This is a genomic window from Nocardia jejuensis NBRC 103114 (genome assembly GCF_001613145.1).
GTDB lineage: Bacteria > Actinomycetota > Actinomycetes > Mycobacteriales > Mycobacteriaceae > Nocardia > Nocardia jejuensis.
Window position 1 is genome coordinate 1 of record NZ_BDBU01000050.1, and the last position, 55856, is coordinate 55856.

At 68.1% G+C, this 55856-nt stretch carries 51 protein-coding genes, 1 tRNA gene and 2 pseudogenes (1 of these 54 running past the window's edge); 26 read left to right on the forward strand and 28 right to left on the reverse strand.

All coding sequences use genetic code 11. From position 1 onward, the window contains the following. The coding region (locus NJ1_RS32050) for a DUF7159 family protein (RefSeq protein WP_479687445.1) at positions 1-865 on the reverse strand (865 nt) is incomplete at its 3' end. Between the two features lie 404 nt (positions 866-1269). Between NJ1_RS32050 and NJ1_RS32055 the strand changes: the two genes are divergently transcribed. Then, complete coding sequence (locus NJ1_RS32055) at positions 1270-1620, forward strand: hypothetical protein (protein WP_067702042.1); 351 nt, start codon at positions 1270-1272, stop codon at positions 1618-1620. 44 nt (positions 1621-1664) lie between these two features. On the opposite strand, the gene NJ1_RS32060 is transcribed toward NJ1_RS32055, so the two are convergent. The 3 genes from NJ1_RS32060 to NJ1_RS32070 all read right to left on the reverse strand — a co-directional run bounded on the left by NJ1_RS32060 (position 1665) and on the right by NJ1_RS32070 (position 5175). Next, the gene (locus NJ1_RS32060; protein ID WP_067702045.1) at positions 1665-1958 is read right to left on the reverse strand and encodes a GNAT family N-acetyltransferase; all 294 of its coding nucleotides are present in this window, start codon (positions 1956-1958) and stop codon (positions 1665-1667) included. A gap of 46 nt (positions 1959-2004) precedes the next feature. Then, on the reverse strand, positions 2005-3324 hold the full coding sequence (locus NJ1_RS32065; RefSeq protein ID WP_067702225.1) for an FAD-binding oxidoreductase: 1320 nt from the start codon (positions 3322-3324) through the stop codon (positions 2005-2007). 384 nt (positions 3325-3708) lie between these two features. Then, the gene (locus NJ1_RS32070) at positions 3709-5175 is read right to left on the reverse strand and encodes an MFS transporter (protein ID WP_067702048.1); all 1467 of its coding nucleotides are present in this window, start codon (positions 5173-5175) and stop codon (positions 3709-3711) included. A 189-nt stretch (positions 5176-5364) separates the two neighbouring features. Between NJ1_RS32070 and NJ1_RS32075 the strand changes: the two genes are divergently transcribed. Then, positions 5365-5955 (forward strand): TetR/AcrR family transcriptional regulator, encoded by a 591-nt coding sequence (locus tag NJ1_RS32075; RefSeq protein ID WP_067702228.1) that lies wholly within the window; start codon positions 5365-5367, stop codon positions 5953-5955. A 102-nt stretch (positions 5956-6057) separates the two neighbouring features. Then, positions 6058-6378, forward strand: a complete 321-nt coding sequence (locus NJ1_RS32080) for a GroES family chaperonin (RefSeq protein WP_067702051.1) — start codon at positions 6058-6060, stop codon at positions 6376-6378. A 166-nt stretch (positions 6379-6544) separates the two neighbouring features. Here NJ1_RS32080 and NJ1_RS32085 read toward each other — a convergent pair whose 3' ends face one another. From NJ1_RS32085 to NJ1_RS32105, 5 genes are all read right to left on the reverse strand, one after another. Then, positions 6545-7333 carry an SDR family NAD(P)-dependent oxidoreductase gene (locus NJ1_RS32085; protein ID WP_067702054.1) on the reverse strand — a complete coding sequence of 263 codons (789 nt, stop codon included), beginning with the start codon at positions 7331-7333 and terminating at the stop codon, positions 6545-6547. Between the two features lie 81 nt (positions 7334-7414). Further along, the gene (locus tag NJ1_RS32090; RefSeq protein WP_067702058.1) at positions 7415-7990 is read right to left on the reverse strand and encodes a TetR/AcrR family transcriptional regulator; all 576 of its coding nucleotides are present in this window, start codon (positions 7988-7990) and stop codon (positions 7415-7417) included. A 150-nt stretch (positions 7991-8140) separates the two neighbouring features. Next, positions 8141-9562, reverse strand: coding sequence for an NAD(P)(+) transhydrogenase (Re/Si-specific) subunit beta (locus tag NJ1_RS32095; RefSeq protein ID WP_067702061.1), 1422 nt, complete (start codon positions 9560-9562; stop codon positions 8141-8143). A gap of 3 nt (positions 9563-9565) precedes the next feature. After that, positions 9566-9907, reverse strand: a complete 342-nt coding sequence (locus NJ1_RS32100; RefSeq protein ID WP_067702064.1) for an NAD(P) transhydrogenase subunit alpha part 2 — start codon at positions 9905-9907, stop codon at positions 9566-9568. Next, a complete protein-coding gene (locus NJ1_RS32105) occupies positions 9907-10971 on the reverse strand; it encodes an NAD(P) transhydrogenase subunit alpha (RefSeq protein WP_067702067.1) in 1065 nt (354 codons plus the stop codon). The genes NJ1_RS32100 and NJ1_RS32105 overlap by 1 nt, the downstream gene beginning before the upstream one ends. 406 nt (positions 10972-11377) lie before the next feature. Here NJ1_RS32105 and NJ1_RS32110 point away from each other — a divergent pair, with 406 nt between their 5' ends. Genes NJ1_RS32110 through NJ1_RS32120 form a run of 3 tightly spaced genes read left to right on the forward strand, consistent with a single transcriptional unit; the run spans position 11378 to position 13293 of the window. Beyond that, positions 11378-11830 (forward strand): HIT family protein, encoded by a 453-nt coding sequence (locus tag NJ1_RS32110; protein ID WP_067702071.1) that lies wholly within the window; start codon positions 11378-11380, stop codon positions 11828-11830. After that, positions 11827-12645: a maleylpyruvate isomerase family mycothiol-dependent enzyme gene (locus NJ1_RS32115; RefSeq protein WP_067702074.1), complete on the forward strand. Its 819-nt coding sequence runs from the start codon at positions 11827-11829 to the stop codon at positions 12643-12645. The genes NJ1_RS32110 and NJ1_RS32115 overlap by 4 nt, the downstream gene beginning before the upstream one ends. A 6-nt stretch (positions 12646-12651) precedes the next feature. Then, positions 12652-13293, forward strand: coding sequence for a Type 1 glutamine amidotransferase-like domain-containing protein (locus NJ1_RS32120; protein WP_067702076.1), 642 nt, complete (start codon positions 12652-12654; stop codon positions 13291-13293). Between the two features lie 22 nt (positions 13294-13315). On the opposite strand, the gene NJ1_RS32125 is transcribed toward NJ1_RS32120, so the two are convergent. After that, positions 13316-14749: an MFS transporter gene (locus NJ1_RS32125; RefSeq protein WP_067702079.1), complete on the reverse strand. Its 1434-nt coding sequence runs from the start codon at positions 14747-14749 to the stop codon at positions 13316-13318. A gap of 59 nt (positions 14750-14808) precedes the next feature. Between NJ1_RS32125 and NJ1_RS32130 the strand changes: the two genes are divergently transcribed. Then, on the forward strand, positions 14809-15345 hold the full coding sequence (locus NJ1_RS32130) for a MarR family winged helix-turn-helix transcriptional regulator (RefSeq protein WP_067702083.1): 537 nt from the start codon (positions 14809-14811) through the stop codon (positions 15343-15345). A 57-nt stretch (positions 15346-15402) separates the two neighbouring features. Here NJ1_RS32130 and NJ1_RS40715 read toward each other — a convergent pair whose 3' ends face one another. After that, positions 15403-16902, reverse strand: coding sequence for an MFS transporter (locus tag NJ1_RS40715; protein ID WP_245717680.1), 1500 nt, complete (start codon positions 16900-16902; stop codon positions 15403-15405). Between the two features lie 139 nt (positions 16903-17041). After that, positions 17042-17899, reverse strand: a complete 858-nt coding sequence (locus tag NJ1_RS32140; RefSeq protein ID WP_067702086.1) for an NAD(P)H-binding protein — start codon at positions 17897-17899, stop codon at positions 17042-17044. A 74-nt stretch (positions 17900-17973) separates the two neighbouring features. Here NJ1_RS32140 and NJ1_RS32145 point away from each other — a divergent pair, with 74 nt between their 5' ends. Together NJ1_RS32145 and NJ1_RS32150 are read left to right on the forward strand one after the other, a co-directional pair. Continuing rightward, entirely contained in the window at positions 17974-18930 is a 957-nt protein-coding gene (locus NJ1_RS32145) for an AraC family transcriptional regulator (RefSeq protein WP_067702089.1), read from the forward strand. A gap of 38 nt (positions 18931-18968) precedes the next feature. Continuing rightward, complete coding sequence (locus NJ1_RS32150; protein WP_157574418.1) at positions 18969-19409, forward strand: acyl-CoA thioesterase; 441 nt, start codon at positions 18969-18971, stop codon at positions 19407-19409. Positions 19410-19518: 109 nt separating this feature from the next. Here the strand turns inward: NJ1_RS32150 and NJ1_RS32155 are convergent, their stop codons facing one another. Genes NJ1_RS32155 through pdhA form a run of 3 tightly spaced genes read right to left on the reverse strand, consistent with a single transcriptional unit; the run spans position 19519 to position 23077 of the window. Then, positions 19519-20973, reverse strand: a complete 1455-nt coding sequence (locus tag NJ1_RS32155; protein WP_067702092.1) for a dihydrolipoamide acetyltransferase family protein — start codon at positions 20971-20973, stop codon at positions 19519-19521. Between the two features lie 44 nt (positions 20974-21017). After that, a complete protein-coding gene (locus NJ1_RS32160; protein WP_067702095.1) occupies positions 21018-22001 on the reverse strand; it encodes an alpha-ketoacid dehydrogenase subunit beta in 984 nt (327 codons plus the stop codon). Continuing rightward, positions 21998-23077 carry a pyruvate dehydrogenase (acetyl-transferring) E1 component subunit alpha gene (pdhA, locus tag NJ1_RS32165; protein ID WP_067702234.1) on the reverse strand — a complete coding sequence of 360 codons (1080 nt, stop codon included), beginning with the start codon at positions 23075-23077 and terminating at the stop codon, positions 21998-22000. The genes NJ1_RS32160 and pdhA overlap by 4 nt, the downstream gene beginning before the upstream one ends. Positions 23078-23256: 179 nt before the next feature. On the opposite strand from pdhA, the gene NJ1_RS32170 reads away from it, so the two are divergent. The 4 genes and pseudogenes from NJ1_RS32170 to NJ1_RS38510 form a co-directional block, all read left to right on the forward strand. Then, positions 23257-23781, forward strand: a complete 525-nt coding sequence (locus tag NJ1_RS32170; RefSeq protein ID WP_067702237.1) for an Lrp/AsnC family transcriptional regulator — start codon at positions 23257-23259, stop codon at positions 23779-23781. Between the two features lie 402 nt (positions 23782-24183). Continuing rightward, complete coding sequence (locus NJ1_RS32175; RefSeq protein WP_067702240.1) at positions 24184-25440, forward strand: benzoate/H(+) symporter BenE family transporter; 1257 nt, start codon at positions 24184-24186, stop codon at positions 25438-25440. 181 nt (positions 25441-25621) lie between these two features. Then, on the forward strand, positions 25622-26443 hold the full coding sequence (locus NJ1_RS32180; RefSeq protein ID WP_067702243.1) for a sulfurtransferase: 822 nt from the start codon (positions 25622-25624) through the stop codon (positions 26441-26443). 118 nt (positions 26444-26561) lie between these two features. After that, positions 26562-26741, forward strand: a pseudogene (locus NJ1_RS38510) (glutamine synthetase); the annotation flags it as partial. Between the two features lie 156 nt (positions 26742-26897). Here the strand turns inward: NJ1_RS38510 and NJ1_RS32185 are convergent. Beyond that, positions 26898-27632: a class I SAM-dependent methyltransferase gene (locus NJ1_RS32185; protein WP_067702098.1), complete on the reverse strand. Its 735-nt coding sequence runs from the start codon at positions 27630-27632 to the stop codon at positions 26898-26900. Between the two features lie 191 nt (positions 27633-27823). Between NJ1_RS32185 and NJ1_RS32190 the strand changes: the two genes are divergently transcribed. After that, positions 27824-28591, forward strand: coding sequence for a TetR/AcrR family transcriptional regulator (locus NJ1_RS32190; RefSeq protein WP_339381210.1), 768 nt, complete (start codon positions 27824-27826; stop codon positions 28589-28591). Here NJ1_RS32190 and NJ1_RS32195 read toward each other — a convergent pair. Together NJ1_RS32195 and NJ1_RS32200 are read right to left on the reverse strand one after the other, a co-directional pair. Beyond that, on the reverse strand, positions 28532-29164 hold the full coding sequence (locus NJ1_RS32195) for an HNH endonuclease family protein (RefSeq protein WP_067702246.1): 633 nt from the start codon (positions 29162-29164) through the stop codon (positions 28532-28534). The genes NJ1_RS32190 and NJ1_RS32195 overlap by 60 nt on opposite strands. A gap of 309 nt (positions 29165-29473) precedes the next feature. Beyond that, positions 29474-29836 carry a hypothetical protein gene (locus NJ1_RS32200; RefSeq protein WP_067702104.1) on the reverse strand — a complete coding sequence of 121 codons (363 nt, stop codon included), beginning with the start codon at positions 29834-29836 and terminating at the stop codon, positions 29474-29476. 299 nt (positions 29837-30135) lie between these two features. Between NJ1_RS32200 and NJ1_RS40720 the strand changes: the two genes are divergently transcribed. Further along, entirely contained in the window at positions 30136-33204 is a 3069-nt protein-coding gene (locus NJ1_RS40720) for a DEAD/DEAH box helicase (RefSeq protein ID WP_245717681.1), read from the forward strand. Then, positions 33201-33995, forward strand: coding sequence for an SWIM zinc finger family protein (locus NJ1_RS32210; RefSeq protein ID WP_245717682.1), 795 nt, complete (start codon positions 33201-33203; stop codon positions 33993-33995). The genes NJ1_RS40720 and NJ1_RS32210 overlap by 4 nt, the downstream gene beginning before the upstream one ends. Before the next feature lie 70 nt (positions 33996-34065). Here NJ1_RS32210 and NJ1_RS32215 read toward each other — a convergent pair whose 3' ends face one another. Genes NJ1_RS32215 through NJ1_RS32230 form a run of 4 tightly spaced genes read right to left on the reverse strand, consistent with a single transcriptional unit; the run spans position 34066 to position 38167 of the window. Further along, positions 34066-35607 (reverse strand): flavin-containing monooxygenase, encoded by a 1542-nt coding sequence (locus NJ1_RS32215; RefSeq protein ID WP_067702107.1) that lies wholly within the window; start codon positions 35605-35607, stop codon positions 34066-34068. Further along, complete coding sequence (locus NJ1_RS32220) at positions 35604-36365, reverse strand: NAD(P)/FAD-dependent oxidoreductase (protein ID WP_067702110.1); 762 nt, start codon at positions 36363-36365, stop codon at positions 35604-35606. Before NJ1_RS32220 ends, NJ1_RS32215 begins: the two co-directional genes overlap by 4 nt. Continuing rightward, positions 36362-37285, reverse strand: a complete 924-nt coding sequence (locus NJ1_RS32225) for a reductase (RefSeq protein WP_067702113.1) — start codon at positions 37283-37285, stop codon at positions 36362-36364. Before NJ1_RS32225 ends, NJ1_RS32220 begins: the two co-directional genes overlap by 4 nt. A gap of 45 nt (positions 37286-37330) precedes the next feature. After that, positions 37331-38167, reverse strand: a complete 837-nt coding sequence (locus tag NJ1_RS32230) for an SDR family NAD(P)-dependent oxidoreductase (protein ID WP_067702116.1) — start codon at positions 38165-38167, stop codon at positions 37331-37333. 120 nt (positions 38168-38287) lie between these two features. Between NJ1_RS32230 and NJ1_RS32235 the strand changes: the two genes are divergently transcribed. Beyond that, the gene (locus NJ1_RS32235; protein WP_067702252.1) at positions 38288-38917 is read left to right on the forward strand and encodes a TetR/AcrR family transcriptional regulator; all 630 of its coding nucleotides are present in this window, start codon (positions 38288-38290) and stop codon (positions 38915-38917) included. Positions 38918-38998: 81 nt separating this feature from the next. On the opposite strand, the gene NJ1_RS32240 is transcribed toward NJ1_RS32235, so the two are convergent. The 3 genes from NJ1_RS32240 to icmF all read right to left on the reverse strand — a co-directional run bounded on the left by NJ1_RS32240 (position 38999) and on the right by icmF (position 43952). Further along, the gene (locus NJ1_RS32240) at positions 38999-40060 is read right to left on the reverse strand and encodes an amidohydrolase family protein (protein ID WP_245717683.1); all 1062 of its coding nucleotides are present in this window, start codon (positions 40058-40060) and stop codon (positions 38999-39001) included. Between the two features lie 143 nt (positions 40061-40203). Then, positions 40204-40656 carry a DUF3224 domain-containing protein gene (locus NJ1_RS32245; RefSeq protein ID WP_281202269.1) on the reverse strand — a complete coding sequence of 151 codons (453 nt, stop codon included), beginning with the start codon at positions 40654-40656 and terminating at the stop codon, positions 40204-40206. Positions 40657-40697: 41 nt separating this feature from the next. Then, complete coding sequence (gene icmF, locus NJ1_RS32250; RefSeq protein WP_067702119.1) at positions 40698-43952, reverse strand: fused isobutyryl-CoA mutase/GTPase IcmF; 3255 nt, start codon at positions 43950-43952, stop codon at positions 40698-40700. 198 nt (positions 43953-44150) lie between these two features. On the opposite strand from icmF, the gene NJ1_RS32255 reads away from it, so the two are divergent. Genes NJ1_RS32255 through NJ1_RS32275 form a run of 5 tightly spaced genes read left to right on the forward strand, consistent with a single transcriptional unit; the run spans position 44151 to position 49675 of the window. Next, positions 44151-45683, forward strand: a complete 1533-nt coding sequence (locus NJ1_RS32255; protein WP_067702123.1) for a CoA-acylating methylmalonate-semialdehyde dehydrogenase — start codon at positions 44151-44153, stop codon at positions 45681-45683. Between the two features lie 5 nt (positions 45684-45688). Continuing rightward, positions 45689-46828, forward strand: a complete 1140-nt coding sequence (locus NJ1_RS32260) for an acyl-CoA dehydrogenase family protein (protein WP_067702126.1) — start codon at positions 45689-45691, stop codon at positions 46826-46828. Then, a complete protein-coding gene (locus NJ1_RS32265) occupies positions 46825-47946 on the forward strand; it encodes an enoyl-CoA hydratase/isomerase family protein (RefSeq protein WP_067702128.1) in 1122 nt (373 codons plus the stop codon). The genes NJ1_RS32260 and NJ1_RS32265 overlap by 4 nt, the downstream gene beginning before the upstream one ends. Continuing rightward, positions 47943-48851, forward strand: a complete 909-nt coding sequence (gene mmsB, locus NJ1_RS32270) for a 3-hydroxyisobutyrate dehydrogenase (protein ID WP_067702132.1) — start codon at positions 47943-47945, stop codon at positions 48849-48851. The genes NJ1_RS32265 and mmsB overlap by 4 nt, the downstream gene beginning before the upstream one ends. Next, complete coding sequence (locus NJ1_RS32275; RefSeq protein WP_067702135.1) at positions 48848-49675, forward strand: enoyl-CoA hydratase; 828 nt, start codon at positions 48848-48850, stop codon at positions 49673-49675. The genes mmsB and NJ1_RS32275 overlap by 4 nt, the downstream gene beginning before the upstream one ends. Before the next feature lie 109 nt (positions 49676-49784). Here the strand turns inward: NJ1_RS32275 and NJ1_RS32280 are convergent, their stop codons facing one another. Next, a complete protein-coding gene (locus NJ1_RS32280; protein WP_067702138.1) occupies positions 49785-50831 on the reverse strand; it encodes an Hsp70 family protein in 1047 nt (348 codons plus the stop codon). Between the two features lie 76 nt (positions 50832-50907). Further along, positions 50908-51450 (reverse strand): MarR family winged helix-turn-helix transcriptional regulator, encoded by a 543-nt coding sequence (locus NJ1_RS32285; protein ID WP_067702261.1) that lies wholly within the window; start codon positions 51448-51450, stop codon positions 50908-50910. A 106-nt stretch (positions 51451-51556) separates the two neighbouring features. Between NJ1_RS32285 and NJ1_RS32290 the strand changes: the two genes are divergently transcribed. Further along, positions 51557-51628: transfer RNA gene (locus tag NJ1_RS32290), tRNA-Cys, on the forward strand. A gap of 63 nt (positions 51629-51691) precedes the next feature. On the opposite strand, the gene NJ1_RS32295 is transcribed toward NJ1_RS32290, so the two are convergent. Further along, the gene (locus NJ1_RS32295) at positions 51692-52198 is read right to left on the reverse strand and encodes an Rv0361 family membrane protein (protein ID WP_067702140.1); all 507 of its coding nucleotides are present in this window, start codon (positions 52196-52198) and stop codon (positions 51692-51694) included. Between the two features lie 153 nt (positions 52199-52351). Here NJ1_RS32295 and NJ1_RS32300 point away from each other — a divergent pair. The 3 genes and pseudogenes from NJ1_RS32300 to NJ1_RS32310 form a co-directional block, all read left to right on the forward strand. Beyond that, a pseudogene (locus NJ1_RS32300) lies at positions 52352-53372 on the forward strand (iron ABC transporter substrate-binding protein). A gap of 2 nt (positions 53373-53374) precedes the next feature. Further along, the gene (locus NJ1_RS32305; RefSeq protein ID WP_067702143.1) at positions 53375-54940 is read left to right on the forward strand and encodes an ABC transporter permease; all 1566 of its coding nucleotides are present in this window, start codon (positions 53375-53377) and stop codon (positions 54938-54940) included. Further along, positions 54937-55856, forward strand: the 5' portion of a protein-coding gene (locus NJ1_RS32310; RefSeq protein ID WP_067702146.1) for an ABC transporter ATP-binding protein. The gene runs 178 nt beyond the window's last position; only the first 920 of its 1098 coding nucleotides appear in the window; it begins with the start codon at positions 54937-54939; the stop codon falls past the right edge of the window. The genes NJ1_RS32305 and NJ1_RS32310 overlap by 4 nt, the downstream gene beginning before the upstream one ends.

Consider the following 55856-nt stretch of genomic DNA (forward strand, 5'->3'; position numbering starts at 1 on the left):
GATCCGCGGGCGGGTCCTGGGTGGCGGGCTCCGCCACGGCGCGCGGGGGCAGTGCGGGGGATTCGGTCGTGGGCGGCCGGGTGGCACTGGCGGCGGGAGTCATCTGGACCTGCGCGACCGGCGTCGTGTGGTCGCGCAGCTGGATGAACGCGAATCCGGAGGCGGCGAGCGCGGCCGCGACCGCCGCGACGCCCAGCAGGACCCGGCTGTATCGCCGATCAGGTTGCGGGGCTTCGGAGTCCAGTCCGCGCAGTTGTTCGAGGGCCACCAGCGCGCCGCCGCGCGCCGCCGCGTTCGCGGCATCGGCCACCTCGCTGACGGGTACGGCGAAACCACGTCGCACCGCCGCCGCGATCTCGGGGTCGGTGGCCGCCGCGCCGCAGACCAGGACGGTATCGGGACGCACGCCCACCGCGTCCAGCAGCGGCCAGATCCGGCCGATAGCCTCATCGGTGCTGCCCGCGTCGACGACCCCGTTGAGCCACGAATCCGACACCAGGGTCTGCGCGCGCCCGGCATCGGTCAGCGCGAACGCGGTGTGGTGGTCGAGCAGTTCGAGCACCATCACCTTCCCGGTGCCGGGATCGTCCTGAGCCAGCGCCAACAGCGCGGATTTGATCGAAACATGCGAGGCGCGCTGCCATTTCCCGTCGGCCAGCGCGGAGACGAGCGCGCGCCGTTCGGTCACCGTGCGGTAGACGACGGCCACGTCGGCGAGATCGCGCGACTCGGCGGCCAGCCCGTCGAGCGACTCGGCGACGACGTTCTCGATCGCCCGGTCTCCGACCTGGCGACGCACCCCACCCAGTGGTGGGGAATCCCGCTGTCCGCCTGCCGTTTCCGCTAGCAGTATTCCGCGAACCACGGTTCGCTCCGCCGATATCCCGCCGACAACTCGCATTCGATCAACCTCTGTTCGAACTACACCTCTCCGGTGATTCGTCACGCCCCGCCGAAACGATTGGTCGGATGCCCAGATAATTTCGGAGCGGGTGGACGAGATTCCCGGGCAGCCCCGGACCGAGGTCCCGCGATGTTCGTTTCGGGAATCCGGTAACCGGGTCGCTGCTCGTGTCATATCGGGACGCGCCCGCGAATGTTTCTACGCCGCGCCGCAATCCGAGAGATAGCCGAAGAATTGCCACCGCTGCCCGGTTGCCGATTGTGCGCGGACAGGCATGTTCGCCGGCACTGCCCGCGGGAGCTCCGGCCGGGAAATCCGAGGTTTCAGGACTGTTAGAAGTGGGAACGCGGGGGCACTATGGACGCATGGCCGGAGTCGAAATCAACGACACCTTCGTCCGGCGCACCTTGGCCGACGGACGTGTGGAAGAAGTCGCGTGGACCGAGCTGGCGGAGGTGCGAATCATCACCACGGCGGACGGACCCTTCGCCGACGATGTGTTCTTCGTACTGATCGGTGCCAGCGGCAAGGGGTGCGTGGTACCGCATTCCGCTGCCGACACCGCGTTCCTGGCCCGATTGCAGGCCCTGCCCGGGTTCGACAACACCAAGGTCGTCGAGGCGATGGGGAGCATCGCGGACCGGCAGTTCCTGGTGTGGCGGCGACGGGTGACGCCGCGCCACGGTGAGACGGGCCGGAGTTACCGCGCCAATTGACCCGGCTCGCCGATTGACCCCGCTCGACGCAGCGGCATCCTCGATCAGGCGACGACGAGGTCCGCGTACTCCGGATGCGACGCGATGTACTTCTCCACATACCAGCAGGTCGGGACGATCGAGTAGCCCTGGGTGCGAGCGTCGTTCAACGCGAACTCCACCACCTGCGCCGCGACCCCGCGCCCCCGGAACTCGGGAAAGGTGAGCGTGTGCTGGATGTCGCGGATCTGCGTGTCCCCGTCGGTGCGCTCCGCGTAGTCGGCGTAGCCCGCGAGCGTGTCGTCGAGATAGATCTCGTAGCGGGTCGCGTCGGCATTGTGTTCCAGCCTGGTGCTCATGGTCGGTTCGAACTCCCTTGTGATGCGGATTGTTCCGGGGGCGGGCTCACAGCACCGCGCCGGGATTGAGTATTCCGTGCGGATCCAGCGCATCCTTGATCCGGCGAGTGAGCGCCATCACGTCCGGGCCGACCTGATCGGGCAGCCACGCCTTCTTCAGTCGGCCGACGCCGTGTTCGCCGGTGATGGTGCCGCCGAGTGCGATCGCCAGATCCATCACACCCCCGAAGGCCAGGTGTGCGCGTTCGGACTCGGCGGGATCGTTCGGGTCGTGCACGATGAGTGGATGGGTGTTGCCGTCGCCCGCGTGCGCGATGACGGAGATGAGCACCTCGCGCTGCCGGGCGATCGCGGCGATGCCGTTGATCAGATCGCCCAGACGCGGCAGCGGCACGCCCACGTCCTCGAGCAGCAGCGGTCCCTTGCGTTCCACTGCGGGGATGGCGAATCGCCGTGCCGCGCAGAAGGCTTCGCCCTCGTCGGGATCGTCGGTGCGGAAAGCCTCGGTGGCACCGGCCTTCTCGCAGGCGGCGAGCATGATGTCGGCCTCGTGCCCGGCGAACTGCCCGGGAGCGTCCGAACGCGCCACCAGCAGGCCGGCGGCCTCGCGATCGAGCCCCATCCGCAATTCGTCCTCGACCGCGTTGATCGCGACCGAATCCATGAATTCCAGCATGGACGGCCGCAATTGGCCGGTGATGGCGAGAATCGCGTCCGTCGCGGCGGTCAGCGTCGCGAAGGTGGCGACCACGGTGGACTGCGGCGGTTGCGCGGGCAGCAGCCGCAGCGTGAGTTCGGTGATGATGCCGAGCGTGCCCTCGCTGCCGACGAACAGTTTGGTCAGTGACAGCCCCGCCGCGTCCTTGAGTCGCGGCCCGCCGAGCCGCACCGCCGTCCCGTCGGCGAGGACGACCTGCATGCCGAGCACGTAATCGGTTGTGACGCCGTACTTCACGCAGCACAGCCCGCCCGCGTTGGTGGCCGCGTTACCGCCGATCGAGCAGATCTCGAACGAGGAGGGATCCGGCGGATACCACAGCCCCTGTTCCGCCACGGCCCGCTTGACCTCGGCGTTCAGCAGTCCCGGCTGCACCACCGCGGTGCGGGTGACGGTGTCGACGGTGATCTCGCGCATCTTCTCGGTGCTCAGCAGTAGGGCGCCGTCCTGCGCGGTGGCCCCGCCGGACAGTCCGGTGCCCGCGCCGCGCGGCACGATGGGCACCCGATGCTCGTGTGCCCACCGCACGACCGTGGCGACTTGATCCGTGGTCAGGGGCCGGATCAAGGCCAGAGCCGTTCCGGCGTCGGGATCGAAGGCCCGATCCTGGCGATAGCCGGCGAGTACGTCGGGGTCGGTCACCACCATGTTGTCGGGCAGCAGGGCGTGCAGGCTGTCGAGGTCGATGCGGTCAGCGCGATTGTCCGGGTCCACACTCCAGAAAATACGGGCTCGCGCTGCTTTTGTCCGGAATCATCCGCAGGAATCGCTCAGTAGACACGCCCGCTGCCGAGTGCCGTTCCTATGATCACCCACAGGATGTACCTCACCAGATTGGCGGTGAGTTGAATTCCCTCCACGACGAAATCTCCTCTCTCGCAGAAAGACAGGAACCCAGTGTGGCAGCGGGAGAGAGGCCCGCCAATCCCCGAATTCCTGTGTGTGACAAATGCGAGCGCCACCTCGGAGGAGATGGCGCTCGCATTTATTCGCCGATGCCGCAGTGCTTTTCATCGATCGGGGCAGTAGTGATCAGCGCACCGCGTTCGACCTCGGCAGGGCGAAGGCCGCGACCAGCACCACCGCGATGATGCCCAGGGCGGTGTATCCCGACACCTCCATGCCGTGCACGAAGTTCCCGATTTCGTTCCCGCCGGCGACCGCGCCGAAGAACACCGTGCCGAGAACTGTTGCGCCGACCGCGTTTCCGAACTGCTGACCGGTGGTGAGTACGCCCGCCGCCATCCCGGCCTGGTGCGCGGGAATGCCCGAGGACAGCACCGCGCCGATGGTCGAGGGGATCGAGAGGCCGTTGCCGACGCCGACCAGCATCATGCCGGGAATGAGCGCGAGCGGCCCGATCGCGGAGCCGTACCAGGCCAGCACGCCCAGGGTGAGCAGCATGCCGGTCAGGCTGACCGTCGCGCCGAGCACGATGACCCGGTTGCCGATCCGCTCGGCCACCTTGCGGGCGAAGAACGAACTGGTCGCGAAGCTCAGCCCCAGCGGTGCGAAGGTGAGGCCGGCGGCCAGTGGCGACATGCCCAGGCCGTTCTGCAACAGCAGGGTCAGGCACAGCATGAAGCCGGCGAAGAAGGCCAGGTAGCCGCCCGAGATCACCATGCCCGCAAGGAATTTGCGATCGCTGACCAGGGTGATGTCCAGAACCGGTTCGCCGCCGCGTACGCGCAGCCGGTTCTCGTAGCGCAGGGTGAGCAGCAGGACCGGCAGCGCGGCGGCCATCGAGATCCAGGTCCACAACGGCCAGCCCTCGGGCCGTCCGAGTGTCACCGGCACCAGGACCAGCGCCAGCGCCGCCGAGATGCCCAGTGCGCCCACGGGGTCCAGCCGCGGCCGGTGGGTGTGCGCGTGCCGCGGCAACCAGCGCGCCGCCATCAGCGCGGCGACGATGCCGATGGGCAGGTTGATGAAGAAGATGGTGCGCCAGCCCCAGCCGAACAGATCCAAGTCCAGCAGCGCGCCGCCCAGCACCTGTCCAGAGACCGCGCCCAGGCCGATGGTCGCGCCGAAAGCCGCCATGGCCCTTGGCCGTTCGGTGATCGGGAACATGGTGTTGATCAGTGCCAGCACCTGCGGCACCATCAGCGCGGCGGTGGCGCCCTGCAGGACCCGGAACCCGACCAGCGCCCACTCGTTCCAGGCCAGCCCGCACAGCAGCGAGGCGACCGCGAAGGCGAGCATGCCGACGACGAACATGCGCCGATGCCCGAACAGATCGCCGAGCCGCCCGCCGGTGATCAGCCCGCTGGCATAGGCGAATCCGTAACCGCCGACCACCAATTCGAGTCCGGCTTCACCGGCGTGCAGATCCGTTTGCAGTGAGGACGCGGCCACATTGACCACGAAGTAGTCGAACATCGCCATGAACATGGCGGCGAGCAGGACCGGCAGCGCCCGCCAGCGAGCCGCGAAAACACCTGACACGGCCGTCGGTGCGGTGGAAGGCACTGCTACGGAACGGTTTTCGAGAATAGTCACGTCGTTCTCCCGAACGGTGTAGCGAGATGTGGGGGACGCGCGGCGCGACGCTGCGCCGTGAATTCGAGTGGGCTCCGAGGTGTTCCCGAAGCCCTCCCGAGCCTTGCAAGGATCAACAACCAACTGGTTAGTTGAAAGTATTCCGCCGCTCGACTCCTGTCAACTGGTTGGTTGGTTATGCTGGTTGCCATGGCACCCAGGGATCCCGAGGCGACGAAGGCGCGGATCTTCGCCGCCGCCACTGCGGAATTCGCGACGCACGGCATCGCGGGCGCCCGGGTGGATCGCATCGCCGCCAACGCCAAGGCCAACAAGCAGCTCATCTACGCCTACTTCGGCGACAAGGAGCAGCTGTTCCATCAGGTGCTGGAGAAGACCATGCTGGCCGTCGCCGAGGCTGTGACCACCGATATCGAAGACCTCGACGTCTGGATCGATCAGCACATCGACTACCACAGCGAGCATCCCGAACTGCTGCGACTGCTGATGTGGGAGGCGCTCGAGCTCGGCGTCGAGAACGCCTCGGCCGGTGAACTCCGGCACGGCCGCTATCGGGAGAAGCGGGAGAAGATCGAGGTGGCTCAGCGCAAGGGCCTGATCCGCGAGGACATGCCCGCGGGGCAAATTCTGATGATCTTGATGAGCATGATCAACTATCCGCTGGCCGTGCCGCAGGTCGCCGAGTTCACCCTCGGACCCGGCGTCGACCCGGAGATCTCCCGCGCCTGGATCAAGGACGCCATCCGGCGCATCGTCGCTCCCGAGCTGTCGGCGAGCTAGCGGCCGAGCCGGTGTCCCGGCCCCGGTGGGCTGAAGTCACGAGCCTCGGAGAGCTGAGGTCCCCGCCGCTCGGACCCCGCGCCCCGGCAGTACACTGCCGCCGTGTCCGATGCCAAGCTCGAAATCCAAATGCTGCACGACCGGGTCATGGTCAAGCTGAACCAGGAATCCGGTGAACGCCGCAGCACCGGAGGCATCCTCATTCCCTCCACCGCGCAGGTCGCGAAACGCCTGTCCTGGGGCGAGGTCTGCGGCGTGGGGTCGCACGTGCGCGCCGTCACCGTGGGTGATCAGGTGCTGTTCAATGCCGACGACCAGTACGAGGTGGAGGTCAAGGCTCAGTCCTACTACGTCATGCGCGAGCGAGACCTGCACGCCATAGCCAACTCTCACCCCGAGCACGGCACCGGGCTCTACCTGTAGTCACCCCCGACCCGTCGTCGCGGCACGGCCGGGCATCCTCGCGCGTGAGCCACGGGCGGTAGTCGCCGGGACGATAGATATCTCCGAAATGGCCACGGCCCGTGCCTTTTTCGGGCACGGGCCGTAGCGACGCCCGGGGCGAATGCAGCCCGAGGCCGGGTGGTGATCAGGCGATCTTGAGAATGCCGCCGTCCACGACGAAGTCCGCGCCGTGAGTGTTGGCCGAGCGCTCGGAAGCCAGGAACGCCACGAGTGCCGCGATCTCCCCTGGGGTGGAGATCCGCCCCGAGGTGATGTTGAACTGGGCGGGCATCGCGGCCAGGAACTGTTCGTGCCCGATGCCGTTGGCCTTCGCCAGTTTCGCGCCGAGGCCGTTCTCGCCGTGCCAGATGTCGGTGGCCACCGGGCCGGGGGAGACGGTGTTGACTCGCAACCCCTGCGGCCCGAACTCCTCGCTGAGCCGCTTGCTGAACGAGGCGAGCGCGGCCTTGGCCTCGCTGTATCCGGTGGGGCCGACCGCGGGAAGCCGGGAGTTGATCGACGAGATGCTGATGACCGTGCCGCCGCGCTCCAGCAGGCTGGGCAGGGCGGCGCGCGTGGTGCTGATGACGCCGAAGAGATTGAGGTCGAAGAGGTTTCGTAGTTGTTCGTCGTCGGTGTCGAGCACGCCCGCGAGCTCGAGCCGATCCGCGTCGCCGCCGCCGACGTTGTTCACCAGGATGTCGATGCCGCCCAGTTCCGACAGGGCCGATTCGACCACGCCGCGCGCGCCCTCGGTCGTGCTCAGATCGACGGAAACGGCTGCGGCGGCGACTTTTTCGAGTGCCGGAGTGATGGTGCGGGCCGCGCCGACCACCCGAACCCCCTCGGCTGCGAGCTCCTGCGCGATGGCGAGGCCGATGCCGCGACTCGCTCCGGTGACGAGGGCGGTCTTGCCGGTAAGTCCGAGATCCATTGCCGGTCCTTTCTTGAACTACAGGTCAAAAATTGGGGCATGACAGCGCGGCCGCCGAAGCGGCCGGCGGTCAGGGTGTGGTCAGAGGGTGGACACCGTCGTGTCGATGACGCGATGAAGCGTCGCCGCATCGAAGGTCTTGGCCATGATGCGCAGGCCGCCGATGGTGGTCATCAGGTATTCCGCGTAGACCCGGGGGTCGATGTCGGCCCGGATGTCCCCGTCGCGCCGACCCTGCTCGATCCGGTCCGCCAGCGCCGCGATGACACCCTCGGTCGCCTCGAGGATGGCCCGATCGATATCGGGATCCTGTCCGGCGAACTCGACCGCGGTGTTCACGGCCATGCAGCCGCGCCGAATCGGTTGCGCCAGATCGGTATCCACCAGCATGCGCAGGAAGTCCCGGACTCGTTCGCGGGTGCCGCCCGGTTCGGCCAGGAACTCCCGCGCCAGCTCCGCGCCGCGCACGCTGTAGTGCGCGAAGGCCTGATCGAACAGTTGCCGTTTGCTGCCGAAGGTGTTGTAGAGGCTGCCTTTTCCGATGCCGGTCGCCGCGGCGAGGTCGGCGGGGGAGGTGTTGGCGTAGCCATGGGTCCAGAACGCGTCCATCGCGCGTTCGACGACGTCGTCCGCTTCGAAGTTGCGTGGCCTGCCCATGGGAAGGACTGTAGGCCATTTTGGACCTGTGGGTCAAGAACTGCGTCCGGACAACCTCTGAACTGCTCGAATGCGCCGGAACCGGAACGGCAGCGGCCCGTGTCCCTTTCGGGGCACGGGCCGCTGCCGGATTCCTGGAGTGCAGAGCGCCTAGAGCGCCTTGAGTTCCTCGGTGACCGCGCTGACCGACTTCTTGGCGTCGCCGAACAGCATCGAGGTGGTGTCCGCGTAGAACAGCGGGTTGTCGATGCCCGCGAAGCCGGAGTTCATCGAGCGCTTGAGCACGATGACCGACTTGGCCTTGTCCACGTCCAGCACCGGCATGCCGTAGATCGGGGACGAGGCGTCCTCGCGGGCGGCCGGGTTGGTGACATCGTTCGCGCCGATGACCAGGGCGACATCGGTGCGGCCGAATTCGCCGTTGATGTCGTCCATTTCCTTCATGGCGTCATAGGAGACCTCGGCCTCGGCCAGCAGCACGTTCATGTGACCGGGCATGCGACCGGCGACCGGATGGATCGCGTACTTGACCTCGACGCCCTTGGCCTCGAGCAGGGCCGCCATCTCCTTGACCGCGTGCTGGGCCTGGGCCACGGCCATGCCGTAACCCGGGACCACGATGACCTGGTTGGCGTACGCCATCTGAATGGCCGCGTCCGCCGCGGAGGTGGCCTTGGCCTGCTTGGCCTCGCCGTCGCCGCCCGCACCCGGCGCGGTGGAGCCGCCACCGAATCCGCCCGCCACGATGGCGGGGATGGACCGGTTCATGGCCTTGGCCATCAGGTTGGTCAGGATGGTGCCGGACGCGCCGACGATCATGCCCGCCACGATCATGGCGGTGTTGTTCAGCGCGAGACCCGCTGCGGCAGCGGACAAGCCGGTGAGCGCGTTGAGCAGCGAGATGACCACGGGCATGTCCGCGCCGCCGATCGGCAGCACGACCATTAGGCCCAGGATGCCCGCGAGCACCAGGACCAGGATCATCCAGTACTGCGGCACACCGTCTTTGGTGGCGCCGATGCCGATGACCACGGCGGCGGCGATCGCACCGGCGAACAGCAGCAGATTCAGCGGCTGCTGCAGACGGCCGATGGTGATCGGCTTACCCGAGAGCAGTTCCTGCAACTTCGCGAACGCGATGCACGAGCCCCAGAACGAGATCGAGCCGATGATGGCCGCGAACATCGAGGCGATCACGATGTGCGCGGTCGGCTGCTCGTCGGCCGGGAAGTGCGAGAACCCGGTGGTCTCCAGGAATTCCGCCCACGCGATGAGCGCGACGGTGCCACCGCCGACGCCGTTGAACGCGGCGACCAGCTGCGGCATGGCGGTCATCTTGGTGAAGCGGGCCGGGGGCACGCCCAGGCCGATGCCGACGACCAGACCGGCGATGATGATGATCCAGTTGTTGGTGTCGCGGATCGAGATGAACGTCGCGATCACGGCGATGAGCATGCCGAGCGCGGCGATCTGGTTGCCGCGCACCGCGGTCTTCGGGCCGGTCAGGCCCATCAGACCGTAGATGAACATCGCGAACGCGACGATGTAGAGAATATTGACCAGATTGTCCATGATTCAGCGGCCAGCCTTATCGGTAGTGCCGGGGCGCTGCGCGCCCGATGCGCCGGCTTTCTTGCCCTTGAACATGCCCAACATGCGGTCGGTGACCACGAACCCGCCGATGACGTTCAGCGTTCCGAAGACCACCGCGACGAACAGGATGATCTGCATGAGCACCGAGGGGTGCTCGATCTTGCCGAACACGACCAGCGCGCCGAGCACCACGATGCCGTGAATGGCGTTGGTGCCGGACATGAGTGGGGTGTGCAGGGTGTTGGGGACCTTGGAGATGACCGCGAAGCCCACGAATCCGGACAGCACCAGAATCGCGATGTTCGCCAGAAGTTCGGTGTACATCAGGCTTCCTTCTCACGCGTCACGCAGGAATCCGCGAGCACCTGATCGCTGAAATCGGGTGCCAGGACACCGTCTTTCAGCATCAGGTCCAGCAGTGCCTGGATGTTCTTGGAGTACAGCTCCGAGGCGTGCTCGGGCATGGTGGCCGGCAGGTTCAGCGGCGAGGCGATGGTGACCCCGTGGCGCACAACGGTTTTGCCGGGCTCGGTGAGCTCGCAGTTGCCGCCGGTCTCACCGGCCATGTCGATGATGACGCTGCCGGGCTTCATGCCCTCCACGGCGGCGGCCGTCACCAGGCGCGGGGCGGGACGACCCGGAACCAGCGCGGTGGTGATCACCACGTCGAAGCCCTTGATCGCGTTCTCCAGCGCGGCCTGCTGCTGCACCTTCTCCTCGTCGGTGAGCTCGCGGGCGTACCCGCCCTCACCGGCGGCGTCGATGCCCAGGTCCAGCCACTGCGAGCCGACCGAGCGCACCTGATCGGCGACCTCGGGACGCACGTCGTAACCGGTGGGCCGCCCACCCAGGCGCTTGGCCGTGGCCAGTGCCTGCAGCCCGGCCACGCCGACGCCCAGGACCAGGACGGTCGCGGGCTTCACGGTGCCGGCCGCCGTGGTCAGCATGGGGAAAAAGCGGGTGGATTCCGAGGCCGCGAGCAGCACGGCCTTGTATCCGGCGACATTGGCCTGGGACGAGAGCGCGTCCATGACCTGGGCGCGGGAGATACGCGGAATCGCTTCCACGGCAAAGGCTTGCACGCCCGCGGCCTTGAGCGCGCCGATCTTGGTGTCGGCGTTGCGGGGTGCGAGGAAGCCGATCAGCGTCTGCCCGGAGGTCAGCTTGGCGATCTCGGAGTCGTTGGGCGGAGCCACTTTGACCACGACGTCGGCACTCCACGGATCGCCGATGGTCGCACCCGCATCGGTGTACGCCTCGTCCGGAATGAGCGCGCCCAGGCCGGCGCCGGCCTCGACGATCACCTCCGCGCCCTGCTTCAGCAGGGCCGGAATGATCTTCGGCACCAATGCCACACGTCGTTCGTCCGCGTTGGTCTCGCGAACCACGCCGACGCGTGCCCCGCGCGGAGCGCCAGCATCAGCGCTGCGGGATGCTCCGCTGACCTCGCTCTGCGTTGTGTCCACTTGTCAAACTTCCTTCTCTTGGTGAGCCCAGGCCACCCTGTTTCCATGATGGGCCGCGTCACCGGTCCAAACGGTGGGCCGAACTTACTGTGGAGTAAGTTCGTGAGAATTCTCGCAACTGTACCTGGTCCGCGGTGAGAGTAGCCGAGATAGGCATCACATGGTGTGGCGAGAAAACCGGACACGCACATGCTCTGTCAGTGGCGCTACCTGCCACAAGGGGTAGCTCCAGGGTTCGCTACCAACCGGTAGGCGTGCACCCAGCTGGGGCGCTCGCGGTCGCCGGCAGGGGTGTCGCGGATCACTCTTACGCCGTAATGTCTGGCTGGTGAGTGGCTGCATCTTTTGCGAGATCGTGGCGGGTGCCGCACCCGCGACCAAGGTCTTCGAGGACGACATCGTGATGGCCTTCCTCGATATCCGGCCCATCACCCGGGGGCACACGCTGGTGATCCCCAAGCGTCATGCGACGAACCTGGACGATCTGAATCCCGCGCTGGGCGCCCAACTCTTCGCGTTCGGCCACCGCCTGGCCAAGGCCGTGCGCCGCAGCGATCTCGGCGCGGACGGTGCGAACCTGGTCCTGAACGACGGCAAGGCCGCGTTCCAGACCGTGCATCATGTTCACCTGCATGTGGTTCCGCGGCAGCACGGCGACATCCTGACGTTCGCGAAAGGTTTCGTGCTGCGCCGCCCGCACGACCGCGAGACGACCGCCGCCGCCATCCGGTCCGGCCTGGACCGGCTCGCGGCCGAGGAGAAGAAGGGAACCAGCGCATGACCGACACGGTGCCGGACCGAACCGACATCACGGCCCTGCTGTCCGCAGAGTGGGACGCTCTGGCCCGGCTGGTGGACGGCCTGGACGAGGTCCGTTGGCGCACACCGTCGAGGCTGCCCGGATGGACCGTGTTCGACGTGTTCGCGCATGTCATCGGTACCGAGTCGCTGCTGCTGGGTGAGCCGGTGCCGGATCTGAACGTGGCCGGCGACCACATCCGCAATCAGTTCGGCGAACTCAACGAGAAATGGATCCAGTCCTTTCGCGCGCTGAGCGGGTCGCAACTGCTCGAGCGTTTCCGCGATGTCACGGGGCGACGGGTCAAGGCGCTCAGCGAGATCGGTCCCGAGGCGTGGGCCGAGCTCATGCCGACTCCGGTCGGCATGCAGCCCTACGGCCGGTTCATGCGGGTGCGCCTGTTCGACTGCTGGATGCACGAACTCGATATCGCCGACGCGCTGGGGGAGGCGATCGCGGAGGGTGGGCCGCGCGCGGAAACCGCCTTCGCCGAACTGATTCCGACCCTCGGCCGCGCCGTGGTGAAGGGTGCGGGCGCGCCCGACGGCTCGCGGATCACCTTCGAACTCACCGGCGGGGTGCCGCGGACCCTGCACGTGGCGGTCACCGGCACCCGGGCGGACCTCGTCGACACCCTGGACGGCCCCGCCGATGTCGTGATCACCCTCGACTCCGGCCTTTTCGCACGCCTGCGCGGTGGCCGCACCACGGTCGACGCGCACGCGGGCGAATTCACCCTTGCCGGTGACACCGGGCTGGGCGACCGCCTGGTCCGCGGCCTGGCCTTCACCATCTGAGCGCCGGTGCGACTGTTCCTGTCCAGCTACCGTTTCGGCGCGCATCAGAATCGCCTGCTCGAGCTGCTCGGTGCGCCACCCGGCCGGGTGGCCGTCGTGGCCAACGCCTGTGACGCCTGGCCCTCGGCCTGGCAGAGTGCGGTGAGCAGCGATCTTTTCCCGCTGCGCCGCTTGGGATTCGAGCCCGAGGTGCTCGATCTGCGCGACTACATCGATCGGCCCGAGGCGCTGGAACGCACCCTGTCCGGGTTCCCCATGGTGTGGGTGCGCGGCGGCAATACCTTCGTGCTGCGCGCCCAGTTCGCCCGCAGCGGAGCCGATCTCGCGCTCACCCGACTGCTCGCCGACGATGCGATCCTCTATGCGGGCTACAGCGCGGGCGCCTGTGTGATGACGCCCGACCTGCACGGTCTCGAACCCGTGGACGATCCCGCCGAGGTGCGCACGGCCTGCGGTATCGAACCACGCTGGGACGGTCTGGGTCTGGTGGACCGGCGCATCGTCCCGCACCTGGATTCGCCCACCGACCCCGATGGCGAGGCCCGGAAACTGGTGCGCCGCTACCAGTCCGAGGGCATCGCGCACTGGGCGTTGACCGACGACCATGCCGTGGTGGTCGACGGCGGCATCACCCAGGTGCTCACCTGACGCCCGTTCCCCTTTCGGGTGGTCAGTCCTTGTGGCGAAGGCCGTGCGCGAGAGCGACGGCGGCGGAGGCGAAGGCTCCGACGGCGAGCGCGGTGAAGCTGGCCACATAGGCGTTCACCGTCGGCACGTGGGTGCCGGAGATGACGTGCGCGGTCAGAATCGATCCGGTGACTGCACCTGCGATGCTGCCGCCCGCGGTGCGGACCAGGGAGTTGATGCCCGAGGCGATGCCGCTCTCGTTCATCGGCACGTGCTGCACGGCGAGGCTGCCCAGCGCCGCGTAGCCGATGCCGAAGCCGGTGCCCTGCAGGATCTGCGCGATCACCATGTCGTACCCGTGATCATGGGAGATCGCGAGCCAGGCCATCGACAATCCGGCGAACACCGAACCGATCGCGAGGGTGTAGGCCGGGCCGATCTTGCCGGCGATCCGGCCGGTATTGAACGAGAAGAAGGTCATCAGCACTGCGCTCGGGATGCCGTAGAGGCCGACCGCGAGCACCGAACCGGACAGGCCGTAGCCGACCTTGTCCGCCGGAGCCTGGATGAAGTTCGAGACCAGCGTGAACGCGCCGAACATGGAGAAACCGAGCAGGAACGAGGCCAGGTTCGCGGTCAGCGACTTCGGGCCGACCAGCAACTGCAGACGCACCAGCGGCTGCTGCACCTTGAGTTCCACGACCACCCAGATGACGGCGAGCACGATCGCGCCGGCGAACAGTTCGAGCACAGAACTCGAATCCCAGCCCCAGCGCGGACCCTCGCTGATGCCCAGCAGCAGGCAGATGAGCAGCCCGGCCAGGAGCGCGGCGCCGATGTAGTCCGGCTTGCCGCCGTGGCGCACGCCATTGTTCTTGGTGCTCAACTGAATCAGCACGATGGCGACCACGCCCAGTCCGGCGGTCAGCCAGAACACCGGGTGCGGGCTCTCGGTGTGATCGGCGATGACGCCGGTCACCAGCAGGCCGATCGTGCCGCCGACGCCCATGGTGCCCGAGACGATGCCGATCGCGCCGACCAGTCGTTCGCGCGGGAAGGTATCGCGAATGATGCCGATGGCGAGCGGGATCATGGCCGCCGAGGTGCCCTGCAGGGCACGGCCGACGATGTACACCCCGAGCGAGTCGGCGAAGGCACAGATGACCGAGCCGACGATGAGCATGCCCATGGCGGTCAGCACCAGCGGCTTCTTGCCGTACATGTCGCCGAAGCGCGAGAGCAGCGGGGTCGCCACGGCGCCCGAGAGCAGGGCGGCGGTGAAGAGCCAGGTGACGCCGGAGACGTCGGTGTGCAGCTGCACGATCATGCGCGGCAGCAGTGGGATCACGACGGTCTGCTGCAGCGAGACGACCAGGCCGGCCGCGCACAGGGCGAGCAGTGTCAGGCGCAGGTGGTTGGCCTGGGAGCGGTCGTCGGCGGTGGTTCCGGCGGCCTGACCGACAGCGGTCGAAGTCATGCGGGGGTCCCCTAGATTACTTACCAAAATTAACTAAAAGAGTTTCGTAAGATAACCACATGCCACGCACGGAAGCCAACCCTCTGCCCGAAGTTGACGCAGGTCACATCGTGGAACTCGAACGGGTGCTGGCGCGAATCGCCTACGTGCTGACCCGGGTTCGCCGCCACGACCAGGCGCTCGCGGAATGCGGCGTGACCATCGACCGCGCCAGCGTTCCGCTGCTGCGCGTGCTCGCCGATTCGGGGGAGCCGATGCGCCTGGGTGAACTCGCCACCCGCCTCGATGTCGAAGCGCCGCACGTGACGCGGCAGATCAAACGGCTCGAGAAGTCGGGGTATGTCGAGCGTGTCCCCGATCCCGACGACGGGCGGGCGCAGCGCGTCAGCATCACCGCTGCCGGGCGCACCACCGTCGATGCCGTGCGCGACGTCTTCCGCGGCTGGATGGGTTCGGCGCTCGCGGACTGGAGCCCCGAGGATCTCGAGGCGCTCGCCGTCCTCAATCACCGCATGGTCGACGATTTCCTCGATCACGCCGAGAGCCTCGGCGATATAGCAGTGGCTTCCCGCTACCGCCGCCCCACGCTCTCCTGAACCCGTCGCGTTCGGTGGCTCGTGGTGCAGGGTGGCGACGTGGGGTGCGGGGTATGGCTATGCGGCGGCCTCTCGCGTGACGGGTGCGACGGCGCGAGCCCCCCACGCGCACAACAGCATCGCGATCAGCGGCAGGGCCATGGCGGCGGTCAGCGGCACCGCCTCGGTGAGCCAGCCGATGATGGCCGGGCCCGCGAGAAGTCCCAGATAACCCAGCCCGAACACCCGTGACATATCGGTGGCGGAGCTCCCGGACCCCAGATTCCCGGCTGCGGTGAACACCTGGGGAATTCCGCCGGACAGGCCGACCCCGCACAGCGCCCAGCCGGCGAGTGTCACCGGCGCCCAACCGGATACGACGATCAGGGTGAACCCGGCGGCGGCGATCAGGGTTCCCCAGCGCACCACCGCCACCCGCCCGATCCGCGCGCTCACCCGGTCGGCGGCGAAGCGCCCCAGCGTCATGGTGAGGGAGAAACCGGCGAACGCGAGCCCGGCGGTCCCGTCGTCGACGCCGAGCCGATCCCGCAATTGCAGCGCACTCCAGTCCGCCGCCACCCCCTCGGCCATCAGCATCGCGAAGGCGATCACCCCCAGCAGCAACACTTCTCGCGGGATCCGCCGCCGCCGTCGTGGTGCGACGGCCGCCCGCACCCCGAGATCGCCGCTCGGCGCTGCCCCACCCGGGGCTACTCCTACCGGGAGTGCGCCGTCCGCGCTCGTCGCCTCGTCCCGGGCGGTGGATTCCGCGCCTGGTTCGCTCGTGGCTGCGACAGGTTCGGGGTTGCCGGAGGTGGTGGCGGCGACGGCTTCGTATGCGGTGGTGTCGTGTCGTCCGGAGGTGGCGGTGGAACGGGCTTCGGAGGTGGTCTCCGGTGCCCCGGAGGTGGGGGTGCCGAGGGTTTCGGACATGACCGTGTCGTGTGGTCCGGTGACGGCGGTGGCAGGAGCCTCGGATGGGGTTGTGCCCGAGGTGGTTCCGGCCGTGTGGGGCAGCAGCAGGGGTGCGCAGGCGGCCACCACCGCCGCACCCGCGACCGCGGCGGCCGTGAACGTGAGGTGAATGCTCCAGTCCGCCTTCTGCGCGGCGGAACCGGCGATCGCGCCGACGAGTCCACCGCAGGAGAAGAAGGCGTGGAACGCCGACATGATCGGACGGGGGTAGGCGCGCTCGATATGTACGGCCTGGGCGTTCATGGATACGTCGAGACCGCCTACGGCAATGCCGTAGACGGCCAGGGCGAGTGCGAGGGTGAGCGGCCCGGTGGCGAACCCGAGGCCGATGAGCGAGAGGGACAGCGCCGCCGCGGCGACGGTGGTGAGGGTGCGGCTGCCGAGGCGGTCCGCGAGCGGGCCCGCCGTCTGCATGCCGGCGATGGCGCAGGCCGCCATGAACAGCAGGAGCATGCCGAGGGCGGCGTGCGACACCCCGGTGCGCTCGGTGATGGCCGGGATGTGCACAATCCAGACCGCGGAGAGCATTCCGTTGAGACCGAATATGGCGAACAGGGCGAGGCGTGCACGTCGGACAGCAGGAGCGGGCGTCGCGGCGACCATTGATACGACGCTACCGGGTTCCCCGGCATCTCCTGCTCACCACAGCTCTTCGCGGCTTCCTCGACGCTCGAAGGTGTGATCCGAACCTGCTGTACGACAACCTGTTTCGTCTTCCATTCTATGCCCGGGCACCGACAGATCAGGCAGCTGTCGTGACCGTCCAGATTCCGGAGATCGCCACGTCCCGGGCGTATTCGGTGAAGTCCCTCGGCTCGCGGCCCAGCGCCCGGCGCACCCCGTCGCAGACGTGCGAATTACGCCCGTCCAGCACCGTCCCGAACAGGTAGTCCAGCAGGCTGACCTCATCGGCCGGAACCCCGTACGAGGTCAGCGCGGCGACGAAGTCGGTGCGCGAGATCGGAACGAAGGCGATCTCGCGCCCGGACGCCGCCGCGATCTCCGCGACGGCCTCGGCGAAGGTCAAACCGCGCGGGCCGGTGAGCTCGTACAGCTGCCCTGCGTGCCCGGTCTCGGTCAGCGCCGCCACCGCCACCTCGGCGATATCGTCCGCGTGCACGAAGGGTTCGGGCACCTCGCCGTTGGGCAGGGCCACCTCGCCCGCCAGGATGAAATCGGTGAACGCGCCCTCGCTGAAGTTCTGCGCGAACCACGAGCACCGCACGATCGTCCACTCCAGGCCCGAATCCTGAACGATCCCTTCGCATTCGAGGGCCTCGGGTTCGCCGCGACCCGACAGCAGCACGATGCGCCGCACCCCGGCCGCGACCGCCTGCGCGGTGAACGCCTTGATGTCGGCGGGCGCGCTGGGCACGGCCAGATCGGGCTGGTAGGCGAGATACACCGCGTCGATTCCGGCCAGTGCTCCCGACCAGGTGCCGCGATCGGTCCAGTCGAAGGGGATCTCGGCCGAGCGCGACCCCACGCGGATCTCGACGCCGAGGCTGTTCAGTCCGGCTGCCACCCGGCTCCCGGTTTTACCGGTTCCGCCCAGGACCAGGACGGTGTTTTCGCTGTTCGCACTGCGTTCGTTCGTCATGAGACAAGTACACCGAGTTACGGTGAGATCAAACATGGTTGAGAAGCGCGCGCACATTTGCCATCGTCTTGGGTATGGATGCGCTGGCCAGTCTGCTCGAAGGACCGCGCGCGCGGTCCGCGTTCGTCATGCGAACGTCGTTCGACCCACCCTGGTCCATGCGTATCCAGGACGAAGCGCCGCTGGCCCTGGTGGCGGTGGTGCGCGGCGGCGGCTGGGTGGTTCCGGACCCCAAGGGCGGTAAGCAGTCCCCGCCGCGGCAACTGCGCGCCGGGGATATCGCGCTGTTCCGCGGTCCCGACCACTACATCATCGCCGACGACCCGGCCACCGCGCCGCAGGTGATCATCCATCCCGGCCAGATCACCACCACGGTGGAGGGCGAGGTGCTCTGTGAGGCACTGAGTCTGGGCATTCGCAACTGGGGCGACAACACCGATGCCGAATCCGTTCTGGTGGTGGGCGTGTACGAGCAGGAGTCCGCGGCCAGCCGCCGGCTGCTGCGCGCGCTGCCTCCGGTCACGATCCTCGGGCGCGGCGAAATCGATTCCCGCGTAGTGGATCTGCTGGTCGACGAGTCCGCCAAGGATCTGCCCGCCCAGGGCGCGATGCTGGACCGCCTGCTGGATCTGCTGCTCATCGCTACCCTGCGTGCCTGGTTCTCCCGGGCGGACGCGCCCGCCTGGTATCACGCCTACGGCGATCCGCTGGTCGGCAAGGCCCTGCGCCTCATGCAGCACAATCCCGCGCACGCGTGGACCGTCGCCTCGCTGGCCACCGAGGTCGGCGTCTCCCGCGCGGCCCTGGCCCGGCGCTTCACCGAGTTGGTCGGCGAGCCCCCGATGGCGTTTCTCACCGACTGGCGACTAGCCCTGGCGGCGGACCTGCTGCACGAGTCCGACGCCACCCTCGAATCCATTGCCCGCCGGGTCGGCTACGGCAGCGCCTTCGCGCTCAGCACCGCGTTCAAGCGGCACTACGGCATCAGCCCGCGCGATCACCGCAACGCCCCCGACCAGCGCACCGCCTGAGGGCGAACGATTCACCGCCACCCACTATCGTCGGCGGTGTGACGAAGGATCTGGATTACCCGGTGCTCTGGCCCGTGCCGACGCGCTGGGCGGACAACGACCACTACGGCCATGTCAACAACGTGACCTACTACTCCTACTTCGACACGGCCGTGAACGCGTGGCTGATCCACGCCACCGGCACCGATATCCGGGACCTACCCGCTATCGGCGTGGTGGCCCAGACCTCCTGCAACTTCCTGGGGTCGATCACCTTCCCGGATCTGCTGCGGGTCGGCATTCGGATCGCCCGGCTCGGCAACTCCAGCATCAGCTATGACCTCGCCATCTTCCGGGACACCGGCGAGGCCCTGGAACTGGCCGCCACCGGCACCTTCGTGCATGTCTACGTCGATGACGAGAGCCGCAAGCCGGTCGCCATTCCCGAGGTCATCCGCCTCGCCGCCGAACCGCTCGTGATCCAGCCCGCCGAGGACTGAGTCGCGCTCGGCGGCACGGCAGTTCATCGCGGCAAGCTCGGTCGTAGAACGAACCGCACACCCCGTGAATCACGGAGTGTGCGGAGTTGTTCCGGGGTCGTGCGGTCGTTCAGACCCGGCCGAGCAGGGTGAGCGGATCCTCCAGCAGCGCGGCGATGCTGGCCAGGAAGCGCGAACCCTGTTCGCCGTCGATCAGGCGATGATCGAAGCTCAGGCCCAGCGTGGTGACCCAGCGGACCGTGAGTTCGTCGCGATGGACCCAGGGCCGCTTGCGGATCGAGCCCAGGCACAGGATCGCGGCCTCGTTCGGATTCACCAGGGGCACACCGGTGTCCACACCGAAGACGCCGACATTGGTGATGGTGAGGGTGCCACCGGTCAGATCGGCCGGAGTGGCGGCCCCGGATCGGGCCACATCGGCGACCCGGGCGATCTCCTGGCAGAGTTCGCGCAGTGTCATCGTCTGCGCCTCTTTGAGATTGGGGACCAGTAACCCGCGTTCGCTCGCCACCGCGATGCCGAGATTGACGTAGTGCTTGGTGAGGATCTGCTGATTCGTCTCGTCCCAGAAGGAGTTGATCTCCGGGAATTCGGTGACCGCCACCAGGGCCGCCTTGGCGACCAGCGCCAGCGGGGTGAGGCTCAGACCCGCGAAGGTCGGTGTGGCGCGCAGATGATCGAGCAACTCCATGGAACCGGTGAAATCGGTGGTCACGAAGGTGCTGGCCTGCGGAATGTGCTGAGCGCTCGCACTCATGGCGGCCGCGGTGCGCTTGCGGATTCCGGCGATGGGGACTCGCGATTCCCGGCCCGCGGGCACCGATCGCACCGTGCTCACGGCCGTATGCTCGGGTGTCACCGGCGGGGCGGTGTGGATCGGAATATGATCCGCGCCAAGGTATTCCCGGGGTGCGCTCTCGTGCTGTGCGCCGTGCAGATCGGTCACGGTGACCGCGCCCTGTGGGCCCGAACCCGTCACCGCCGCGAGATCGACGCCGATCTCACGGGCGAGTCGCCGCGCGCCTGGCGTGGCCGAGGCCCGGCCCGAGGGCGGCAGCCGCCGGCCCAGATCGTCTGCGGGGGAGCGGGTACCGGCATCGCGCGCCACGCGGGCCCGCCGGGAGACCGGTTCGCTGTCCGGGCCGTATCCGACCAGGACCGACCGGCGTTCGGCCGGCGGCTCCTCGGCCATCGCCGAGGACGCGTTCATGTCGTCGGTGATGCCGCCGGTTCCGGCCGGCGCGGCCGTGTGCCTGTGCGACGCGGCCGTGTTTCCGTGCGACGCGTCGGTGTTCCTGTCCGGCGCGTCGGTGTTTCTGTGCGACGCGTCGGTGGCCGTGCCGATCCGGATCAGCGGCGCACCGACCAGCACCGTCTCCCCGGGCTGCGCCAGCAACTCCAGGACCGTCCCCACATACGGGCTCGGTAGCGCCACCTGCGCTTTCGCGGTCTCCACCTCCGCGATCACCTGGTTCAATTCCACCTGATCGCCGACTTGCACTGTCCACGACACCAATTCGGCATCGGCTAAGCCCTCGCCGAGATCCGGCAGCCGGAATTCCATTACCTGACGCTGATCTTCCACCGTGCTTCCTCCGTGCGTGACCGTTAAGCGGCGAGCGTGCGATCGACCGCGGCGAGAATGCGGTCGGGGTCGGGCAGGTGGTGCCGCTCGAGTTTAGCGGGGGGATAGGGGATGTCGAAGCCACCGACTCGCAAGATGGGTGCTTCCAATTCGTAGAAGCAGCGTTCGGTGATGCGCGCGGCGATTTCCGCGCCGAGTCCGCCGAATACGGGCGCCTCGTGCACGATGACCAATCGACCAGTTTTGCGGACCGAGGTTTCGATCGTGTCGAAATCGATGGGCGAGAGGCTGCGCAGATCGATCACCTCCAGCGAATGCCCTTCCGCGGCCGCGATATCGGCGGCGGTGAGCGCGGTCGCGACGGTGCCGCCGTAGGCGACGACGGTGGCGTCCTCGCCGCTGGTACAGACCCTGGCCCGATCCAGCGCGAGCCCGCCGTCCCGGTCCAGCAGGTCGAAATCGACCTCCGCCTTGTCCCAGTACCGGCGCTTGGGCTCGAAGAAGATCACCGGATCGTCCAGCGAGACGGCTTGGCGGATCATCAGATACGCGTCGGCGGGATTGCTCGGTGATACCACACGAAGTCCCGCCGTATGCGCGAAATACGCTTCGGGAGATTCGGAATGGTGTTCCACCGATCCGATGCCGCCGCCGAACGGAATGCGGATGGTGATGGGAGTGGTCACCTTTCCGCCCGTCCGATAGTGAATCTTCGCGACCTGGCAGACGATCTGATCGAATGCCGGATACACGAATCCGTCGAACTGGATTTCACATACCGGGCGCAGGCCGCGCAGCGCCATTCCGAAAGCCGTTCCGATGATTCCGGATTCGGCCAGCGGCGTGTCGATGACGCGGTTGTTGCCGAAATCCTTCTGCAGCGTGTCGGTCACGCGGAAGACGCCGCCGAGCCGGCCGATGTCCTCACCCATGAGCACGACCTTGGGATCGTCCTCCAGAGCACGGCGCAGTCCGCGGTTGAGCGCGCCGGAGAATGTCGTCTTCATGACTGCACTCCCTCCAGATGGGCCGCGTAGGCGCGGCGTTCTTCCTCGATCAGCGGATGCGGGGTGGCGTAGACGTGATCGAAGAGCCGGCTCGGTTCCGGATCGGCCATGCCGAGGGTCGCCGAGCGCAGCCGGGCGGCGACCTCGTCGGCGCGCACCACGACCGCCTGCTGGAAGTCGCTGTCCCACAGTCCCTCCCGCTCCAGCAGGCGGCGGATGCGATCGATCGGATCGCGGCGCTGCCAGAGCTCGAGTTCGGCGGCGGTGCGGTAGCGGGTCGGATCGTCGGCGGTGGTGTGCGGGCCCATCCGATAGGTGATGGCCTCGATGAAGGACGGGCCGCCGCCGGCCCGGGCTCGGATGAGGGCCTGCCGGGTGGCGGCCAGGACCGCGAGCACGTCGTTGCCGTCGACCTGAATGCTCGGGATGCCGTATCCGAGGGCGCGAGCGGCGATCGGCGTGGCGCTCTGCACGCGCACCGGCGCGCTGATCGCCCAGTGATTGTTCTGGCAGAAGAACACCACCGGCGCGCTCCAGGAGGCGGCGAAGCCCAGCGCCTCGGCGATATCGCCCTGGCTGGTGGCGCCGTCGCCGAAGTAGGCGATGGTGGCGATCTCCGAGCCCTCGAGATGGGCGGCGTAGGCGTAGCCGGTGGCATGCAGGCCCTGCGCGCCGACCACGATGTTCGGATTGGTCATCCTGACCTCGTCCGCGTCCCAGCAGTAGTGGGCGTTACCGCGCCACAGCCGGGTCATGTCCTCGGGCCGCACACCCCGGCAGTAGGCGACGCCGGCCTCGCGATAGCTGCAGAACGCGTAGTCGTCCGCGTGCAGCGCGTGCGCGGAGCCGATCTGCGCGGCCTCCTGGCCGAGCAGGGGCGGCCACAGTCCCAGCTGGCCCTGGCGTTGCAGGGCGGTTGCCTCGGTGTCTATCCGGCGGGCCACGGTCATATCGGTGAACAGGGCGCGCAGGCGGTCGGCGTCGACATCCGCGACCAGCGGGCCGTAGATCTTGTCGAGTACGCGGCAGCCGTCGGGCTGCACGAGCTGGACCGGATAGGTGTTTTTCTCGGGCATGGGTATCGCCTCCTCGAACACCGGGTGCACCGGCATCGCCCCGGGATCGTGTCCCATGACGAGCGGTATGTGTCCTACACCACATAGCATCCTCCCTTAAGCGATATGTGCAAGTCTCGACACTCGAACTGAGCAGAATGCTCGGTCGGGCCGCGTGTCTGAATGTCATACTGATCCGCATGAGCAGCAGGGAACCGGTTGCCGGGCCGGTCGACGTCACCGATGCCAGGCTGTTGCTGGAGCTGGTCGCCAACCCCCGCGCGACCGGTGTCGAGCTCGCCGCCCGCCTCGGTCTGTCCCGCAATACCGTGCAGGCCAGACTCGCGCGCTGGGAGGCGAACGGCATGCTCGCGAGCGTCGAACGCCGCGTGGAACCCCGGGCTCTGGGCTACCCGCTGGCAGCCTTCGTCGCCGTCGTGGTGGACCAGCATCGACTGGACTCCGTGGTCGCCGCGCTCGCGGAGATCCCCGAGGTCACCGAGGTCTGCGGCACCACCGGCCCGACCGACCTGATCGCCCGGGTGGTGGCTCAGGATGCCGACGACCTGTACCGCGTCGCCGGTTCGATCCTGGAGATCCGGGGCGTCGAGCGCACGAATATGTCGCTCATCATGCGTTCGCTGGTCGGTCCCCGGACCACCCCGCTGCTGGACCGCCTGATCCAGCAGAGCGGGACCCCGCGTTCCGCCCCTGAGCAGGACTGACCGACCGGCCGCCGTGCGCGACCCGCGGTCCACGTGCCGGGCCGGACTGACCGACCGGCTGTCGTGCGCGACCCGTGATCCATGCGCGCCCGGACCGGAGTGGATGGCCCGTTGACGATCGCTCCGAGATCCGGCCCATCTGCCCGCCCGGAGTGAGGCCCGCAGCCCGCCAGGTGGCGCCCGGCACCGCCGTCGCGAGGCGGTCGATTCCGGACTCGCTCTGCCCTGTTTCGGGTGTGGAGCTTGTATTCGAGCGGGTGGTTGTGCACGAGGTTGTGCGGTGCTTCGCAGGGTGGGTGGCGGGTTCGCCTCGGCGGATGGTGCCGGGTGTGGCGCGAATTCAGTCCAGTTTCGGTGGATTGGCTGGCGACCCCGGGGGCACTGGACCGGGACGATGGCGCGATGAGCACTACCACCACCGACGGCGACCCGGCCGTCGACAGCGCGCCGGAGGCGGGAATCGGGCAGCCGATCGGGGCCGGGATCGTGACCGCGCTGGTCGGGTTCACCAGTTCGTTCGCGGTGGTGTTGGCGGGTTTGACCGCGATGGGTGCGACTGCGGCACAGGCGGCTTCGGGTCTGCTGGCCGTCTGCGTGACGCAGGCGATCGGGATGCTGGTGCTGAGTCGCCGCTATCGGATGCCGATCACACTGGCCTGGTCCACTCCGGGGGCGGCACTGCTGGCGAGCACCGGGGCGGTGGCGGGCGGTTGGCCCGCGGCCGTGGGGGCGTTCGTGGTCGCGGGTCTGCTCATCGTGCTGACCGGATTCTGGCAGCGGCTGGGCGCGCTGATCGCCGCCATTCCGGTGGAGATCGCGCAGGCCATGCTGGCGGGGGTCCTGCTTCCGCTGTGCCTGGCTCCGGTCAAGGCGCTGAGCGTGAGTCCCGCGGTCGTCGTCCCGGTGATCCTCACCTGGCTGGTCCTGCAGAAGTTCGCCGCGCGCTGGGCGGTGCTGGCCGCGTTCGCGGTCTCGGCGATCGGTGCGACGATCGACATCGTCGTGACGCATCGCTCGATCGACGCGGGTGCCCTGATCCCTCGCGTGGAATTGGTTGCCCCGCACTGGAGTTGGCAGGCCATGATCGGCGTGGCGCTACCGCTGTACGTCGTCACCATGGCCGCGCAGAACATTCCCGGCACCGCCGTTATGAGTTCCTTCGGTTATCGGATCCCGTGGCGCGCGGCCATGTCGGTGACCGGAATCGGCACCGTCCTCGGCGCTTTCGCCGGTGGGCACGCCATCAATCTGGCGGCCATCAGCGCCGCCCTGTCCGCGGCGCCCTCGGCCCATCCGGATCCCAGGCGCCGCTGGGTCGCGGCCACCACCGCCGGACTCACCTACCTCCTGCTGGCGCTGGCTTCCGGGGCGCTGGTCACCCTGGTCGCCGCCGCGCCGAAGGGCGTGCTGGAAACCGTTGCGGGCCTTGCCCTCATCGCAACCCTCGCCGCCGCCCTGACCGCCGCCCTCGCCGTACCCGCCCACCGCAACGCCGCCGCCCTCACCTTCCTGGTAGCCGCCTCCGGCGTAACCCTGCTGGGTATCGGCGCGGCCTTCTGGGCACTGACAGCCGGACTGGTGGTCCGTCGGCTCCTGCGCCCGACCCCGGTCCCGCCGCCCCCGTCTGACACCCGGCCCGGTCCCGCCGCCCCCGCCTGACGCCCCGGACTGTCCTGCGTCGTCGCCGGACAGTCGATGTCGCATAGGCGCATATGAGTGGACGGCGACGTGAGCCGGTGCGGGCGCGCGTGGTGGTGCTGCGGGGAGCGTGAGGGCTGCGTAGGGTGGGTGGACTTGGTTCGTGGGGGATCTGCGAAGAGGAGTTGGGTTGAGCGCGGTGCTGATCTCGGCGGAGGAACTGCGGGAGCTGCTGTCGGACGGGGATTCTCGGGTGCGCCTGCTGGATGTGCGGTGGGCGCTCGGGGATCCGGACGGACCACAGCACTACCTGGACGGGCACATTCCGGGTGCGGTGTTCGTGGACCTGGAGACCGAGCTGGCCGATCCGCCGTCCCCGGCGCGGGGCCGGCATCCGCTGCCGGAGCTGGCGCATCTACAGAAGTGCGCGCGCAGCTGGGGTGTGCGCGAGGGGGACACCGTGGTGGCCTACGACGCCACCGGCGGCATGGCCGCCGCGCGGGTCTGGTGGCTGCTGCGCTGGGCGGGCGTCCCCGACGTGCGCATCCTGGACGGCGGCCTGCCCGCCTGGGATCGCGCCGGTGGCAAGGTGATCGCGGGCGAGGAAGCCGATCCCGAGGCCGGTGACGTGGTTCTGACCCCCGGCAATATGCCGGTGATCGACGCCGACGGCGCCGCGGGCTGGGCCGGTGTGCTGCTGGATGCCCGTGCGGGAGAACGGTATCGCGGCGAGGTGGAGCCGATCGATCCGCGCGCGGGCCACATTCCGGGAGCCCTCAGCGCCCCCACCGCCGAAAACCTGACCGCCGAGGGAACTTTCAAGCCGCTGGACGAATTGCGTTCCCGCTTCGCCGAATTCGGCTCCGGCCCGGTCGCCGTCTACTGCGGTTCCGGCGTCACCGCCGCCCACCAGGTCGCTGCCCTCGCTGTCGCCGGAATAGACGCCGCCCTCTATCCGGGTTCCTGGTCCCAGTGGTCCAACGACCCCAAACGCCCAGCGGCCACCGGCCCCACCCCCGCCTGACCACCTCCGACCCCGGTGGTGAACCGGCAGCGTTCACCACCGCCCCAGCCCCGCTCGCACGGATCGCTCAGCTCGCAGGGCTGAACGGTTCGCTGCCGATCAAGTTGCTCGAGCGGAGGTCGAATGCGTCGATATTCGCTTCACCGACCTCCCCATTGTGCGGGCGCACTTCTCGATCCCGGCGGAGGCTTCCACGGCCGACCTCGCTGAAGAGGGCCTCGCGTTCGACGGTTCGTCCGTCCGCAGAGCCCAGTTGATCGATGAGTCGGACATGCTGCTGCCCGACTTCGGCACATCGGCGCCGAGGCGGAGTCTACACAGACGATCGCCCAGGTCCAGCTCGAGAGCTGTGGCGCGATGCTCGTGCAAGGCGGTGCCGTCCGCACCTCGGGTGCTCGGCCGGCACGGGCTCTGCAGCGTGAACGGTTCGCGCGGCGCAGATCCTTCCGGCCCTTCACCCAGGTTTGACCGCGGTCAGGATTCCGGTCGCGAATCGACCGGTGCGGAATTCGATATCGGTGAAACCGTTGTGCCGCAGAGGGTCTCGGTACTGGCGAATGTCGACCGAGGAGAAGTGTTCGCCGTCGGATGTCTCGGCCGGGTGGTCGTGACCGTGTGCGGTTCCGCTGCCGTGCGGGTCGTCGCCGCGGTGTGAGTGGCCGCTCGCACGGTGCGCCATGGCGCGAATCAGTGCTCCGCGGATGCCGCCGGTGGGGTGGGTGTCGGCCAGGAGCAGGTGACCGCCGGGGCGCAGAATGCGGAACATGGCCGCCAAGGCGGTGTTTCGTTCCGATTTTGGGATGTGGTGCATCGCGAAGGTGGAGGTCACGACGTCGAAGGTGGCGTCGAGCTGGGAAAGCGACTGTGCCGCGCCGAGTTCGAAGCGGCAATTGGCCGGAGCGTGCGCGACCGCGTAGTCGATCATCGGCGCCGACGGGTCGATGCCAACCACTCGGCCCTGTGGTCCGACACGGTCGGCGAGGGCGAAGGCGAGTCTGCCTGGCCCGCAGCCGATATCGATGACGTGATCGCCGGGGCGCGCTCCGCTGGCGGCGGCGAGGTCGCGGCGCAGGGTGCGATCACGGCCGAGGAAGTAGACGTCCGTCAGCAGCACATAGCGACGCGGCCACGTGATCAGCGCGCCGATGTCGGGGGTCGTCGTGCGGGAGGCTTGTTCGTTTCGGGTCATGTGTTCATCATCGAAGGGTGGAAAAGCGCAGGCCAGAACCAGATCCCGGGAATCCGTCCGATTCGGCACACATCCGCGGAACATGTCCGGAAACGCGGCCCGACTCGAGCGCCGCGCAACCGCCCACCGCTCTCGCCACGTCCCCCGTGCGCGAAGCGACTGCCGTGCCCCCTGCCTCTGTCGTGCTCGAGGTGACTGCCGCGCTCCCCGCCTCGGCAGGGCTCGAGACGACTGCCGCGCTCCCCGCCTCGGCCGCGCTCGACAATCCCGCCGCCTCTCCCACCTCTGTCGCGCCTGCGCCCGGCGAACCCCCCGCCTTCACCGCCGCGGTAGCGTCCGGCGACGGGTCCCCGGTCGACCGTCGGGTTCGCAGAACCCGACGCGCACTGCACGTGGCGCTGATTCAGCTCATCCAGGAGCGCGGATACACCCGGATCACGGTGCGGGACATCATCGATCGCGCCGATGTGGGTCGCTCCACCTTCTACGCGCACTACCGCGACAAGGACGATCTGCTGGTGGTCAGCTGCACCGAGCATGTGCGCGAGATGATTTCGGTGGAGTTGGCCCGGATTCAGGGCGAGGCGCCGCTGCTGGCCCCGGTGCGGATCCTCTTCCGGATCGCGGAACGCAATCCCGAGGTGTACCGGCCGCTGCTGAGTCCGCGCGCGAATTCCGCTGTGCTGCGGGCGATCCGGCAGATGTACGCGGATCTGCTGACCGAGCACCTCGGCCCCCGGCTGGGTCTGGAGCCCGCCGAACTCGACGCGACCATCACCTATCTGTCCTGGGCGCTGTTCGGCCTGCAGGACGCCGTCGTCGACCCGCACCGCGAGTTCACCGCCGAGGCCGCGTTCGGCCTGTTCGCCCGGATGGCCGAGCGTGGACTGCCCGGCGGCTCAGGGACAGCCGCGGGCGATGCGTTCGAGGGCTTTGCGATCGGCCTTGGTCACCGGTAGGTCGTAGTGGGTGGCCACGGTCAGGTATTTGGCCGCGTAGTAGCAGTGGTTCGCGCGGGCGGGCGGCAGCCAGTCGGCCGGGGTGCTGTCGCCCTTGTGCTGGTTGGTCTTTCCGTCCACGGCCAGCAGGTTGAAGTCGAGGTCGTTGGCGAACCGCATGCGCAGGGGTAGCGGCCAGGTGGACGCGCCGAGATCCCAGGCCGCGGCCAGCGGGTACACGTGGTCGATCTGCACGGCTTTGGCGTCGGCCTTCACGAAGCCGATGTGTTCTCCGGTGTACGGGTCGTTCAGTGTGCCGCTCAGCACCACACAGGTGCTTCCGGCCCGCAATCGCACGTCGGTGAGCTGCCGGGCGAGTGTGTTGTTGCGGGTGTCGCAGCCGTCGTGTCCGCCCGGCGCGTCCTGGTCGTCGCTCCACGCGGGCCCGAATACGCAGCCCTGCCCGGCTTTACAGCCGCGCTCGTAGCCGCCGGGGCGGGTTCGCGCGTCCGTCACGCGCACCTGGGAGATCAGCTCGTCCAGTTGCGCGCGGGTGGGACTGCCCGGCGCCGGCGTCACTCGCACGCCGATCATCGAGCACCCCGAGAGCGCGAGTGCGAAGGCCAAGCCCAGCACCGCACCGGAGATTCTGCCCTTCGGACGCACCGTGACAGATCTACCGGACGGCGCCCTCGGATTCGCGCATCCTCGATACTTCGCACCGGTGGCGTCGCGCACAGTCGCGTGCGGGCGAAGTCGAACAGCGGGTGAGGCTCGGCGATTCGAGAGCGGCGCCGGGTGATCGGCCGGATCGAAGACGGCCGTACCGAATGAAGTCGTACCGCAGACGGCAGAGGTTCGCACCGCTCGCGAGTGGGTCGCGAACGGTGCGTGACGGGGGTACTACAGCCAGGCGTGCGCCAGCAGGTCGTCCGCTGCGGTCTCGGACAGCTGTGGCGGGAAGCGCATGGCGGAGATCGAATCGAGGTTCGCGCCGTCGTGGCCGATCAGCCACGATCCGCCGCGTTCCTCGCATTCGGCGATCTTCGCGAAGGTGCCGAGCAGGAACATGCAGGCATCGCGCGGATCGGCGGTGCGGGCGAGCCGCTGGGATTCGCCCGGTCGGGACAGATCCAGCCACACCCCCGATTGACCGTCCAGTCGCATGCCCACGATCTTCGTCGTGTCCACGAACGTGATTTTCCGCCGTTCCCACTGCGTGGTCGGGGTGAAGCTCTGCTCGAGCACTTGGAGCAGAATCGTCATCTGCACGGCCTCCCTAGGGTCTCGAAAGTGCCACGGCTCCGGGTTGAGTCGCGGTGATTTTCAGGGTGCGCGCCGCATAGCCGTTACCGAGCGCTACGTCGATGGGTGCCGGGCACAGCTGACACCGTCGTATGCGGTGACCTGCGGTTATAACAGTATGTTCCGTAACACGCCAGAAATAAAGACCCGGTGAGGGTGGGTATTTGCCGTATTTGCGAAAGTTCCGCCCGAAAGGCTCGTTCCCGGGCCCCTCCGCAGGCCGTTGCCGAGCTGTCGGTCCGGGCTGATTGGATGGTCGGATGCTGCACGGACTGTGGTCGCCGGGATCGGGATTGGTGCTCTGGCACGACCCGGACGGTGACGCCGCCACGGCCGTCGAGACCGGCGCGCTGCCGGATCCGCTGGGTGCGCTGGTGCGCGCCGCCAAGTTCCGCCATCGCGCGCAGGTGCTGGTCCCGGGGCCGTACGGTCCACAGGAAACGCAGGTTCGCGCGCACGCGCTCGCCCCGGAGGCGGCCGCGAAGGTCCTGCTGCAGGAGCTGCCGTCCGGCATCGTCGCGGGTGATCTGCGCTTCCTCGCCCATGTGGCGCGGGGGGTGGATCGGTGGGTGCGGGCCGGGCGGATCGTGCTCGAGGTGCGCCGCGACGACGGTGACTGGTGGGTGCGCTGGCGGCTGGTCGGAGGTCAGCGTCAACGGGCCTGGCTCGCGGAGCTCGCGGTGGCGATGCCCGCCGCCCTGAAGGTCGCCGGTCGCGCGCCGGAGCTGCTGGAGAGCTTCGTCGCCGAACTGGCCGATCCGATGACCCGCCTGCGGATCGCGGCACGGCTGCCCGCTCTGCCGCCGCCGATCGGCACCGGCTCGGACGAGCGGGGCTCACTGGGTTCCCGTGCGCACCCGCTCATTTCGGCCCTGCTGGAGTCGGCGCCGCTGGAGGAGGGCTCGCATCGAGTGGCCGCCGTCCTCGAGCAGTGGCGAACCAGCCTGACCGTGGACGAGCCGGAACTCGTACTGCGCCTGGTGGAACCGGACACCGCGGAACCGGAGGGTGCGGCCGCCGACGGTGCGCTGTGGCGGCTCGAGGTGTGTCTGCGCACCGAGGGGGAGGCGCCCGCCCCGGTGCTGCTGCCCGGCGATCCGGCGATGGTACGCATCGCGGGGGAGCGCCTGGCCGATGCCAAGCAGGCCTATCCGCGCCTGCGCGATCTGCCCGGCGATTCACGCAGCATGGACCTGTTCCTGCCCACCGAGGTGGTGATGGACCTGGTCGCGCACGGTGCGCAGGTACTGCAGGCCGCGGGCGTGCGACTCATGCTGCCGCGCGCCTGGCGCATCGCCGCTCCCACGATGCGGCTGCAGGTGCAGAGCCCCGCCGCCACCGAAAGTGCCGTCGGTCTCAAAGGATTGGTGTCTTTCCGCTGGGAGCTGGCGGTCGGCGACACCGTGCTCTCGCCCGCCGAGATGGCGCGCCTGGTCCGATCGAAATCGGACCTGGTGCAGATTCGCGGGGAATGGATTCAGGCCGATCACCGCATGCTGGCCGCCGCCGCGGACTACGTGTCCGGGCGCACCGACGGAACCGAGACCACCATCGGCGGCCTGTTCGCCGAACTCGCGGCCAACCCGGTCACCAAGGTTCCGCTGGCGGAAATCACCGCGACCGGTTGGGCCGCGGAACTTTTCGACGGTGAGAAGTCGATCGAACCGGTCGCCGATCCGGTCGGCCTGAAGGCGCAGCTGCGCCCCTACCAGCAGCGCGGCCTCACCTGGCTTGCCACCATGAGCCGTCTGGGCTGCGGCGCGATCCTCGCGGACGATATGGGCCTGGGCAAAACGGTGCAGGTGCTGGCGCTGCTCGTGCATGAGCGCGAAGAGGCTTGTGCGGCAAAGGGTTCCAGCTCCGGCGAGACCTCGCCGGTGAGTGCTCCGGGGCGCCCCGCCGCCGGTGCGGGTGCCGAGCGCCGCAAGATTCGCCGAACCGGCGCCCTCGATCCGGCAACGCTCTTCGACGAACTCGAGGCTCTCGCGGACGGGCGTGCCGAGTCGGGCACTGCTCCCGTGGCCGTGGGGGACGTGGGCCCCACTCTGCTGGTGTGCCCGATGTCGGTGGTGGGCAACTGGCAGCGCGAGACGCAACGGTTCGCGCCCGATCTGCGGGTGCTGGTGCACCACGGCCCGGCGCGGCGATCGGGAGCGGAATTCGATGCGGCGGTGCGAGAGTCGGATCTGGTGATCACCACCTACGCTCTGCTGGCCCGGGATGTCGAGGAGTTGAAGCGGCAGAACTGGCAGCGGGTGGTCGTCGACGAGGCACAGCACATCAAGAACGCGGGCACCCGCCAGGCCAAGGCCGCACGGGCGGTCCCGGCGCGACATCGCTTGGCGCTGACCGGAACTCCGGTGGAGAACCGGCTCGAGGAGCTGCGTTCCATTCTGGATTTCGCGAATCCCGCACTGCTGGGCAAGCCCTCGGAATTCCATGCCCGCTTCGCGGTGCCGATCGAACGCGAGCGGGACGAGAACGCCGTCACGCGACTGCGGGCCATCACCTCGCCGTTCGTGCTGCGCCGGGTCAAGACCGATCCGGCGGTCATCTCGGACCTGCCGGACAAGATCGAGATCACGGTGCGCGCCAACCTCACCGCGGAGCAGGCCGCGCTGTATCAGGCCGTGCTGGACGATATGACGGCGAAATTGAAGGACGCCAAGGGCATGGAGCGCAAGGGCGCGGTGCTGGCCGCGCTGACGCGACTCAAACAGGTGTGCAATCACCCCGCGCACTATCTGAGCGACGGTTCGGCCCTGCTGCGGCGCGGACACCACCGGTCCGGCAAGCTCGCGCTGGTCGAGGACATTCTCGAATCGGTGATCGCCGACGGTGAGCGGGCTCTGCTGTTCACCCAGTTCGCCGAGTTCGGCACGCTCATCGCGCCGTATCTCACCGAACGATTCGGTTCGGAGGTGCCGTTCCTGCACGGCGGGGTCGGCAAGCAACGCCGAGACGAGATGGTCACCCGCTTCCAGGAGGATCCGGACAGTCCGCCGCTGATGCTGTTGTCGCTCAAGGCCGGTGGCACCGGCCTGAACCTCACCGCCGCCAATCATGTGGTGCACCTGGATCGCTGGTGGAATCCGGCGGTGGAGAACCAGGCCACCGACCGCGCCTTCCGGATCGGTCAGCGCCGGGATGTGCAGGTGCGCAAGCTGGTCTGCGTCGACACGATCGAGGAGCGCGTGGACGACATGCTGCGTGGCAAGAGCCGGCTCGCGGATCTGACCGTCACTGCCGGCGAGAAGTGGATCACCGAGATGGACAACGACGAACTGCGTGAACTCTTCGCGCTGGGCTCGGAGGCGGTGGGCGAGTGAACACCTATATCGATCCCGAATCCGTCTGGCCCGGTTCCGAAACCGGTAAACGCCGCTCGGTGCGCGGCGGCGTGCAACCGCGCAGTCGCAGCGGCAAGGCGTTCGCCGCGACCTGGTGGGGCCGGTCGTTCCTGGAGGCCATCGAGCAGGTCGCCGAGCCCGGCCGGCTCGCTCGCGGCCGCTCGTACGCCCGCAGTGGTCAGGTGGTGAACTACCACCTGGAACCGGGCGCGGTCGCCGCCGAGGTGCAGGGCAGCCAGCCGCGCCCGTTCGTCTCGGTGCTGGCGCTGCGGCAGTTGCGCGACGAACGCCTCACGGAGGTGGTCGATCTGGTGCGCGCGACGCCCGGCATGCTCGGCGAGATCGCGGCCGGGGCCCTGCCGCACGGACTGGGGCCGCTGCTGCTCCCGACCACCGCGTCCGAACTCGACTTCTCCTGCACCTGCCCGGATTCCGCGTGGCCGTGCAAGCATGTGGCCGCGATCTGCTACGTCGTCGCCGAACGCCTCGACGAGCGACCGGGGGATCTGCTCACCCTGCGCGGCATCGCGCTGGACGAACTGATCGGCAGCGTCCAGCAGGACAGCGGCACAGCCCACACGGAGTCCGCCGATCTCTACGGCGAGGACACCCCGCTGCCCAAGCTCCCGAGGCCGGACTTCCATCCGGCTCCCGAGGATCTGGACGCGGTGCTGGTGCGCCAGGCATTGCGGATCACCGCGGAGGACGAGGCAACCGCGGAATCGGGTCTGCGCCAACTCCGTGCGCTCTATCGCCTGCTGGACGAGTAGTCCGTAAGCCCGCACGGGAGGCGGGCCACCTCGCACTACCGCGCAGAGTGGCGCACGCCCCCTCGGGCGGTTACCGGTCCGCCTTCGAGGCCTGCGCGCGCCCGGCGTTCACTGCGACGTTCGTGCCCGCCTTGTCGAATCGGTAGTCGCCGAGATCGAAATGACCCGCACGCCAGGACGCTTCGACCGTGCTCATGGGCCGCAGCGGCACATCGCCGTTCTTGTCGAAGTAGTAGCTGTTGGCCAGCGAGCAGCTCTCCTGCCAGAAGACCTGGGAGCCACGGCGATCCAGCATCTCCCGGAAGTACCGGTCGTTGGCCTCGTGAGTGACCTCGACCCGGGTGGACCGATTTCGGCGGGCCTCGCGCAGCAACCGCAGGATGTGCGTGGTCTGCAATTCGATGAGCGTGAAATACGACGCGCCGTTGTAGCCGTACGGGCCGATGATGGTGAAGAAGTTCGGGAAACCGGGCACGCTGACGCCCTCGTACGCCTGCAAACGGTGGGTGTCCCACCACTCTTCGAGCTTGACGCCATTGCTGCCGTGTAGATCGAAGGTCGGCATATTGCCCGATTCCATCACCTTGAACCCGGTCGCCATGATCAGCACGTCGACCTGATGATGCTGCTCGGTGGTGCGCAGCCCGGTCGCGGTGATCTCGGTGATCGGGTCGGTCTCGAGCACGACGTTCTCGCGGTTGAAGGTGCGCAGATAGTCGTTGGAGAACGAGGGCCGCTTGCAGCCGAGCGCGTAGTCCGGGGTGAGTTTCGCGCGCACGGCCGGATCGTGCACCTGCTGCTTCAGATGTGAAAGCCCGGTGCGCTCACCGAGTTTCGATACCGGCAGCACGCCGTAGTAGTGCGCCGCCAGTGGGAAGGTCAACTCCACGAAGGCCTGGCTCGCCAGCCTGGTCAGCAACTGTCCACCGGGCAGGCCCATCAGCATGCGGACCGCGGACGGCAGCGGTGCGTCCGGTCGCGGCAGGCACCAGATCGGGGTGCGCTGGAAGACAACGAGTTCCGAGACCCGCTCGGCGATCTCCGGAATGATCTGGATGGCCGATGCGCCGGTGCCGATGATGCCGACCCGCTTGCCACGCAGGTCGACGTCGTGATCCCAGCGGGCGGTGTGCATGGTGGTGCCGGTGAATCGGTCCGCCCCCGGGATCTCCGGCAGTTTGGGGCGGGTCAGCACGCCGGTCGCGCCGATCATGAAACGGCAGGTCAGCTCGTCGCCGTCGGCCGTGTGCAGCCGCCACAAATGCAGCGCGTCGTCGAAGTCCGCGCGAACGACGGTGGTGCCGAACCTGATTCGCGGTCGCAGCCCGTACTTCTGTACGCATCGATCGGCGTACGCCTTCAACTCCCGCCCGGGCGCGTACACGCGGGACCAGTTCCGCTGCTTCTCGAAGGAGAACTGATAGCTGAAGGACGGAATGTCCACCGCGATGCCGGGATAGGTGTTCCAGTGCCAGGTTCCGCCCGCGCCGTCGGCCTCGTCGATGATCAGGAAATCGTCGAATCCCGCCTTGCGCAGAGCGATCGCGGTGCCGATGCCGGAGAATCCGGCACCGACGATGATGAGTTCGTGGTCGACGACAGTGCTGCTCAAAACATTTCCTCCGCGTAGATGATGCAGTCCACCCGATGCTCTATCCCGTCCACCGTGCGGACGCCGAGCGGTGCGATCCGGGCGATCGGCCAGGTGACGAGCCGGCAGTTCCGGCGTTCCAGGGCCCGGTAGTAGTGGTTGTGCAGACGCACGCCGGTGGCGGTGTCGGGGGTGAGCTTGCGGCGCTGCCACGGATCGCGCACCTGCACTCGGAGATTCGCGGTCGCGGCCTGCCGCAGCGCGGTGTCGCCCAGCCTGCGCGCGATCGCGCCGCCCAGCCGCCACAGCGCGCCGCCGCCCGGTAGGGCGCTCACGGCCGCCGGAACGGTATCGGTGGCGTCGCGGGAACTTTCGCGCAAGTCCGGCAGCAGCTGCGGAACGACGCGGTCGGCTGCTCGGGCTGCCGCTTCGCCGGGCAATGGCGGTGCGGAGTTCGCGGGCAGCAGCCCGAGCAGGTCTTCGGGGCAGCGGCGCAGCAGTTCCCGGACGCCGGGGATCGCGGGCCAGGGCAGCACCCACATCGGATCGTGCTGGAACACGGTCACCCGGCGCGCCTGGCTCGCGACGCCGGGCAGCACCCGCGCGATCGCGGCGGCAGGACCGACGACCGCGACGTGCAGACCGAGCAGATCCTCCTCATCGCGCCAGTGCGTGCAGTGCCGCTGCCGTCCGGTGTACGTCGCCGCGCCGCGGATACTCGTGCCGTCGCGGGCCGGCCGACGCACTCGATCGAATTCGCCGTAGGCCGGGGCGGTCATTTCGCCACCGGTTCGTAGGTCAGTTCCTTGGACCAGGACGGAGTGCGGCCGAGTACCCGCACCGGGAAGTGGTCGATGGCTTTGTTCAGCGCGTCGTTGACGCCCTGGATCGGCTGCAGGCGATTGATGGTGGCGCGGCCGTGCATGCGCACCAGGTGGAACAGCGGCAGTCGTTTGATGTCGGGACTGCGGTCGCCCGCTTTCTCGTAGCGTCGCACCGCGTTCCAGAGCTTCTCCTCGTCCAGCCCCATCGCCATGATGTTGGTGGACATGCGCGAGAGCAGGGGCGTGTACAACAGCGCGCCGATCAGCAGGGTGGGCCGCAGCGCGAAACCCGCCGTCTCGATGGCGATCCGCCGCGCGGGCCCCGCGCCGAGCTGTTCGAGCACCTGGAAGCCGACCGCCAGATGACGCGACTCGTCACTGTTGATGTGCCGGAACACCTCGTGGCACAGCGGATCTCGGACCTCGTCCAGCAGGAACTTCACCAGCGCGCCGTCCAGCGCGCATTCCAGAGACGGGATGACCGTTCCCAGCACGGGCAGCGAGAGCTCGTCGCCGTAGCGGTCCAGCCACTGGATGACCAGCTGAATGTTCTTGTTGGGCACCGGCATCGAGTCCTCGCGCAGCATGCCCCAGCGGCGCATGAGCGCGAGCTCGGCATTGGCGTGCTTCTGTTCCTCGGCGTGGAAGTGCCGGTAGATCTCCTTGAGCGGGCCGTCCGGCGCGCGCAGGGTGAGGGCCGCGAACCCGCGGGCTCCCACATGCTCGATCCAGACCAGATCCGCCATGAAGGCGGCCAGTGCGCCCCGCTGCTGCGGGGTGATCAGCTCGGCTCCCGGTGCGTCCCAGTCGATGTCGGCCAGTGCCCACTGTCGATCCTTGATCGTGGTGAGCATGTCGGAATATGCGAACGCCATTGTTCGGCCTTTCCCTGTCGGTTGTGCATGCTCGGCGCGGACCGCTTACCGGACCAGTCGCTCGAGCAGTCCGGCGGCGCGGGTGTACGTGCCGGGCAGCAGTCGCTTGGACTGCCAGATGAGCTTGGCCTCGACCTGCGGGACGACATGGAGCTGTCCGGCGTCCACGGCATCGAGGGTGGTGCGGGCGATGGCGGCGGGCGGGCGCCCGGTCCAGCGCAGCAGTCGATCGCCCCATTCCTCCATGGCCTGGTCGCCGATCGAAACGCCCTCCAGAATCCGGGTTTTCACCGCGGTGGGGCACAGCACGGTGACGGTGACGCCGGTGCCGGACAGTTCGGCGGCGAGGGTTTCCGACAGCGCCAGCACGCCGGCCTTGCTGACGTTGTAGGCGGCCATCCGGGGCGCGACGCCGAAGGCCGCGGCCGAGGCCACGTTCACCAGCGCGCCGTGCCCGGCCGCGCGCAGCCGGGGTGCGAAGACGTGGCAGCCGTGGATGACTCCCCACAGATTGATATCCAGGACCTGATGCCACTCCGGGAGCGGCGCGTCGCCTATCAGGTCGCCGCCGCGGCCGATCCCGGCATTGTTGACCACCAGATCCGCGGGCTTGCCGAACCACTGTTCCGCGGTGTCCGCGAGCGCGGTGACCTGCTCGATCCGGCTCACGTCGCAGACGGCGTCGAATGCCTTTCCGCCTGCGGCGCCGACCAATTCGACGGTTTCGCGGGCCCGCTCGGCGTCGATGTCCGAGCAGATCACCCGCCCGCCGCGCCGGCCGATCTCGATCGCGAACGCCTGTCCGATGCCGCTACCGGCGCCGGTGACGACCGCGTCCGCCTGCTGGGTACGGCGGGAACCGCCGAAGGGGTTGAGTCGCATGGAATCTCCCGGGGCTGTGCCATCCGGGCGGATAAATGGTGGCATCTGCCACCATTGGCCGCACCTGCCACCAATTAGGCGCGCGGTGCGGTAATTTGTCAATGTGGACCGGAGGTGGACGTGAGCGCACCGACCCGCACCTGGGGCGGGCGAACCCAGGAGCAGCGCCGGGCCGAACGCCGTCGCAAACTGATCGATACGGCTCTGCGCATCTGGCTCGAGAACGGCTGGGCCGCAGTCACTATGCGTGGCGTGTGCACCGGAGCGGGCCTGAACGACCGCTACTTCTACGAACATTTCGCCGATCGCGACGAACTGCTCGGCGCGGTCTGGGACGAGGTCTGCTTCGAGGTCTTCGGTGAACTCTCCGGCGTGATCGCCGAGCAGCTCGGCAGGGCTCCGCTCGAGATTCTGCACCTGGCCATCGCCCGCGCGGTGACCCTGCAGATCGACGGCCCCGCGCGGATCCTGTTCGGCGATCACGCGGGCAGTCGCATCCTCGAGGCGCGGCGGAGAACGACCCTCACCGACGCCACCGATTTCCTCATCGCCGCCGCCCGCCCGTACCTGCGCCCCGGTGTGGACGAATCCGATCTGCGCATGGGAACCCTCATGGGCATAGGCGGTTTCATCGAACTGCTCACCGCCTGGCGCACCGGCGCGATCGACGCCGACACCGATCGGGTGGTGGCGCACGTGGCGCAGACCGCCGACCTGCTCGGCACCCGATATCTGGCTCTGCCGGACTGATCGGCTCTGCCCGACTGATTGGTTCTGCCCGACCGATCCGCCCGGCATCAGGGCGGGCGAGTCGATCGCTGCGTGCTCGGATCAGAAGTCGTCGACCGCGTAGACGCGCTGTGCGGTGGTGCGGAAGACCTGTTCGAGCGCCTTGGCGTCGGCCCCGTGGTCGGTGAGCGCGGTCGCCACCACCTCGGCGGCATTGCCGATGCTCGTGATCGGTTTGTCCACCGGGAAATTCGAGCCCCACAGCAGCCGATCGGGACCGAACACGTCCAGCGCGTGGTGCAGCATGGGGGACACGCGATCCAGCAGCACCGGGACGGGCGTGGGCTCGCCGCGCGGCGGGACCGGATGGCCGAGGATCGGCATCATCAGGCCGCTCACCTTGGCCACCACATTCGGATGGGTGGCCAGCGCGGTGAGATCGTCGCGCCAGCGCAGGAACAGATCACGTCGCTGCCCCGGATTCTGACCGGTGTGCTTGCCGACCGGCCCGAAAATGCCTGCGGGCGTGGCGAGATGGTTGAGCACGATGGTGGCGTCCGGATAGCGTGAGGCCAGCGCGGTGACCTCGGGCAACTGATGCGAGTACACCCAGGCCTCGAAGGACAGGCCGCGTTCGGCGAGCGCGCCGAAGCCCTCCAGGAACGCCGCGGAGGTGAGTGACCCGGGGGCCTTGTCGTGCGCGCGCACATCCGGATCGGGATGGTGCTCGACGCGGGTGCGGATCCCGCGGAACAGCGGTGAGGCCGAGCGGTGCGCGTCGAGCAGATCGGCGAAACCGGGCGCGGCCGGATCGCCCGCCCCGATGATCGCGCCCAGGGCCGGGGTGTCCACCCCGAAGGGCAGGCTCGCTACCCAGCGCGTTTCCTCGACCGGCCCCAGCACGCCCTTGCCGGTCCACTCCACCTCGATGTGCACGATGGCCTCGACCGGAACGTCCCCGGCGTCGGTGCGATAGTCGGCCGGAAGATACGGCCGGACGAAGGGCGTCGGATCACCGACGAATTCCCGGTCGCGCTTGGGCGCGAGCCGTGCGGCCAGGTCGATCGGCACCGGCACGTATTTGAAGAGCTTCGCCAGCCCGCTGAAACCACGGGGCGTGGTCAGCGGATCCCACTGATGGATGTGCGCATCCACGACTGACATTCCCGCAAGGTCCATGATGTCCCTTCCGCCCGGCTCGGCCTCTGCGGATTGTTCCACGCGGCGGGCCCCGGAGAGCCGGAATCGGACATCGCGCGTCCCGGTGCCCGCCGAACCCGCCGCGGCCGGGCGCCGGGGTCCGGCGATCAGCCCAATTCGTAGTCGAACCAGAGGCGATGGCTGCCGTCAGCGTCCACGGTCATGCCGCCGCCGCCCGTGATGCCGGTCAGCGCGCCGGTGCCGCTGCCGGCGACGATCACGAAGAACTCGGCGACGCGATCCTCGCCGCTGGTGGTGGCCGAGTGCGCGAAATTGAACGCCCCGGCCCGCCCGTTCAGCTCGCCCTCGAAGGATTCCATCGCGACATAGGTTCCCGCGCCGGAACTCTGATCGAACGCCGAGGTGAACAGCGTCGCGGAGCGGCCCACGATCTCACCCTCGAACTGCTTCTCCATCCTGGCGATGCCCACGGGCATCGCGGTGGCGACAGCAGGTTCGGGGACCACATCGGTGGGCACGAACGACTTCACACTGAATGTTCCTCTGGCTTGCACGAGGCGAGCGTAATCACCGGGACCGACAGAGTTTTCGAATTTCATCGAGCCGGGTCCCACAGTGCCCTCGGACCGGCCGCACGAGGTCAGACGTTGCGCCGATACTGCCCGCCCACGGTGAAGAAGGTGTCGGTGATCTGCTGCAGTGTGCACACCCGCGCGGCCTCCATGAGCACCTCGAAGGCGTTCTCGTCGCCACTGGCCGCCGCGGCCAGCCGGGCGAGCATCTCCGGAGCCTCCTCGCGATGTGCGGCGGTGAACTCCCGCACTCGCTGTAACTGGGACTCCTTCTCCTGCGTTGTCCCGCGCGCCAATTCGAGCACCCGCTGCTGTTCGCCGTGCGGATTGCGGAAGGTGTTCACTCCGACGATCGGCAGGCTGCCCTCGTGCTTGCGCCGCTCGTACAGCATCGACTCGTCCTGGATTCGCCCGCGCTGATAGCCGGTCTCCATCGCGCCCAGTACACCGCCGCGCTCGTTGATCCGGTCGAATTCGGTCAGCACCGCCTCCTCCACCAGATCGGTGAGCTCCTCGATGATGAAACTGCCCTGCAGCGGATTCTCGTTCATCGCCAGGCCCCACTCCCGATTGATGACGAGCTGAATCGCCAGCGCTCGCCGCACCGATTCCTCGGTGGGGGTGGTGACGGCCTCGTCGTAGGCATTGGTGTGCAGGCTGTTGCAGTTGTCGTAGACGGCGATCAGCGCCTGCAGCGTGGTGCGAATGTCGTTGAAGCTCATCTCCTGTGCGTGCAGCGAGCGCCCGGAGGTCTGCACGTGGTACTTGAGTTTCTGGGACCGCTCGTCGGCCCCGTACCTGTCCCGCATGGCGACCGCCCAGATGCGCCGGGCCACCCGGCCGATCACCGAGTACTCCGCGTCCATCCCGTTGGAGAAGAAGAACGACAGGTTCGGTGCGAAATCGTCGATCTTCATGCCGCGCGCCAGATACGACTCCACATAGGTGAATCCGTTGGCCAGGGTGAAGGCCAGCTGGCTGATCGGGTTCGCACCGGCCTCGGCGATGTGATAACCGGAAATGGACACGGAGTAGAAATTGCGAACCTCGTTGCGCACGAACCATTCCTGGATATCGGCCATCATCCGCAGGCTGAACTCGGTGGAGAAGATGCAGGTGTTCTGGCCCTGATCCTCCTTGAGGATGTCGGCCTGCACGGTGCCGCGCACGGTGGCCAGGGCGTCGGCGCGCACTCGGGCGGCCTCGGTCGCGGTGGGTTCGCGGCCCTCGGCGGCCGAGAAGCGTTCCAGCGCACGGTCGATGGCCGTATTGAGGAAGAACGCCAGGATCGTCGGGGCCGGGCCGTTGATGGTCATGGAGACCGAGGTGGCGGGCGCGTTCAGGTCGAAGCCGTCGTACAGCGCCTTCATATCGTCCAGGGTCGCGATGGACACGCCCGAGGTGCCGACCTTGCCGTAGATGTCCGGCCGCTCGGCCGGATCGTGCCCGTACAGGGTCACCGAATCGAACGCCGTCGAAAGCCGCTTGGCGTCACTGTGTTCCGAGAGCACCTTGAAGCGCCGGTTGGTGCGGAAGGCGTCGCCCTCACCGGCGAACATGCGGGCGGGGTCCTCGTTGTCGCGTTTGAACGCGAAAACTCCGGCGGTGAAGGGGAACCGTCCCGGCAGGTGCTCCGCGCGCAGGAACCGCAGCAGCTCACCGTGATCGGTGTAGCGGGGCAGCGCCACCCGGGGAATCGAGTTGCCGGACAGCGTCTCCCGTCGCAGCGCCGTTCGGATCTCCCGGTCGCGCACGCGGATCACCTGTTCCTCGCCCCGGTAGGACTCGGCGATCGCCGGCCACTGGGCGAGCAGGGTGGTGTTCGCGGGCGTGAGATCCTCGCGCGCGCCCCGCAGCAGGTCTTCCACCGCTGCCCACGCGGGTGAAACAGACTGGTGTGCAGCCGAATCGGCGTCGGCGCCATCGGGCAGTTCGGCCAGTACCGCCTCCAGCCGCTGGACCCGCCGCGCGGCCTCGCACTGCTGTGCGGTGTCCGCGTGATAGTCGCGCACCGCCGCCGCGATCTCGGCCAGATACCGCACCCGCGCGGGCGGAATGATCTGCGCGAAACGGGTGGAGGCGCGGGTGCTCACCGTGGGCAGCACCCCCGCTTCCAGGGGAAGTCCACGCTCGCCGAGCAATCCGGTCAGATGCTGATAGAGGGCGGTGACGCCGTCGTCGTTGAAAGTGGCCGCACTGGTGCCGAATACGGGCATATCGTCGGGTGAGGCGTGGAATTCCTCGCGATTGCGCACCAACTGCCGCGACACGTCCCGCAGCGCGTCCTGCGCGCCGCGGCGCTCGAATTTGTTGATGGCCACCACATCCGCGAAATCGAGCATGTCGATCTTCTCGAGCTGCGACGCCGCGCCGAACTCCGGTGTCATCACATACAGCGCCACGTCGACGTGCTCGGCGATGGCGGCATCACCCTGTCCGGTACCGGGTGTCTCCAGGATGACCAGGTCGTAACCCGCTGCCTTGCAGGCGTTCACCATCTCGTCGATACCCACCGGAACCTCACGCGCGCCGCGGGTGGCGAGCGAGCGGAAGTACACCCGCTCGCCGTCCAGGGAGTTCATCCGAATGCGGTCGCCCAGCAGCGCGCCGCCGCCGCGCCGCCGAGTGGGATCCACCGCAAGCACAGCCACCCGCAGCTTGTCCTGCTGATCGGTGCGCAAGCGCCGCACGAGTTCGTCCGTGAGAGAAGACTTTCCGGAGCCACCGGTGCCCGTGATGCCCAGTACCGGCACCGGCCGGGTGGCCGCGGCGGCCCTCAGCGCCGCCAGATCGGACTCCGGCAGGGTTCCCTGCTGCAGGCAGGTGAGCGTGCGCGCCAGTGCCGCCCGGTCGCCGCTGAGCACCGCCTCGATCGGTGCGGGCGAGTGCGAAAGATCCACGTCGCACTCGGAAATCAGCTCGTTGATCATTCCCGGCAGCCCCAGCCGCTGGCCGTCCTCGGGCGAGAAGATGGTCACCCCGGCGGCCCCGAGCCGTGCGATCTCCTCCGGGACGATGACTCCGCCGCCGCCGCCGAAGATTCGGACGTGCCCCGCCCCGGCCTCCTTCAGCGCGGTGGCCAGATATTCGAAGTACTCGATGTGCCCGCCCTGATACGAGCTGACCGCCACGCCCTGCACGTCCTCGGTGACCGCCGCGTCCACGACCTCCTGGACCGCGCGATTGTGCCCGAGATGGATGACCTCGGCGCCTTGGGATTGCAGGATCCGCCGCATGATGTTGATCGCGGCGTCGTGCCCGTCGAACAGCGCGGCCGAGGTCACGAACCGGACGGGGTTCACGGGAACGTGCAGATCGGGCATGGCATCCTCCGGAGGGACCCGAGTCGGTTGATATACCGATAGTAGGACGTCAAATTAATTCCGGCGTGAGATCCGCCACAGTGTTCGCGCCTAGAAATACTTGGATGTCCAACTATATGGTGACCGAAGACCGACCGCGCGGGATTCCCGTGAGTCGCCACACCACGAGCCCAGCGGGCGCACGAAGACAGGACTGGCATGGTTCGCGAAATCACCCACTTCATCGGTGGACAGCACGTCGCCGGCACCTCCGGTCGCTTCGGGGATGTGTTCAATCCCAGTACCGGCCAGGTGCAGGCCCGCGTGCCGCTGGCGAGCAAGTCCGAAGTCGAGGCCGTCATCGCGAACGCGGCCGAGGCTCAGCTGGTGTGGGCCGCGTACAACCCGCAGAAGCGCGCCCGGGTCCTGATGAAGTTCCTGACCCTGGTCCAGGACGAGATGGATTCGCTCGCGGCGCTGCTCTCGGCCGAGCACGGCAAGACCATTCCCGATGCCAAGGGGGATATCCAGCGCGGGCTCGAGGTCATCGAATTCGCGGTCGGCATCCCGCACCTGCTCAAAGGTGAGTACACCGAGAGCGCGGGCACCGGCATCGACGTGTACTCCATGCGTCAGCCGCTCGGCGTCGTCGCGGGCATCACGCCCTTCAACTTCCCGGCCATGATCCCGCTGTGGAAGGCCGGACCCGCACTGGCGTGTGGAAACGCCTTCGTGCTCAAGCCGTCCGAGCGCGACCCCTCGGTGCCGCTGCGCCTGGCCGAGCTGTTCCTCGAGGCCGGACTGCCCGCGGGCGTGTTCAACGTGGTCAACGGTGACAAGGAAGCCGTCGACACCATCCTGAACGACGAGCGGATCAAGGCCGTCGGCTTCGTCGGCTCGACCCCGATCGCGCAGTACATCTACGAGACCGCCACCGCCAACGGTAAGCGCGCGCAGTGCTTCGGCGGCGCGAAGAACCACGCGATCGTCATGCCGGACGCCGACCTGGACGACGTCGCGGACCAGCTGATCGGAGCGGGCTACGGCTCGGCCGGCGAGCGCTGCATGGCCATCTCGGTCGCCGTTCCGGTCGGCGAGGAGACCGCGGATCGCCTGCGCGAGAAGCTGATCGAGCGCATCGCCAAGCTCAATGTCGGACTCTCGGACGATCCGGGCGCGGACTTCGGCCCGCTGGTCGGCCGTGACGGCGTGGACCGGGTGAACAACTACGTGCAGATCGGCGTGGACGAGGGCGCGGAGATCGTCATCGACGGGCGCGGCCTGGTGGTCGAGGGCGGCGAGGACGGATTCTTCGCCGGCGCAACGCTGTTCGACCGCGTGACCCCCGAGATGCGGATCTACAAGGAAGAGATCTTCGGTCCGGTGCTGGCCATCGTGCGCGCCGCGGACTACGAGGCGGCGCTGCGCCTGCCGAACGAGCACGAGTACGGCAACGGCGTGGCCATCTTCACCCGCGACGGCGACACCGCCCGCGACTTCGCCGCACGCGTACAGGTCGGCATGGTCGGCATCAACGTGCCGATCCCGGTGCCGATCGCCTACCACACCTTCGGCGGCTGGAAGCGCTCCGGCTTCGGTGATCTCAACCAGCACGGGCCGGACTCGATCCGCTTCTACACCAAGACCAAGACGGTGACCCAGCGTTGGCCCTCCGGCGGAAAGGAATCCGTGTCCTCGGGCCGCTCCGCCGGTTCCGCGGCCAACGCGTTCGTCATCCCGACGATGGATTGACGGACATGTTCGTTCTCGACGACGACGAGAAGGCGATCACAGACACCGCCCGCTCCTTTGCCGACGAGCTGCTCGCCCCCAACGCGCTGGAATGGGACGAGCACAAGCACTTTCCGATCGATGTGGTGCGCAAGGCCGGCTCGCTCGGCATGGGCGGCATCTACATTCGCGAGGACGTGGGCGGCTCGGGGCTGCGGCGCCTGGATGCCGTGCGCATCTTCGAGCAGCTCTCGACCGGCTGCCCGGCCATCGCCGCCTACATCTCCATCCACAATATGGTCGCGTGGATGATCGACAGTTACGGCGACGAGGCACAGCGCAATCGGTGGCTGCCCGGCCTGACCTCGATGGATCTGCTCGGCAGTTACGCGCTCACCGAACCGGGCGTCGGGTCCGACGCGGCCGCGCTGAGCACCAGGGCCGTGCGAGACGGTCAGGACTATCTACTCACCGGCGTCAAGCAATTCATCTCCGGCGCGGGCTCCACCGATGTGTACGTGGTGATGGCCCGCACGGGAGACGGTGGCGCGCGCGGCATTTCGGCGTTCATCGTGCCCGCCGACGCCCCCGGCCTCTCCTTCGGCGCGAACGAGAAGAAGATGGGCTGGAACGCGCAGCCCACCCGGCAGGTCGTGCTGGACGGCGTGCGGGTGCCCGCGGGCAACCTGCTCGGCGCCGAGGGCAACGGCTTCCGGATCGCCATGAACGGGCTCAACGGCGGGCGCCTCAATATCGCCGCCTGCTCGCTCGGCGGCGCCCAGGAGGCCATGGATCGGACCGTGGCGTATCTCGGGCAACGCAAGGCCTTCGGGTCCAGACTGCTGGACAACACGGCCCTGCAATTCGAGCTCGCCGATATGCGGACCTCGCTCGAAGCGGCCCGCACGCTGCTGTGGCGCGCCGCGGCGGCCCTGGACGCGGACGCCGCGGACAAGGTCGAGCTGTGCGCCATGGCCAAGCGTTTCGCCACCGATGCGGGCTTCGAGGTGGCCAACAAGGCCCTGCAGTTGCACGGTGGCTACGGTTACCTCGCCGAATACGGGATCGAGAAGATCGTCCGCGACCTGCGGGTGCATCAGATTCTCGAGGGCACGAACGAGATCATGCGGGTGGTTGTCGCCCGCTCGGTGGTGGGAGCAGCATGAGCGACGCACGAGGCACGGTGGAACCGGAAGTCTTGATCGACAAGCGCGACGGCCTCGGCCTGATCACGCTGAACCGGCCGAAGGCCATCAACGCGCTGAATCATCCGATGGCCCTTGTCATTCTGGACGCGCTGCGCGAGTGGGCCACCGACGACGAGGTGAAAACCATCGTGCTCACCGGCGCGGGAGAGCGCGGGCTGTGCGCGGGCGGCGATATCGTCGCCATCCACACCGACGCGAAGAACGCTGTCGCGCACCGGGATTCGGCGCACACCGCCGCCGACTCGCCGAGCGGCCGGTTCTGGCGCGACGAGTACATCCTCAACGCGCTCATCGGCCGGTACCCCAAGCCCTACGTGGCGATCATGGACGGCATCGTGATGGGCGGCGGCGTCGGCCTGTCCGGCCACGCCGGGCATCGCGTCGTCACCGAGCGCTCCATGATCGGCATGCCCGAGACCGGCATCGGCTTCGTCCCGGACGTGGGCGGCACCTACCTGCTCTCGCACGCACCGGGTGAGATCGGCACCCATATCGCGCTGACCACGGCGCGGATGAATGCCGGTGACGCCATCGCGGCCGGATTCGCCGACTACTTCGTGCCCTCGGAGCATCTGCCCGCACTGCTCGAAGCCCTGCGCGGCAATACCGCCGACGTGGCCATCGCCAAATTCGCGCAGCCCGCGCCCGTGTCGGACTTCGCCGCGCAGCGGGAGTGGATCGACTACTGCTACAGCGCGGACACGGTCGAGGAGATCGTGCACCGCCTGCAGCACGACGGCCGCGCCGAGGCCGCGAAAGCCGCCGCGGATGTGCTGGCGAAATCGCCTGTCGCGCTGAAGGTCACGCTGCGCTCGCTGCGCAGCGCACGCACCGCCGAGAACCTCGAGACGGCGCTGAACCAGGAGTACCGGGTCTCGGTCGCAGCACTGAGTACCCACGATCTGGTCGAAGGCATTCGCGCCCAGGTCATCGACAAGGATCGCAACCCGCAGTGGTCTCCCGCCACCCTCGCCGAGGTCACCGAGGCCGAGGTGGACGCGTATTTCACCGAGCTGGGCGATCGCGAATTGGGCTCGGCCGCACCGCAGGCCGTCATCGTGAAGGACCGTTCATGAGCACTACCGTCAGCAAGAAGGTGGCCTTCCTCGGCCTCGGGCACATGGGCGGCCCGATGGCCGCCAATCTGGTCAAGGCCGGATACGAGGTGCTCGCCTTCGATCCCGTTCCGGCAGCACAGGATCAGGCCCGCGAGGACGGCGCGACCGTCGTGCACGACGCCGCCCGCGCCGTCGCCGACGCCGATGTCGTGATCACCATGCTGCCCAACGGTCGCATCGTGCTCGACGTCTACGGCGACATCCTGTCCGCGGCCGCGCCCGGCACCCTGTTCGTCGACTGCTCCACCATCGACGTGGCCGACGCCAAGGCGGCGGCGGAACTCGCTGCGGCAGCGGGACATCGGGCCGTGGACGCACCGGTCTCCGGTGGCGTCGCGGGCGCCGCGGCGGGCACGCTCACCTTCATGGTGGGCGGCGCGGAGGCCGACTTCGCCGACGCGCTCCCGCTGCTGGAGGTCATGGGCGGCAAGGTCGTGCACTGCGGCGGCGCGGGCGTCGGCCAGGCCGCCAAGGTGTGCAACAACATGATCCTGGGCATCTCCATGATCGGGTTGTCCGAGGCCATCGTGCTCGGGGAGAAGCTCGGCCTGAGCCACGACAAGTTCTTCGACGTGGTCTCCACCGCCTCGGGCCAGAGCTGGGCTCTGACCTCGTACTGCCCGGTTCCCGGACCGGTCCCGACCAGTCCGGCCAACAACGACTACCAGCCGGGCTTCGCCACCGCGCTGATGAGCAAGGACCTCGGTCTGGCCGCCGGTGCGCTGGCGGCCAACGGCGTCGACGGGCAGATCGGTCAGCTCGCCGCGCAGATCTACAGTCGCTTCAACCAGGACGAAGCGGGCAAGGATTTCTCGGCTATCGTCACCGATATCCGTAAGCGATCTGGAGGAGAACGAGAATGACGGCATCGCAGGGCGATTCATCGGGTGATGGCGGCCGGGTGACGGGCGGGCGTGACTTCGAGACCATTCTGCTGGAGCGCAAGGGACGAGTCGCCCTCATCACGCTCAATCGGCCGAAGGCCCTCAACGCCCTCAATTCCCAGGTGCTGACCGATATCACCGCCGCCCTCGACGAGCTCGAGAACGACGACGAGATCGGCGCGGTCGTGCTCACCGGGTCCGAGCGGGCCTTCGCGGCCGGCGCGGACATCAAGGAGATGCAGAGCAAGTCCTACATGGACATGTTCCTCACCGATCACTTCGCGGGCTGGGACCGACTTGTCGCCTTCCGCAAGCCGATCATCGCGGCGGTCGCGGGCTACGCCCTCGGCGGCGGCTGTGAGCTGGCCATGATGTGCGACATCCTGCTGGCCGCGGACACTGCCAAGTTCGGGCAGCCCGAGATCAAGCTCGGCGTCATCCCCGGTATGGGCGGTTCGCAGCGCCTCACCCGCGCGGTCGGCAAGGCCAAGGCCATGGATCTCATTCTCACCGGCCGGAACATGGATGCCGAGGAGGCCGAGCGCGCGGGGCTGGTCTCGCGCATCGTCCCGGCCGCCGAGCTGGTCGCGACCGCGCTCGAGGTGGCCACCACCATCGCGTCCATGTCGCTGCCGTCGGTGATGATCGCCAAGGAAGCGGTCGACCGCTCCTTCGAGGTCACCCTGACCGAGGGACTGCGTTTCGAACGCCGGGTCTTCCACTCGCTGTTCGCCACCGAGGATCAGAAGGAAGGCATGAACGCCTTCGTCGAGAAGCGTCCGGCCGCCTTCGGCAACAAGTAGTCGTAGCGGTAAGCGAAGGGCCGGGGTAGATCCCGGCCCTTCGTCATGTCCGGGGTTGCCATGTCGGGGTTTGTCATGTCGGGGTTTGTCATGACCCGGGGGCTGTGGCCTACCCGTGTCTCGGGGGCCCCACCACTTCCACGGTCGGTGGTTTTCCGTCCGTGTGATCGCCGGTCTCGCGGTCCATGGCCAGCGCGCCGACGATCGTTCCGCCCAGCGTCGCCGTCACAGCTACCGCAGCCACGAGTTTGCGCCGCGACACCGGTTCGTTCGACGAGGTGCGGCCCAGGCCGAGCGGAGTGAGTCGCACACTGCGCACCCGGCGCGCGGACGGGCGTTCCGCGGCCAGCAGCACCGCACCGCGCGTCGAGACGAACTCGGGTTCCGGGTCGTAGATCATCGGCAGGTCGAGCTGCTGTTCCAGCTCGTCGCGAATGCTCTTGTTCCTGGTGCATCCGCCCAGCAGGGCCATGGCCGTGGGCCGGACCCCGGTCTCCTCCATCATGTGCCGGACGAAGGACGCGGAGTGATGGATCCCGGCCTCGACCAGTTCGGCGAAATCGCTGCGCGTGATGACCGCGCGCTGTCCGGAGATCGGATCGCAGACCGTCAGCACCCGATCGGTGGCGAGCATTTCCTTGTAATGGCGGGTTGACCGCATATCCACGGTGACGCCGCCGCGCACCAGCAGCCAGCGCAGCAGCGCGTCGTGGCCCTCCCCGCAGAGCACGGTGCTGCGTTTGGTGGCCAGGACCGCCTCGGTCCGGCAGTCGATCTGCGTCAGGGTCAGGCCCGAGGCGCCCAGGTCGTACAACAGGATCGAGCCCTCGGCCGGCAATCGGCCGGTGAACTTGAGATATCGCAGCTGCGCCACCGGTTCGTCGATGACCGTGAGGCGATTGCGTCCCGCGGTGGTGCGAATGGCCTCGGCCTGGGAGGAACAGCGGCAGGTCACGGCGATACCGGTAATGAATTCGTCGCGCTTGGCCGCGGACTTCCGCATCAACCGGATGGCCTCGAAAACCGTGTCCTCCACACCGTTCTCGCGACGTCCCACCCGGCATCGATCGATCGGGGGGAGATGCGGCTGGTCGGAGTGGGTGAGCATGGCACGTGCACCCCCTGCGCCCGCCGAGACCCCGAGGACCAGCACCATGGCCTCAATGGTGAACCCTTTGCGTCCCGAATCCAAGGGAATGACGCAGGAAATTGGCTGACCGGATGCTGGACGGTTACTGCCCGGCCCATCGGGTGGGGGAGCCACCTGTATCGAAATCGCCTGCCGATTGCCGGAACTCCGCCAGCAATTCCAGCAACAATTGCAAACGTTCCGGCGGCAGGCTCGTCTCGGCGAAGACCTGCCGGTTCAACTGAATGGTGGCCTTGGCCACCAATTCTCTTCCGGCATCCGTTATTTCGATCAGCGTCGCGCGCCGGTCACTCGGATGCGGCACCCGCTTCACCAGCTTCGCCGCCTCGAGCCGGTCCACCGTATTGGTCACGCTCGTCGGATGCACCTGGAGCCGGGCACTGGCGACCGCCATCGGCAGCGCGCCCGTTTTGCTGAACCCCAGCAGCATCAGTAGCTCGTACCGCGAGAACGTCAGCCCCGACGGCTTCAACGCCTCGTCCACCCGGGCCATCACGATCTGCTGCGCCCGCACCAGCGAGGTGACCGCCGCCATCCCGTCGGCGACCTCCCCCCACCCGTGCTCCGTCCACTGACGATGCGCCTCCTCGATCGGATCGAGCGGCAGGGGACGTGGCCGAGACATGCCCCCGATCATCGCACGCCCCCGCCCCGCCCCGGCCGCCCGAAAGAAATCACGGTGATTCCAACCCTGTCCCGAGGTGTCGGGCCCCGGCACTATGTACAGCAATGCGGGTGTGTCCGAGGGGTTTAGGAGCAGGCCTGCAAAGCCTGTCACGCGGGTTCGAATCCCGCCGCTCGCTCTCGAGAAAGACTGTGCCCCCTGTGAATTCACAGGGGGCACGGTCGTGTGCGGACTCGGCGGCCTAGCGGGCGTCGGAGGAGCAGACTTTCCAGGTGCCGTCCTCGTCGCGGAGGTGTTCGGCGGTGGTGGTGGGCTTGTCTTGCGCGCCTGGGAGTTTCAGGGTGCCGATCGTGGTGGCGGTGGCGCGGTCACCGGTGACGATGATCTGGTCGATGGAGGCGACGTCCATGGTGACCTTGCCCTGGTCGGATGCGGTGCGCTGGGCGGCGGGGAGGGCGTCGAACTGGGCCCGGTCGGCGGCGCAGGCCTGGGTGAACGCGATCGACGGGCCCTGGGCGGCGAGGGTGGAGTAGAAGTCGCGGATCGAGGACTCGATGCGCTGGGTGTCGGTCGGGGTGTCCTTGCCGGTCATGGTGACGGCCAAGGCGGTACCGCCGCCGATGACGGCTACGGCCAGCACGCTCAGGCCGACGAGCAATCCGGTGCGGCGGGATCCCCGATGTTCGCTGGAGGCTTGCTGTTCCGAGTCGGATGCGCTGTGCCGTTGTCCGTCGGTCGGGAAGGTCATCGAATTCCTGTCGAGTCGAGCCACCACTGAATGTCCGCAGATTACGGCAAATCCATTGCGATTCGGTGGGGTGGCCGACCTGCGACTTCCCGTTGGCGGTAGGTTGGTTAGCCAATCCTCAGCGGTGAGGGTAGGCGTGTCGAAAGGACGGTCATGACGGCGGCCCCATGGAAATTTCTGTCCGGTGCGATCGCGGCCATCACGCTGTTGGGGGTGACGGCCTGCTCGAACGCGTCCAAGGACGAGAACGAGATCCTGGTCTACAACGCCCAGCACGAATCCCTCACCAAGGAATGGGCCGACGCCTTCACCAAGGACACCGGCATCAAGGTGACCCTGCGCCAGGGCGGTGACACCGACCTCGGTAACCAGATCGTCGCCGAGGGCAAGAACTCGCCCGCCGACGTCTTCCTCACCGAGAACTCCCCGGCGATGGCGCTGGTCGAGAACGCCGGCCTGTTCGCCGACGTCGACCCGGCCACCCTGGCCGATGTGCCCGAGCAGTACCGCCCCTCCACCGGCAAGTGGACCGGAATCGCCGCGCGCTCCACGGTTTTCGTCTACAACACCGGCAAGCTGCCCGCCGACCAGCTGCCCAAGTCGCTGCTGGATCTGCAGCAGCCGCAGTGGAAGGGCCGCTGGAGCGCGGGCGTGTCCGGCGCGGACTTCCAGGCCATCGTGGCCGCCCTGCTGGCGCTGAAGGGTGAGGACGTCACCAAGGCCTGGCTCAAAGGCATGAAGGACAACGCGATCGCCTCGCAGAACAATGTCACCACCATGAAGGGCGTGAACTCCGGCCAGTTCGAGGGCGGCGTGATCTACCACTACTACTGGTACCGCGATCAGGCCGCGACCAAGGAGAGCAGCGGCAATACCGCGCTGTACTACTTCAAGAACCAGGATCCGGGCGCTTTCGTCTCGATTTCCGGTGGCGGCGTGCTGAAGTCGAGCAAGAAGTCGGAGAACGCCCAGAAGTTCCTGAGCTTCATCGCCTCTCGCAAGGGGCAGGAGGTGCTGCGCGACGGCACCTCGATGGAATACCCCGGTCTCGGCGAACGTCGCGGCCAATCCGGCACTGCCGCCGTTGGATTCGCTGGACGCGCCTAAGATCGACCCGAGCAAGCTGGATGCGAAGAAGGTCACCCAGCTGATGACCGAGGCCGGTCTGCTCTAGCCATGGCTGTGCGCACGGCTGCGGCGAACCGGGCCGGTCTCTCCGGGGTACGCAGGCCCGGATTTCTCGTCACGATCGCCGCCCTGATTCTGGTGGCGGCCACCTTCGTGCCGCTGGGCTACATCGTGACCACGCTGTTCTCGACCGGCTTCCACGAGACCGCGGAACTGGTCTTCCGGCCCCGCGTCGGCGAATTGCTGCGCAATACGGTCGCTCTGGTGGTCATCACCGTTCCGGTCTGTCTGGTCGCCGGAATCGGACTGGCCTGGATCGTGGAACGCACCGACGTTCCCGGAGCCACGTGGTGGGGCCCGATCTTCGCTGCGCCGCTGGCGGTTCCGGCGTTCGTCAACTCCTACGGCTGGGTCAGCGCGATTCCGTCACTGCACGGACTGTGGGCGGGCGTGCTCATCGCCACCATGTCCTACTTCCCGCTGGTGTACCTGCCGGCCGCCGCCACCTTGCGCCGGCTGGACCCGGCGGTGGAGGAGTCCGCGCGGGCCCTTGGCTCCGGCCCGGTGCGGGTATTCCTGCGAATCACGCTGCCGCAGTTGCGATTGGCCATCCTCGGCGGCGGTCTGCTCATCTCGCTGCACCTGCTCGCCGAATACGGCGCCTTCGCCATGATCAGGTTCTCCACCTTCACCACCGCGATCTTCGAGCAGTACCAGTCGAGTTTCGCCGGACCGGCGGGCAGCACCCTGGCCGGCGTGCTGGTGGTGCTGTGCCTGGTGCTGCTGGCCGGTGAGGCGGGCCTGCGCGGCACCGCCCGCTACGCGCGGATCGGCGCGGGCGCACCGCGCGCGGCGACCCGGGTTCGACTGGGCCCGGCGAAGATTCCGGTCTTCCTGCTGCTGTGCGCCGCCCTGGTGGCCGCGCTCGGCGTCCCGCTCTGGACCATCGTGCGCTGGCTGCGCAAGGGCGGGAGCGCGGTCTGGCAGATGGCCGATATCGGCGAAGCGCTCGGCCAGACGGTCGGATTGGCGGCCACCGCGGCGGTCATCACCACCCTGTGCGCCTTCCCGGTGGCCTGGATCGCGGTGCGCTCCACCTCACGATTCGCGCGAATCATCGAGGGCTGCAACTACATCACCAGTTCGCTGCCGGGCATCGTGATCGCGCTGGCCCTGGTGACCGTGACCATTCGCTGGCTGCCCGCCGTCTATCAGACGGCCGCGACGGTGCTGGCCGCGTACACGCTCATGTTCCTGCCGCGCGCGCTGGTGAGCGTGCGTTCCGGGCTCGCGCAGGTGCCGGTCGGGCTGGAGGAGATGTCGCAGGCGCTGGGGAAATCCGGGTTCGTGACGTTCTTCCGGGTCACGCTGCGCCTGACCGCGCCCGCTGCCGCCGCGGCGGCGGCCATGGTGTTCGTGGCGGTCGCCACCGAACTCACGGCCACACTCCTGCTGGCGCCCAACGGCACTCGCACCCTCGCCATGCGGTTCTGGTCGCTGTCCAGCGAACTGGACTACGCGGCCGCGGCGCCGTACGCGCTGATCATGATCGTCACGGCGGTGCCGGTCACCTATCTGCTCTTCACTCAATCCAGGAAGGCGGCGGGAGTATGAGTCGTCTTGTCGTAGAGAACGTGTCGAAGTCGTTCGGGGGAGCGCGGGTGCTCGACGGCATCGACCTCGAGGTGCCGCACGGCAGCGCCACGGCCGTGGTCGGTTCGTCGGGCTGCGGGAAGACGACGCTGCTGCGGGTCATCGCGGGCTTCGAGCACCCCGATTCCGGATCGGTGACGGTCGGGACGAAAAGCGTTACCCGCGAGGGCTTCACGCTCGCGGCACACCGCCGCAATATCGGATACGTGGCACAGGACGGCGCGCTGTTCCCGCACCTGACCGTCGGTCAGAACATCTCCTACGGCTTGAACGGCGGCCTCGGTGCGAGCCGCCGCCATCGTGCCCGGGTGAGCGAACTGCTGGACATGGTGTCGCTGGACGCGTCCTACGCCGATCGCCGCCCCCACCAGCTCTCGGGCGGCCAGCAGCAGCGGGTGGCGCTCGCCCGCGCGCTGGCCCGCAAGCCCGAACTCATGCTGCTGGACGAACCCTTCAGCGCCCTCGACACCGGTCTGCGTGCCGCCACCCGCCAGGCCGTCGCCGACACCCTCCGGGCGGCGGGAATGACGAGCATCCTGGTCACCCACGATCAGGAGGAGGCGCTGTCCTTCGCCGACCAGGTCGCTGTCATGTGCACCGGCCGATTCACCCAGGTCGGCAGTCCGGAACAGGTCTACGCCACCCCCGCGGATCTGTTCACCGCCGGATTCCTCGGCGACACAGTGCTTCTCGACGCGACAGTCGGATCCGGGACCGCCGAGACCGTGCTCGGCCGGATCCCGGTGCAGCCGGGCGCGCCGCTCGGCGCGGGCGCGGTGATGATGCGCCCGGAACAGCTGCTGGCCCAGGTGGTCACCAATGGCGACTCCGGCTGTGCCACCGTGCGCGCCTTGGAATTTCGCGGCGCGGACGTCAT

Coding starts and splice junctions, on each gene's coding strand:
- NJ1_RS32055 (WP_067702042.1), top strand. CDS start 1,270: ATGGCCGGAGTCGAAATCAACGACACCTTCGTCCGGCGCACCTTGGCC.
- NJ1_RS32060 (WP_067702045.1), bottom strand. CDS start 1,958: ATGAGCACCAGGCTGGAACACAATGCCGACGCGACCCGCTACGAGATC.
- NJ1_RS32065 (WP_067702225.1), bottom strand. CDS start 3,324: ATGGTGGTGACCGACCCCGACGTACTCGCCGGCTATCGCCAGGATCGG.
- NJ1_RS32075 (WP_067702228.1), top strand. CDS start 5,365: ATGGCACCCAGGGATCCCGAGGCGACGAAGGCGCGGATCTTCGCCGCC.
- NJ1_RS32085 (WP_067702054.1), bottom strand. CDS start 7,333: ATGGATCTCGGACTTACCGGCAAGACCGCCCTCGTCACCGGAGCGAGT.
- NJ1_RS32090 (WP_067702058.1), bottom strand. CDS start 7,990: ATGGGCAGGCCACGCAACTTCGAAGCGGACGACGTCGTCGAACGCGCG.
- NJ1_RS32095 (WP_067702061.1), bottom strand. CDS start 9,562: ATGGACAATCTGGTCAATATTCTCTACATCGTCGCGTTCGCGATGTTC.
- NJ1_RS32100 (WP_067702064.1), bottom strand. CDS start 9,907: ATGTACACCGAACTTCTGGCGAACATCGCGATTCTGGTGCTGTCCGGA.
- NJ1_RS32115 (WP_067702074.1), top strand. CDS start 11,827: ATGACCGACACGGTGCCGGACCGAACCGACATCACGGCCCTGCTGTCC.
- NJ1_RS32125 (WP_067702079.1), bottom strand. CDS start 14,749: ATGACTTCGACCGCTGTCGGTCAGGCCGCCGGAACCACCGCCGACGAC.
- NJ1_RS32130 (WP_067702083.1), top strand. CDS start 14,809: ATGCCACGCACGGAAGCCAACCCTCTGCCCGAAGTTGACGCAGGTCAC.
- NJ1_RS40715 (WP_245717680.1), bottom strand. CDS start 16,902: ATGGTCGCCGCGACGCCCGCTCCTGCTGTCCGACGTGCACGCCTCGCC.
- NJ1_RS32140 (WP_067702086.1), bottom strand. CDS start 17,899: ATGACGAACGAACGCAGTGCGAACAGCGAAAACACCGTCCTGGTCCTG.
- NJ1_RS32145 (WP_067702089.1), top strand. CDS start 17,974: ATGGATGCGCTGGCCAGTCTGCTCGAAGGACCGCGCGCGCGGTCCGCG.
- NJ1_RS32155 (WP_067702092.1), bottom strand. CDS start 20,973: ATGGAATTCCGGCTGCCGGATCTCGGCGAGGGCTTAGCCGATGCCGAA.
- NJ1_RS32160 (WP_067702095.1), bottom strand. CDS start 22,001: ATGAAGACGACATTCTCCGGCGCGCTCAACCGCGGACTGCGCCGTGCT.
- pdhA (WP_067702234.1), bottom strand. CDS start 23,077: ATGCCCGAGAAAAACACCTATCCGGTCCAGCTCGTGCAGCCCGACGGC.
- NJ1_RS32170 (WP_067702237.1), top strand. CDS start 23,257: ATGAGCAGCAGGGAACCGGTTGCCGGGCCGGTCGACGTCACCGATGCC.
- NJ1_RS32175 (WP_067702240.1), top strand. CDS start 24,184: ATGAGCACTACCACCACCGACGGCGACCCGGCCGTCGACAGCGCGCCG.
- NJ1_RS32185 (WP_067702098.1), bottom strand. CDS start 27,632: ATGACCCGAAACGAACAAGCCTCCCGCACGACGACCCCCGACATCGGC.
- NJ1_RS32195 (WP_067702246.1), bottom strand. CDS start 29,164: ATGATCGGCGTGCGAGTGACGCCGGCGCCGGGCAGTCCCACCCGCGCG.
- NJ1_RS32200 (WP_067702104.1), bottom strand. CDS start 29,836: ATGACGATTCTGCTCCAAGTGCTCGAGCAGAGCTTCACCCCGACCACG.
- NJ1_RS40720 (WP_245717681.1), top strand. CDS start 30,136: ATGCTGCACGGACTGTGGTCGCCGGGATCGGGATTGGTGCTCTGGCAC.
- NJ1_RS32220 (WP_067702110.1), bottom strand. CDS start 36,365: ATGACCGCCCCGGCCTACGGCGAATTCGATCGAGTGCGTCGGCCGGCC.
- NJ1_RS32225 (WP_067702113.1), bottom strand. CDS start 37,285: ATGGCGTTCGCATATTCCGACATGCTCACCACGATCAAGGATCGACAG.
- NJ1_RS32230 (WP_067702116.1), bottom strand. CDS start 38,167: ATGCGACTCAACCCCTTCGGCGGTTCCCGCCGTACCCAGCAGGCGGAC.
- NJ1_RS32240 (WP_245717683.1), bottom strand. CDS start 40,060: ATGTCAGTCGTGGATGCGCACATCCATCAGTGGGATCCGCTGACCACG.
- NJ1_RS32245 (WP_281202269.1), bottom strand. CDS start 40,656: ATGAAATTCGAAAACTCTGTCGGTCCCGGTGATTACGCTCGCCTCGTG.
- icmF (WP_067702119.1), bottom strand. CDS start 43,952: ATGCCCGATCTGCACGTTCCCGTGAACCCCGTCCGGTTCGTGACCTCG.
- NJ1_RS32255 (WP_067702123.1), top strand. CDS start 44,151: ATGGTTCGCGAAATCACCCACTTCATCGGTGGACAGCACGTCGCCGGC.
- NJ1_RS32260 (WP_067702126.1), top strand. CDS start 45,689: ATGTTCGTTCTCGACGACGACGAGAAGGCGATCACAGACACCGCCCGC.
- NJ1_RS32265 (WP_067702128.1), top strand. CDS start 46,825: ATGAGCGACGCACGAGGCACGGTGGAACCGGAAGTCTTGATCGACAAG.
- mmsB (WP_067702132.1), top strand. CDS start 47,943: ATGAGCACTACCGTCAGCAAGAAGGTGGCCTTCCTCGGCCTCGGGCAC.
- NJ1_RS32275 (WP_067702135.1), top strand. CDS start 48,848: ATGACGGCATCGCAGGGCGATTCATCGGGTGATGGCGGCCGGGTGACG.
- NJ1_RS32280 (WP_067702138.1), bottom strand. CDS start 50,831: ATGGTGCTGGTCCTCGGGGTCTCGGCGGGCGCAGGGGGTGCACGTGCC.
- NJ1_RS32285 (WP_067702261.1), bottom strand. CDS start 51,450: ATGTCTCGGCCACGTCCCCTGCCGCTCGATCCGATCGAGGAGGCGCAT.
- NJ1_RS32295 (WP_067702140.1), bottom strand. CDS start 52,198: ATGACCTTCCCGACCGACGGACAACGGCACAGCGCATCCGACTCGGAA.
- NJ1_RS32305 (WP_067702143.1), top strand. CDS start 53,375: ATGGCTGTGCGCACGGCTGCGGCGAACCGGGCCGGTCTCTCCGGGGTA.